The following is a 57,671-nucleotide window of genomic DNA, read 5'->3' on the forward strand; positions in this document are numbered from 1 at the left end:
ATAACTATGACTATGGAAGTAATCAAGCGGATTATGATGTTAAATACACTCCTTGGAAAGATTTGGGTTTTAATAGTGTAACGATTAATGAAGGGGTTACAAGGATAGGTGATGGTGTATTTCAATATAAAGAATGCGTACAAAATATTACAATTCCGGATAGTGTGGTTTCCATTGGTGATGCAGCTTTTCAATTTACGAGTTTAGATCATATATATCTTCCAAGCAGTGTAAAAGAGTTCGGATATGGTGTATTTAGCTATTGTTATAATTTAACATCTTTAGGAGGAAAAGGTAGTGATTGTGCAATAGAATATGATTGTAAAGGTAGAATTCCTGATATTGCTTTTAATGGTAGCGAAATAGTTAGTATTGAATTTTCTGATGAAATAACAGAAATTGGTAAAGAATCTTTTTTTGCTTGTAATGATTTATTAGATGTAAATATACCAGGTAATATAAAAAAATAGGTGAGAGAGCTTTTGTTAGTTGTAGGAATTTAAATAAGGTGATAATTAGTGATGGTGTCACAACATTAGGGGGTTCAGTATTTTTGGGATGTGAAGAATTATCTTATGTAAAATTCCTGATTCTGTTGTAGAAATAGGCGGTAGTTGTTTTGGGGGATGTGTAAAATTGACGTCAGCCGGAGAAATAGGTAGTGGCTCTTCAATTGAGTTTGGTTGGAAAGAAAATATACCAGAACATGCTTTTACTAGTAATTGTTTGACAGAGATTAAATTGCCGGATTCAATTAAATATTTATATGCAAGTTGTTTTTCAACTAGTAAAAGTTTGAAAAGCATTGTTATACCAAGTAATGTTAAATATATTGATAATAATGCTTTTGCTTATTGCCCTGTATTAGAAAGTGTATATTTTGAAGGTCATAAACCTGGTTATTTAAGTACAATGGCTTTCTATGGTGGAAATAAATTAACTGCTTATTATACTTATAAAGATGATTCATGGATATTTTGCCGGAAAATATTAAAAATGTAACATGGAAGCCTTATAAAATTGGGGAGATTGAAAGCATAAAATGTGAGGATACGACCAATAGATTTTATAAAATAGGTGATACTTTAAATACAAAACATTAAAAGTAACAGCTGTATATGATTCAGGGTATGAAGAGAATATAGGTGTAGATCTTGTAGATATACAATGTGATATGTATATTCCAGGAGATAGAGAAGTTAGTGTATTATACAAAGGAAAAACAGGTAAATATAATGTATATGTACATGACATAGAATATAAAACGCTTGATAAATCTCTTTATCCTGAAAGTGAACATAATTATCCTGATAATTGCGATGATACTAAATATATAAGTTCTCCTGGCGTTGAATCAATGTCAATTACGTTTTCGAAACAAACTTATTTAGAACCAAATATTGATTTTATTTATATTACAACTAACAATGGAACTTATAAATATACAGGTAATTTAGGTGGTAAAACATTAACATTTAATACTGATTCTTTATCTATTAGGTTGGTTTCTGATAGTGATGCGAACTATTATGGATATTCATTTGATAGTATTACTACAAAAAGAACTATTCATGTTCCTGGAGAACAGGCTACTTGTACTACTGATCAAAAGTGTATAAAATGTGAGAAAATTATTCAAAAAGCATATGGGCATGATTTAGTTCCTATAGAAGTAGAAAAAGCTACTCTTACAAAAGATGGTAAAACTGAGGGCGAAAAATGTTCAGTTTGTGGAGTAATAACAAAAAACAAAGAACAATTTCAAGAATAAATTTTGTATATATTGAAGATGATTCATATACTTATACAGGTAAACCATTTGAGCCAAACGTAATTGTAGTTGATGTAGAGGGAAATAGACGTTTTGAAGGGAAAGATTTTAATGTTGAATATAAAAATAATGTAAATATTGGTAGTGGAAAAATAATTGTTAGAGCAACTGGGAATTATTCATTCTATGAAGAATTAACATTTAGTATTATCACTCCATATGTGCCTGCACCGAGCAAAATAAGTACTTCCCTTTATGGATATGATGATATAAAAGTAAGCTGGTCAAAAGTTGCAGATGCTGATGGATATTATGTATACTATAAAAAATCTTCTTCATCAAAATGGAGCGGACCTAAATATACAACAAGTACATCATATAAACTTTCAGGATTGAGTGATGGTGCAAAATATTATGTACAAGTATATTCATGTTTCAAAGATAATTTAGGTAAAATTAATAGAGCTAGAAGTTATAGAACTTCATCGGGAATTTATACTTTGAAAAAACTTAATAATCCGTCTGTAAGAAAATATTCTAAAAATTATATTAAAATTTCTTGGAATAATATAAGTGGTGAATCTGGATATCAGATTGCAAGATCTACAAAGAAATCTTCAGGATTTAAAGTAATTAAAAGTACAAATTATAAATATAAATCTACAAAAATTAAAACTACAAGAAATAGAACGTACTATTATAAAGTAAGAGCTTATAAAGTTGTTGGAAAAACAAAAATATATGGTCCATGGTCAAATGTAAAATCTTATAAATTAAAATAGTATTTTATATTTACATAAAAATAATAAAAAATGAGTAAAAGGGTATCTAATAGATATCCTTTTATTATTTGTAAATAAATCGTTTATATGGTAATATATTTAAAAATTAAATTTATTGGTGAAAAGTATGGACGAAAATAAAAACAGAGAAGAAGCAAAGACTTTTGATGATTATTTGATGACTTATTTAACTGATGATAAGAATATTTTAGATGAAAAAGACAGTGTCGAAAAAGATAAAATGCTTCTTGAGAAAGAAAATTACGATATAAGTATTCAAAAAAAATATTTTGAACAGTTAGAAGATGAAAAGAAAAAGGAAAACAACCTTTACGAAGATGATAATAAGTCTTTTATAGAAGAAAATAACGAAGATAAAGAAATTCAAAATAACATTTATCAAAAAGATAATAAAAATTCAAATGCAGATTTCCTTCCAGATTTAGCAATGATTCTTTGTCTTGCTTTAGTTGTGGGAATGGTTATGATAAAAGGCATTGGAGTTTTTCATGGACTTGAAAGTCTGCTTTTCTTAATGCTTTGGGCAAGTGTACTGGTTTATGTTTCAATTATCATTCATGAAGGCGGACATTTTGTTTTTGGACTACTATCGGGATATAAGTTTGCTTCTTTTAGAATAGCAAATATAATGTTTATAAAAAGCGGAAAAAGGCTTACATATAAAAAATATCATATACCGGGAACAGGTGGACAATGTTTAATGATTCCTCCTGATATAAAAAGTGATGATTATGATTTCCCTTATGTTTTATATAGCTTTGGAGGGGTAATATTCAATTTATTATTTGGAATAATCTGTTTTTTATTATATATTTCTCTTCCTTATATTATAGTTCTTTCAGAAGGTTTTATAGTTGCAAGTGCATTAAGTTTGTATTTTGCAATGTTAAATGGAATCCCAAGACGTGTTGGAGGGATAGCCAATGATGGTGCAAATGCTCTTTACCTTGATGAAGATTTGAATACAAAAAAGGCTTTTTATGCTCAGCTTAAAATTAATGGTCTTCTTACAAAAGGCATAAGATATAAGGATATGGATGAAAGGCTTTTTGAAGTTGACGAAAAAGCGAATTGTAAAAATCCTTTGGTTAGCGCAATGTTTAATTTTAGAGTATGTTATCTAATTGATAAAAGAGAATTTGATAAAGCAAGGGAGCTTATAGAATATTCTTTAGATAATATTGATGATATGTTAAGTGTTCATAAAAGTGAAATAAAAAGCGAATTATTCTTTTTGGAACTTATTGGTGATTGTAGGGATGAAAAAATTACACAAATATACGATGAAGATTTAAAAAGATATATAGCTGTAACACAGAATTATTATATTTCAAGAAGAAGACAGCTTTATGCATACGAACTTTTATATAATAAAGATGAAGAAAAAGCAAGAGAACAACTTGATGCATTTAAGGTTATTGGAAAGAATTATCCTTATGAAGTAGAAATTGATGGAGAGATAGAACTTTTACATCTTGTCCATGATAAAGCTTTGGAAAGAGGAATAATAGAAGAAGATAATAAAGAAGATTAAAAAAAAGAAACCATTATGGTTTCTTTTTTTATCTACGTCTTCTTACCCCATACATATATCCGCCTTCCATTGTTACAATATCGTTTATTGTAATTACACAGTCGGGAACGTTTTGATAGGCAATATTCATGGCTTCTTCAACTCTTTTTCTGTTTACATGAAGTTTTAAAATATATCTTGTATGATTAAAACCTTCACCTTTCATTATTGTTACGCCGAATTTACTATCTCTAAGTGTCTTAGCAAGGTCTTCACCTGTAACACCTCTTACGTTTATTTCCATGCTTACATATCCAAGAGCGATTTTCTTTTCAATTACTATTCCAACATAAATACCCACTGCATATCCTAAAGCATAGAATAGAGCTTTCCATAAATCTTCTTGAAGTGTAGATAAAACACTTGATGCAACAAATATCCATAGAATGATAACAACAAAGCCAACCAGACTGCCAAGTTCTTTTTGACCTTTATTTATTAAAACGATTCTTATTGTGTCAAGAGATATTTCAAGAACTTTAAGGCAGAAAATCGTCATATAAACGATTGGACCTGACTGCGTTAAAAAATTAATTAAAAAATCCATTTTTCACCTCTAAGATATATTCTTACTTGTAGTATACTATTTTATGTAACAAAGTAAAGAAAAATAATTTGTTTTTAATATTGATTTATTTTATAATGTTAAGGAATTATTAAAGGAGAGTGAATAGTATGATAGGAATAATTGCTTCAATGGAAGAAGAACTTAATTACATAAAAGAAAGTATGGAAGATGTTAAAATAAAAAATATTAATAATACGGATTATGTTATTGGAAATTTACATGGTAAAGACGTTGTTGTTGTAAGATGTTTTACAGGTAAGGTATACATGGCTTTAACAGCACAAAAACTTATCGATAACTTTGATTTGGATTTGATTATTAACTGCGGAGTTGCAGGAGGATTAAAAGACGGAATGCATATAGGAGATGTTGTCCTTGCAACAAATGCTATCCAGTCTGATATGGATGTAAGGGGGCTTGGTTATGAAATTGGACAAGTACCTGACATTGAAATAAAAGATTTTAAACAATATGAAAAAATAAACGAAACAGCAAAAGAATTTGTTCAAAATTATGATTTTAAAGTTTACTTTGGAAATATAATGACAGCCGATAAATTCGTTTCTTCAAAGGAAGATAAAGAATATTTAATTGAACAATTTGATGGATACTGCACAGATATGGAAACAGCTTCTCTTGGTGAAGTTTGTTATGTAAACAAAATAAACTTTGCAGGGATTAGAGGGATAAGTGACAGTGCTGATGAAGGAGCAAATACTGATTTTAGAGAGAACTTGAAAAAAGCAAGTGATAACTGCGCAATTCTTCTTTGCGATATAATAAAAGCAATGTAGTATGATAGGTAGATTATGGATGTAATAACAAATATATCTAAAACAAAAAGAGAATATAGCGTAACATTAAATGATGAAATAATTTTAAGGCTTGACAAAAAAGTAATAGACAAACTATCAGTTATGGATGAAGTAGATATGGAAGAGCTTGTAAGGGAAAGCTATGATTATTTATATGAAAGTGGACTTAACTTAAGCCTTAATTATCTTTCTTATGCCATAAGATGTGAAACGGAGATTATTACTTATTTAGAAAAAAAACATTTTCCTGAAATTGTCATTAATGATATTTTAAACAGGTTACTTGAGCTTAAATATGTAAATGACTATGATTATTCTCAAAGTTTCATAAGAACAAAAGTGTCTTCACTTACAGGAAGAAACAAAATAAAAAATGACCTTATAAATAAAGGAATAAAGCCTGATATTGTATATTCTTCCTTAAATGAGCATTTTAGCGAAGAGGAAGAAAGAGAAAATTTAATTGAATTTATTACAAAACAAAATAACAAACACAAAGAGCTTTTCTTAAGAGAAAAGAAAGATAAGATAATAAATTCTGCTATAAGAAAAGGATATGATTATAAACTTGTAAATTCTCTTATTGATGAATATATTTCTGAAGAAGATTCCTTAGTAGAAAATGAAAAAATAAAAGAGAAAATAAGAAAAAGATTTTATAAATATTTAAACAAAGGTGAAGATATAAAATCCGTTAAATATAAAGTATATTCATTTTTTTATAATAAAGGGTACAGTGAAGAGATTTTAAACAGTGTATATGAAGAAATTGAAAGTCAAATAGAAGAATAAAAAAAGTGCTTTAAAAGCACTTTTTTTAATTATTACAATTTAAAATAGGTTTGAAATATGCTTGTTCATGGGAACATATAGGGCAGACTTTAGGAGGAGTTTTTCCTTGATATCTATGTCCGCATTTTAGGCAAACCCATGTTGTACCATCTTCTCTATTAAAGAATCCATTTTCAACTTCATTTTTAAGCTTTTCAAATCTTTCATGGTGAAATTTTTCAACGTTTGCTATAAGTTCATAATAAGCAGCTACATCATTAAAACCTTCTTCTTTTGCTGTTTTTGCAAAAGAAGGGTAAATTTCCGTTGCTTCTTCGTGTTCGCCTTTTGCTGCAAACTGTAAATTTTCAAGAGTTGTTCCAAGAAATGCCGGATAGTCGCTTTCGCTTATTCTTATTTTTGCTCCCGGCAGTTCTTTATTTATTAACATCATAAATCTTTTTGCGTGATATAGTTCATTCATGGCGGTTTCGTTAAATATATCTTCTATATATTTAAAGCCGTCATCTTTTGCTCTTTTGGCATAATATGAATATCTTTGGTAAACGCCGCTTTCACCTATAAAAGAACTCATTAAATTTTTAACTGTTTTAGAATTTTTAAATTCCATTTCAACCTCCTTTTGTTTTATTTTTTCTTAAAAATAGTTTTAATATTCAAATAAAAATGATATGTAAATTATTGTTTAAAATTTTATTGTCTTAATTTAAAAACTTTGATTATAAAAATATTTAAGAAAATTTTAATAAAATTGACAAGTTTTTTATAAGAAATAATTTTTATAATATCCGTGTAAAGAGGTGATATTATGAGAATTTTTGAAAAAATTATAAAGTTTATTTAATGTTTTCAAGATCAAATACTTTGCTTTCAAAAGCAATATATCAAAGGACAAAAGATCCTTATACACATGTTGCGATTTCGACTGATGAAAACTTTAGGGATTTTTATTCTTTTGGGAGAAGATATACATATACAAATTTTATGCTTCCCGCAGGATTTGCAAATGAATCACCTTTTGATGGTTTATATAAAAGAAATCAAGATATAAAAATAAAAATTGTATCAATTAATATAAATAAACATCAATTTGACAAAATTAACGATACTATTGAAATGATGTATAAAAACAGATTCAAATATAAATATGATATTTTAGGATTAATGTTTTGTAATAAAAATATTACTTTAAACAGACAAAATTATAAATTTTGTTCTCAATTTGTAAGTGAAATTTTAAACATGAATGAAATTATAGATTTTAAAAAAGGTAGCAAGCATATCAGACCAAGTGAAATTGCATTTAGAGATGAGTTTGAAACGGTTTTTGAAGGAAGTGTTTACGAACTTAACAATTTATATAATAAACAAAGGGTTTGGAATTATTCTTTTGAAGATAATCTAAATTTGGTATACAACTATGAATAAAAAGAAAATAGCTTTAATTTCTATAATTTCAATTGCGGTTTTGGTTTTGCTTGGTATTTTTTTTTACGTTAGATATAAATAAGATTTTAGAATATGCTAAGTCAATGCCTCATGGAATAAAAGAATTGTTTATGATTTTAATTGTAACTCTTCAAATATTCATTGCTTTTATTCCGGGAGAACCTATTGAACTTGCGGCAGGATATATGTTTGGCTCCGTATGGGGAACTATAATATGCTTGATTGGTTCGTTTTTAGGGACAATAGTTGTATATTATCTTGTTAAAACTTTTTGAAGTAAAGTAATAAGCCTTATGTTTAAAAAAGAACAAATGAAAAAGGTTGAAGGACTTTTCGAAAAAAAGAAAAATTTAATGTGGATTTTCATTTTATTTTTAATTCCGGGAACACCAAAGGACGTTACGACCTACCTTGTTTCTTTAACCAATATTAAACTTTACAGATAGCTTATTGTTACTACTATCGGAAGAATTCCAAGTATTATAACATCTACTTTTATAACAGGTTCTATTAGGGAACAAAATTATTTGATGGCGATTATTGTAGGCATTATTACTGTTTTTAGTAGTATTTGGATTTTTTATTATAAAAAATTAAATAATACTTCAAAAAGTTGATTATGTTGTATAAAATATAGTTATAAAAAATAAAAGGGGAAGAGAAATGGAACATAATATTTTAATTGTCGAAGATGAAAAAGGTATAAGAGACGCCATAATAATATATTTGAAAAATCAAGGGTATAATGTATTTGAAGCAGAAAACGGAAAAGAAGGACTTGAAATAATACAAAATAATGACATCCATTTAGCAATAGTAGATATAATGATGCCTGTTATGGATGGTATTACCATGGTTATGAAGGTAAGAGAAAAATATGATTTTCCTGTAATATTCTTAAGTGCAAAATCTGAAGATATTGATAAAATTACAGGACTAAACATAGGTGCCGATGATTATGTTACAAAACCATTTGCTTCAATGGAATTAATTGCAAGAGTAAATTCGCAAATTAGAAGATATGAACAAATTTTAAATTTAAAAAATAATGCTCCAAAAGAAGAAGAAAGCAATAAATATATTGTCGGTGGACTTGAACTTGACGACTACACAAAAGAGGTTTTTGCTAACGGTAAAAAGGTTAAATTAACTGTTAAAGAATATGAAATATTAAAACTTCTTATAAAAAATCCAGGAAGAGTTTATTCTGCAGAACAGATATATGAACTTGTATGGAATGAAAAAGCAATCAGTACTGAAACCATAATGGTGCATATTAGAAGACTTAGAGAAAAAATAGAAGTTAATCCTAAAAAACCACAATACATTAAAGTAGTTTGGGGTGTAGGATATAAAATCGAAAAATTATAATTATGGGTGATATTTAATGAAAAAAAAATATATTTTTATATCGTTGTTAACGGTATTGATTGTTTTTTTAAGTAGTATAGCCATTGGATTATATGATAATGTTGAAGGGAAAATAACAGATAAATCTTATGTAATAAATTCATATTTAGTAGAGGATATGAAATATTTTACTTTGGCTAAGACAATGGAGTTAGATCCTGATTTTAAGGTTTTTTCTTTTGGTAAAGATGTTCCTGAAAATGTGCAAAACAGTATATATGAACGTTTTGAAGATAATATGACAAGCAGTGTTTCACTACTTGAAAATGACAGTAATTTTATATATTATGTAAAAAATAAGGAAAACAAAAATTATGTAAAAAGTGATATTGATGCGAGTAAAGAAAATGATAATATTTATTATGTGTCATTTTCATATGACAGTAAAGGTAATTTGAAAAGCGATTCAAATTATTCTGCTTCATATTTTTCAAAGTATCCTGCTTATAATTATATTTCTTCAATGTATGGAGATTCTGCTTTTGTTGTTGAAGATGGAGTTGAATATTACTATATTGATGGATACACAATACCGTATGATCAAATTAAAATGAATATTCCTAAGAATATGAGTTTTACATATGCAATTCCAAAGGTTCTTTCTGATAATGGAGGATCAATATCCTATTATATTAATTCATGGGAAAATTATAATCCATTTACCGGAGTATGTCTTCTTATAGGAAGTGCTATAATAGCAATATTTATTTTATTTGCTCCTACAAAGATAGTAAAAGAGGTTAAACCTTTTAAAACATTTATAAGTTTTGAAGGAGAGGTAAATTTATTTTTAATTTCTTTTATCATTACTATGTGTTGTATGGCTTGTTTGGTTTGTGCTGGATATTCAATTAACGGAATGTTTTTAAGCCTTATGAATAAAATAGGACTTAGATATCCTAATTTTATGATTCTGGTTTCAAATATTCTTGTATGGGTAGTTACATTTTTATCTATTGCAATAGGATGTTTCGATATAAAATATATATTTGTTGAAGGTATATGGAGATTTATAAAAGAAGATACTTTGATTTCTCTTATTGTTAGAAAAGTTAAAGAGGTATTAAACAATTTAATAAGTATTGATTTAAAGGATCCTGTAAATAAAAAGTTAATGAAATTTTTATTTATGAATATGCTAATAATAATTTTCTTAACTTTCTTATGGGGATTTGGTTCTATACTTGCAATAATTTATTCTGTTTTCTTATTCTTCATGCTTAAAAAGAAGACAGATGAGATTCATAATAATTATAATACTCTTTTAAGTTCAACTCATGAACTTGCAAAAGGCAATTTTAATGACGAAATGAATGAAGATATGGGAGTATTTAATTCATTAAGAGATGAATTTAAAAATATTGAAGAGGGTTTTAAAGAAGCTGTTAAAGAAGAAACAAAATCCCAGAACATGAAAACAGAACTTATAAGTAATGTAAGTCATGATTTAAAAACACCTTTAACGGGAATTAAAAATTATGTTGAACTTATGGGGCAGGAGGGTATTCCAAATGAACAAAAAGAAGAATATCTTAAAATGCTAAACCAATATATCGACAGATTAAGCAATTTAATAGAAGATTTATTTGAAGTAAGTAAAGTAAACAGCGGAGATATAAAGCTTGATTTAATGGAACTTAACATAGTATCTTTAATAGAGCAGACAAAGAGTGAGTGTAGTGATTTATTTGAAAGCAGAAATCTCGATGTTATAATGAATACTTATGATATGAATATAAATATTTTGCTTGACGGTAACAAAACTTACAGGGTATTTGAGAATTTATTTAACAACATATCAAAATACGCCATGGAAGGAACAAGGGTATATATTGATATAACTGAAGAAGATGACAAGGTTATAATTTCTCTTAAAAATATTTCTGCAGCTCAAATGAATTTTACAAGTGATGAAATTGTAGAGAGATTTGTTAGAGGTGATAAATCAAGACATGAAAGTGGAAGTGGGCTTGGGCTTGCAATAGTAAAAAGCTTTGTTGAAGCTCAAGGCGGAAGTTTTTCAATAGATATTGACGGAGATTTATTTAAAGCTGTGGTTATTTTTAATAAATAATTAAAGGATGAATGTTTAGGCATTCATCCTTTTTATTATGTAAAAAGTTTGTATAAAGAAAAATAAATATATATATCTATGTTATAATATATAAGCTGAAATTCGTTTAAACTATTTCTCATAATATTTTTCTAAAGGAGTTTAAATTGAAAAACAAAAAATTGGAGTTATTTTTGGCTTTTGCAAATGTAGGAGCCTTTACTTTTGGGGGAGGATATGCAATGATTCCTCTTTTACAAAAGGAAGTAGTTGAAAATAAAAAATGGATTAGTGAAAAAGAAATGCTTGATATAACGGCAATTTCACAAAGTACTCCAGGGCCTCTTGCCATAAATTGTGCTACATTTGTAGGATATAAAGTTGATGGTATGATTGGCTCAATTATTGCAACACTTGGAGTTGTTCTTCCGTCTTTTCTTATTATTATGGTTGTTTCCGTATTGTTTAATATGTTTAGGGATAATGAAATTGTAAATAATGTTTTTGCGGGAATTAAAGTGGGAGTTATCGTTCTTATTTTGGAAGCAGCAATAAAGCTTTCAAAACAGATAAAAAATAACTGGTTTAATCTTACATTGCTTATTGCTTCTTTTTTAATAACTATATTTACAAGCATAAATGTAATTTATGTACTTATTGTATGTGCACTTCTTGGTGTGTTAGTTCATGGATTAAACCTTGTAAAAGGAGGCATTGAATAAAAATGATAATGCAGCTTTTTACGGTATTTTTCAAGATAGGGTTATTTACTTTCGGCGGAGGATATGCAATGATTCCTTTAATCAAAGCAGAGGTCCTTGCAAATAATTGGGCAAGTATTTCTGATATAATTGATTTTATAGGAATAAGCGAGTCTACTCCCGGTCCTTTTGCTATAAACATTGCAACATTTATAGGTTTTAACAAAGAAGGAATTTTAGGAGCCGCAGCAGCTACTTTGGGCGTTGTTCTTCCTTCTCTTATAATAATATTTATAATAAGTAAATTTTTCTTTAATTTTCAAGATAATAAATATGTAAAAGCAGTTCTTGCAGGACTTAGACCTGCAGTTGTTGGGACAATTGCTTCTTCTGCTTTTACCATATTTGCGTCAATATTTATTACAAACGGTAAAGTTACAAATTATATTGGAATAATAATTTTAATAATAATTTTAATGTTAAAATTTAAATTCAAGAAAATGCATCCTATTATGCTTATTGTATTATCAGGTGTTATGGGGTATTTGTTTTACGGACCTCTTCATTTTCTTTTCCCATTTTAAAAGAAGCCATAACAAAAGTTATAGTTTCTTTTTAGTTATTATGTAAAAAAGACAAAAAAATATACTAACTTATTTTAAGCTTGCAATATAAGTTTTTATTAATTTTATTATTAAGATTATTGTAATTATTATAATAAGTATTACAATAATATTTTCGTATATATGTGTTAAATCAAATCCTTCTAAAATTTCATCAAAAAAATTTTTTATATATTCTTCCATTTTATGCCTTTTAATACAATTTATTTATTATACATTAACATTTATAAGTTAAAATGCAGTGAAAAAAATAAAATTTATATTAAATATGTATTTTAAAGTTTACTTTGATACGTAATTAATTATATAATAAAATACAAAGGGAGGTATGAAATGAGAATAATAGTTGTTGCGGGAATGTTGGCGGCAGGAAAGAGTGTTGCTCTAAGATTTTTTCAAGATAGAGCATTTTATTGTGTAGATAATCTTCCTCCGAAACTTATAGATACATTTATAGAGCTACTAGATAAAAGCGAGCCTAAAATAGAAAATATAGCCATAGTACTAGATGTAAGAGGAAGCGCTTTTTTTGATGATATAGGGCTTATTTTAGATAATTTAAAAGAAGAAAGAAATGCGGAAATTTTATTTATTGATGCTGATGATGATGTACTTATTTCAAGATATAAAAAGAACAGAAGAAAACATTTGATTTCTGGAAATGACAGAATAGAAGTTGCCATAAAAAAAGAAAGGAAATCAATGGAAGAGGTTAGAAGAAGAGCAGACCTTATAATTGATACTTCAAAACTTAAAGAAAGAGATTTTGAAAAGATTCTTCATGATTGTTACAGCAGGTTTGATGATATTCCGTCTATTTTTACCATTAATGTTAGTTCCTTTGGGTTTAAATATGGAATACTTCATGATGCAGATATAGTTTTTGACGTAAGATTTCTTCCAAATCCTTTCTATGAGAAAGATTTAAAGCCTTTAACAGGAAAGAATAAAGAAGTTTCCGATTATGTTTTTGGCTTTGAACAGACAAAAGAATTTATGGATAAACTATATGATATTATTTCATTTACAATTCCTTATTACATAAAGGAAGGTAAGGCTCAACTTGTTATTGGAATAGGATGTACAGGAGGACGACACCGCTCTGTTGCCATTGCAAGTGAGTTAGCTAGAAGATTATCCGAAGATAATTACATGGTGACAGAGGAGCATAGAGACATAAGTAAGGATAATTACCAATATTAATATTTATAAGAAGGTGATTATATGAAATTTAAGGATAAAAATATTGTTATAATAGGCGGAGGGACTGGGAACAGTGTTTTATTAAAGGAATTTAAAAAACATACCGATAATATTAGTGCCATTGTAACAGTTTTTGATGACGGCGGAAGTACTGGTAAATTAAGAAGGGATCTTGGTATTTTAGCAGTAGGGGATATAAGAAACTGCATTACCGCTCTTGCAGAAGATGAAGCAACTATGACCAAATTAATGGAATACAGATTTACAAAGGGTGCCTTAAAAAAACATTCTTTTGGTAATTTATTTCTTGCAGCTTTAAATGAAATAAGCGAAAGTTTTCCAAAAGCCATAAAGGATATAAGTGATGTTCTCGCTATTAAAGGTGAGGTAGTTGCTGTTACAAAGAATGATAATGTAACTTTATGTGCTCTTCTTGAAAATACAGCTGTTGTAAGCGGAGAATCAAAGATACCTAAGCAGGCAATAAAAATGAAAACAAAAGTAAAAAGGGTATTTTTATCTCCAACCAGTGCAAAGGTAAATGATTATGCAGTTGAAAAGATAAATAATGCGGATATTATAATTTTAAGCCCAGGAAGTTTGTATACATCAATTATTCCAAATCTTCTTATTACTGATATACCTTATGCTATAAGCAAAAACAAAAAAGCTAAAAAATATTTTGTAACAAATATAATGACTCAGCATGGTGAAACCGATGGGTTTGATGTTACAAAACATGTAACAGAGGTTGAAAGACATATTCCGTCAGATTTTAGAATTTTTGATGAAGTTATATATAATACGGGAAGTATTGATGATGAAGTATTAAAGAAATACAAAAAGAAACATTCTAAAGTTGTTGAAGCTAATTTAAGTGATGAAATGAAAAAGAAATATAAATTTACAGGACTTGATCTTGTAACTTATGTTGACGGAGTGGTAAGGCATAACAGTAAGGCATTAATAGAATACTTAAAAACACAGGATTAAAAAAAGACTCTTTTTTAAGAGTCTTTTTTAAGTTAACGATGTAAGTTTGAAAACATCTGATGATTTTCCTATAACAATTATATGATCTCCTTCTTTGAAAGTGTATAAAGGACTTGGAACAGGATCTAAAGAGTTTGCATTTTTTACTGCAATGATATTTACTTTGTATTTTCTTCTTATAGCAAGCTCGATAATTGTTTTTCCAATCCATGAGTTAATAATTGGAATTTCATATATTGAATATTCATCTGTTAATTGAATATAATCGAAAATATTTTTTGCATTTGATCTTATTGCCAATTTTTCTGCCATATCTCTTTCAGGGTATACAACTTCATCTGCACCTATTCTTAAAAGAAGTTTCTTTTGTATATCACTGCTTGCTTTTGTTACAACCCATTTTGCGTTTAAGTCTTTAAGAAGTGCTGTTATTTCCAAAGATGATTGGAAGTCTTCTCCAATGGCAACAAAACAAATATCAAAGTTATTTACTCCTATTGATTCTAAAACTCCTTCTACTCTACAATCTCCGATTTGAGAGTCTGTAAATTCTGATGCGAATTCTGAAACTCTTTCCTCGTCTTTGTCGATTATCATTACATCATTTCCTAGTTCTTGCATTTTTCTTGAAAGATGTTTTCCAAATCTTCCCATTCCAATTACTAAAACTGATTTCATTTTTTATTCTTTATTTCCTCTCTTTAATTATTATATATTCTAACCTACAAGTATTTTTTCCGTTGGTCTTTCAATAGGTGCTGTTTTCTTTTTAGCTGATAATGTAAGCATTAATGTTAAGGCACCTACTCTTCCTGCGTACATTAAAATAATTATTACTACTTTTGATGCTGAGCAAAGTGTTGTTGTAAGCCCCATTGAAGAACCTACAGTTCCGATTGCAGAAGAAACTTCAAACATTATTGCCAGTGCAGAAGAGATTTCAAAGTAACAAAGAAGCATGCTTCCGATTAAAAATCCCATAAAATATAGAGTGAATACTGCACTTGCTTGTTTTACAGTTTCACCGTCAAGTTTTCTTTTAAATATAGTTATTCCATTTTGTTGTCTTGAAGACGCAACTGCACTCATTATAAGAACAACAAGTGTTGTTGTTTTCATACCACCTGCTGTTGAACCAGGGCTTCCACCTACAAGCATTAAGAATATTGTAAACAAAGATGTTCCTTGAGTTATATCTGCCCAGTTTATAGTGTTAAAACCTGCCGTTCTCGGTGTTACTGATTGGAACAGTGAAACTAAAATGCTTTCTTTTACACTACTGTTTGCAAGTACACCGTTTTGGCTTTCAAAGATAAAAAATACCAATGCGCCTACAATAATTAATGAAGCTGTAGCAGTTAAAACTATCTTTGAGTGAAGTTCGTATTTTTTAAAATTAAATTTGAATTTTATAATATCGCTCCAAACAATAAAACCTATACCGCCAATTACAATAAGTGACATTATTGTTAAGTTTACAAGGATATCATCAGAGTATCTTGTAAGAGAAGAGAATTTTTCAAATCTTCCCATTAAATCAAATCCAGCGTTACAAAAAGCCGAAACAGCATGGAATACGGCATTATATATACCTCTTAAAAATCCCATTTCAGGAATAAATCTTATTGATAAGAGAATTGCTCCTATACCTTCAAAGAAGATTGTCCCTTTAATGATTCTAAGAATTAATGCAACGACGCCTCCGATTTGAATACTTCCAGCTGACTGCATTAAAAGTTTTCTTTCGTTTAGCCCTATTTTTCTTTTTAAGAAAATAGATAGCATGGTTATTATGGTCATAAAACCAATTCCGCCTATTTGTATCATACAGATTATTACTATTTGACCAAATAAAGACCAATGTGTGAATGTGTCATATACAACAAGTCCTGTTACACAAGTTGCCGATGTGGCTGTAAATATTGCATTTAAAAAGGGAGTAAATTCTCCACTCCTTGATGATATCGGAAGAGTAAGAAGAATTCCTCCTGTTAGAATTATTAAGAAAAATCCTAGTGCGATGATTTGTGTATATGTTAATTTACGCTTAAGAATGTTCATTTAATTTCCCTTTTAAATATTTTACTTCCATAGCATTATATCAACAATATATAAATATATCAATGCTGTTTTATGTATATATATGGATTGTAATATTTATATAAGTTTTTTTCAATAGTTAATAGATTATTTTATATAAAGTTTATAATTGTAATAAAAAAGAGCACATATTGAACTCTTTTTTACGTGTTTAATTTAAGTTGTAATCATCTAAGAATTGCTCATATTGTTTATCTTTTAAATCTTGAATTTTATCTTCCTTCATTTTGTTTAATACAGTCATTGGAATACTTGTAAGGATAAGTATAATAAGACCTCCTATAATCATCATAACAAAACATTTAATATATGATTTTGATGTGATGTTTATTATCTTTTCTTGAAGTGTATCAATATTCAATACTTGAGCGTATTCCATTTTATTACAGTTTGGGCAAAAGAATTTCTTTGAATAATAACTGTATTTAGGTTTATTAATAAGCATAGGACCTTCTAATTTCGTTTTTGTTACGCTTCTTGATTTTGAAAGAAAGGTTTTTGTAATATCCTTTGCAGGTGCAGTATATTCCATACTGCATTTTTCACATTTCAGCTTAACATCAAAATCAGAATTTTCTACAATTTTTTTGTTCCTTTTCATACATAATACAAAACATAATATTACCCATGATAAAAGTAAAATGCCCATTACAATTAAAACTACAATACTTGCAATCATTGTTTTTCCCTCATTTTATTAGATAAATTCGCTTATAAATTCCAAAGTTTCATCTCTTCCAAGATTTTCTTCGGTAGAGTATATGATTATTTTATCATCATCGTCTAATTCTAATGTCTGTTTTATTACATCTATATTCTTTTTTCTTTTGTTTTTGCTGATTTTATCTGCTTTTGTAAGAACAATTACAGGATAAATATCATTTGCTAAAATATCGTTATACATTTTTATGTCGTTATTTGTTGGTTTATGTCTTATATCAACAAGGAAAAAAACTATAAAATCCGTATTTCTTTTTTGTAAATAGTCGAATATTATTTTGCTGAATTGTGCTTTTTCGCTTTTGGATACTTTTGCATATCCGTATCCCGGCATATCCACAATATAAAATTCGTTGTTTATGTTATAGTAGTTTGCTGTTCTGGTTTTTCCCGGTACAGAACTTGTTCTTGCAAGAGATTTTCTTCCAAGAAGATTATTTATAAAGCTGGATTTGCCTACGTTTGATTTTCCGATTAAAACTATTTCAAGTTTTTCTTCCGGTGGCAGCTGATTAAATTTTGCTGCACTGGTTACTATTTCGGCACTTTTTATAATCATTATTTTTCCTCTTCAAAAATTATTTTATATACTTCTTTCATGTGTTTTACAGGAATTATTTCAAGGTGTTTTTTGATGTCTTCACTTATTTCTTCAAGGTCTTTTACATTTTCTTTAGGAATTAAGACTTTTTTTACTCTTGCTCTTGCTGCTGCAAGAAGTTTTTCTCTTAGTCCCCCTATTGGAAGAACATCACCTGATAGAGTTATTTCACCGGTCATTGCGATGTCTTCTGCAACTTTCATATTTGTTAGGGCAGATATTATTGCAGTCGCAAGAGTTATCCCTGCACTTGGACCGTCTTTTGGAGTTGCACCTTCTGGAACATGGATATGAATGTCTTTCTTTTCATAGAAATCTTTATCGGCGTTTAACTTATCGGCTATTGTTCTAACGTAAGTTAGTGCAGTTTTTGCCGATTCCTGCATAACATCTCCAAGATTTCCGGTAAGTTCAATTCTTCCTTTGCCTTCTGTAAGAACGGCTTCTATTTTTAATGTGTCACCACCGTAACTTGTATAAGCAAGTCCGGTAACTTTTCCTACGTATTTTTTATTGCTTTGTTTGTTGAATGTTATTAATTCTTTTCCTAAATATTCGTGTAGATTCTTTACTGTAACTTCTATTTTTTCATCTTCGTTTAACACGATTTTCTTTGCACATTTTCTGCATATTTTAGCTATTAATCTTTCAAGTTGTCTTACACCTGATTCCAAAGTATAGTCTGACACTATTTTATCCAAAGCGGCAGGAGTAAATTTAAGGTTATCCTTAGTAAGTCCATGTGCTTCAAGTTCTTTTTTGATTAAGTGTTTTTTTGCAATTTCAACTTTTTCTTTTGGCATATAACCAGGTATTTCTATTACTTCCATTCTGTCTAAAAGAGCAGGCGGAATTGTCGCTGCTGTGTTTGCTGTCGCAACAAATAATACATTTGAAAGATCAAAAGGAATTTCAAGGTAGTGGTCAGAGAAGTTTGAGTTTTGTTCAGGGTCTAATACTTCAAGAAGTGCGCTTGCAGGGTCTCCTTTAAAATCAGAACCGATTTTATCTATTTCATCAAGAAGGAATAGGGGAGAATTTGTTTTTGCTTGTTTGATTCCCGCAATAATTCTTCCCGGCATTGCGCCTATATAAGTTCTTCTGTGACCAGTTATTTCTGCTTCGTCTCTCGTTCCACCAACTGATAGACGAACGAATTTTCTTTTTGATGCTTTTGCGATTGCTTTTGCTATTGATGTTTTACCAACCCCCGGAGGTCCAACCAAACAAACGATAGGTCCTTTTAGAGAGTTTGTAAGTTTTAATACTGATAAGTATTCTATTATCCTTTCCTTAACTTCTTTTAAACCATAGTGGTCTTCATCTAAAGTTTTTTGTGCTTCTTTTAAATCAATATCCGGTTTTTCTTCTTTTCCCCAAGGTAAATCAAGGATTGTTTCAATATAAGTTTGAATTACTCCTGCTTCGCTTGAGCCAACAGGTATTGTATTTAGTCTGTCTATTTCTTTTTGTATTTTTTCTTTGTATTCTTCGGGAATAGGAAGTTTTTCTAATTTTTTTGTATAGTCACTTCCGCTTGCACTTCCGTCGGCATTATGAAGTCTGTCTTGTAAAACTTCAATTTTTTCTCTTAAATAAACTTCTTTTTGAAGTTTTTCCATTTTTTCTTTAACTTCTTTTTCTATTTCATTTTCAAGAGATAAAACAGAAATTCTTTTTTCCAAAACCTTATATACTTCTTTATATCTTTGTTTTGTGTCCGTCATACAAAGTATATCTTGAAAAGTATCATAATCAAGATTTAAAGGCGGTAAAATAAGGTCTATAAGTTCGTTTGGATTTTTGATTGAAGAAAGAAATGAAGAAAGTTCAAATTCTGCCGTAGACATTTTATATGCAGAATATTTGTTGAATTTTTCTTTTAATATATTTGTCATTGCAATTTCTTCTTCGGTTAATTCTTCTTCAGAATAATTTATTATATCCGCATTTGCCAAAATATAAGGACTTGCTTGTATATATTCCTTTATTTTTACTCTGTTTAAAATTTTAACTGAAACTTTTATTGCGTTATAAGGAAGTCTTATAAGGTTTGTAATTTTAGCCAAAACCCCAACTTCACGTAGGTTTTCAAGGCTTATTTCTTCCTTATCGGCATCTATTTGAGCAATTAAATAGATTAGGCTGTCTTCTTTAACGCTTTCTTCCAAAGCCACTAATGATTCGCTTCTTGAAACGTCAAAGTTTGCATTCATTCCGGTAATTAAAGATAAATCTCTTATTGAAATTGCCGGCAGAGTCATATTTCCCATATTGCTTGTGTATGTATTCATAATGTTTTGTATATTTGCCAATTTTAAAACCTCTTTATCTAAATATTTAATATATGTTTTGATTAATTTTGTTTTATAAGAAAAGAAAAATATTTTGAAAAAGTTTTATTCATTTTACTTTTTTTCTTATAAAATTTTATAAATCAAGATTATATCATTTAAAAGTGATTAATTCAAAGTATTTTTTATAATTAATCAAATTTTTACTTTAAAATACTTATAATTTTTATATTTTTTTATTTTTATTATATTCTAATATATATTACATATTTTATAAATACGTTTTTAATATGTTTTTTTGTTTTTTTATTACAAATTATGTCTTTTTATGGCAAATTATTTTCTTTTTCTGCAATTTTCGACAAATTAAGGTATAAAATATTTTATATCTACTTAAATAAAATGAATGTAAATTAATGAAAAAATATAATATTATCATTGTTTTTTTATTAATTTTATTTAGCTTTTTGTTTATTCCCTTATAAGCCTTTTCCTTGTATTTGATAGGGGATTGTGTTATAATTTTTTGTATGAATTTTGTTGAAAATACTTATTTTGGGAGAAAAAAATGCTTAACTCTTATACAAAAAACGAAGTATTGAAAATGCTTAAAGATGACTGTGAAAATATTAAAATAAAAAGTCACGTTATAATGCTTGAAGATAGTTTAAATCATGTTCTTGCAAAAGACGTAATATCAAAAGTAAATATCCCTGAAAGTGATATAGCACAAATTGACGGTTATGCTATAAATCATGAAGGTTTATACGGAGTTGATTATTATGAACCTATACGTTTTGATATTGTAAATGAAAATGAAATAAATTTAACACAAATAAAGAAAGTTTCAAAAGGAGATAAGCTTCCTCTTGGAGCAGATAGTGTTATTGATATAAAGTATGTTAAAGAATACGGAAGTTATGTAACAATAAATAGACCCATAAACAAAAATAGCGGGGTTTGTTTTAAAGGAAGCACAGTAAAAGAAAATGATGTAGTGCTACGAAAAAATACACTTTTAAACAGTTTTCATATAGGACTTCTTGCGAGTTTAAATGAATTTATGGTTGAAGTTTATAAAAAGGTTAAGATAGGAATTATCTCTACCGGGAATAACATTATTAAAGTAAGAGATAAAGACATAAACAAAGATATAGACATATGCTCTTATATTTTGCTTTCGGAACTTGAAAAGAAAAGATGTGTTGGAATTTCTTATGGAATATATAAAAATGCCGATAAGGAAGTTCTTGATAAAGCTACAAAAGAATGTGATATTGTAATTATACTTAATTACGATAAAAATAAATTTTTCTTAGAAAGTGGAAAATGCTATTTTGAAGATATTTTGATTTCTCCTTCAAAAAATGCTTTGATATACAATATAAATTCCACTTTTGTTTATGTGTTTGACTCAATGCCTAAAGATGTACTTATAGGATTTAGGGAGCTTGTAAATCCTGTAATGAATTATATGATTGATATTAAAGACAGTGAAGGTTATATAGATGCAATAAGCCTTTATAATATTCCTGCAAGAAAGGGAATTAACGAGTATGTTTTTGTTAAAATAATGGAAGAAAAAGACGAAACATATTTTGAAGCCATTGACTTTGATGCATCTTACAGCGAGGTAATGCGAGATGCAAATGGATATATAGAAATATCTAAAAACAAAGATAAAATTGAAAAGGACGAAACCGTAAAGGTTACGCTTTTATAGAGGTATAAGTATGGATTGTTATAAAGATATTTCTTTTGAACAGATGCAGGAGGTTTTCCTTGGGGTATTAAAAGAAACAAAGCATCTTCAAAGTGAGTATGTAGATGTATATGATTCTTTTAACAGAGTTTTATTTGATAATGTTTATGCAAAGGAAGATGTGCCTAGTTATTCTTATTCTTTATATGACGGTGTAGCGGTAAACATAAAAGATATTGAAAAGAAAGAAAACCTGTATAAAATAAGCGAATACAAAAAAGTAAACAAAGGTGATTTTGTTGATGATAAATATAATATTGTAATAGATAAGCACGATATTATATATAAAGGAAATCTTATTTATGTAAATTATATGCCTAATCTTTTTTATGGTATAAAGTTTAAAGGTCAGGAAAGACAAAAGGGCAGTTATTTATATGCAAAAGACACTCTTTTAGACAGTGAAAAAATAGGGGTTCTTTTGGAAGCTAGAGTTGATAAGGTACGTGTTTATAAAAAACTTAAAATAGGATTTGTGCTTACTTTAAATGAAGAAAAGTACAAACATGAAAAAAGAAAACACAATCCTGAAACCATCTTTATGGTTTTAAAAAATAAAATACAAAACGAAAGAGTACAAATAAATTTATATCCTCATGAAAGAGAAGATAAAAGAGACTTTGAAAAGAGGGTAAAGGAAGCTTCTTTAAAAAATGATTTGGTTATTGTAATTGGAAGAACCGGAGAAGGAAGTAATGACCATACTTATGAAGTTATAGATAAACTGGGAAGTGTATATATAAAAGGAATGAATACAATACCTGCTACTAACTTTATGTATGGAAAAGTTTTGGGATGTGATATGTTTGCTTTCCCGGGAGATATATTCTCAAACATATTCCTTTATAATATGTTTATAAAAAAATACATATCTTTGCTTACAAGGGTAGGAGAAGAAAAAGAAAACACCATTATGGCAAAGCTTATGGAAGATGTGGATTCAAGTTTTTATTATAAAGAATTTGTATATGTAAATTTATTTAATAATTCCGACGGTTTTAAAGCTCTTCCTCTTCAAGTAAAAAATGCTTCAATGTATGACTTTTTTGGTGCAGACGGATATTTTGTGATAAACGAAAATGTAAAAAATATCAAAAAAGGAGAGGACATAAAGGTTCATTTATTTAAGCCTTTAAAGGATACGGATAATAACGTGTTGTTTGTGGGAAGAAAGAATTTAATAAATTCTAAAATAATAGAATATTCTTCTTTTTACAAAATGAATATAATTCAAAGTTCAAATGTAAATGAATTAAAGGGCAGTATTACATCAAATGAATATGTGCTTGGAGAATTTGAAGGAAAAAGCGAGCATTTTAAAGATGAGCTTATAAAAGAAAAAGTTATAATTCAAGGTGTAAGGGAAAGATATGGTTTTGCCATAAACAAAAAATACCTTGAAATAACCGATGTTGAAGATTTGGCTAAAAAGAATATAGTTTTTGGAAATCTTCCGAGAAATGATTTTTCTAGAAAAATACTTGAAACCTTACTTAAAAACAAAAAAATAAACTATAAGGATATAAAGGGTTTTGAGGATAATATATATAAAAATGAAACGGTATTGTTGTCAGCTTTGTTATCAGACAGGTTTGATGTGTGCTTTATAAGTGAAAGAGCTGCAAAAAATAATAAAATAAAATTTGTTCCAATAATAACAAAAGAAAATGATTTTGTGATAAATACCGTGGATGAAGAATTAGTCAAAAGAATAGCTTTTGTATTTTCAAATCCGACTTTGAAAGAAGAGCTTAGGGAAGATTATAATACAGAAAATTTTGGCAGTATATTAAGAAAAAAGAAATAACGGAAGAAGGAAAATTATGGATGTAAAAGAAAAATCTCTTAAACTTCATGAACAGTTAAACGGAAAACTTGAAGTTATAAGCAAAAAAGAAGTAAAAACAAACGAAGATTTATCACTTTTATATACACCGGGCGTTGCTCAGCCTTGTGTAAAGATACATGAAAATGAAGATGACGTATATAAATATACGGTTAAAAAAAATCTTGTAGGTGTAGTAAGTGACGGAACAGCGGTTTTGGGTCTTGGTGATATAGGTGCTAAAGCTGCAATTCCCGTAATGGAGGGAAAGGCTATCTTATTTAAAGAGTTTGGCGGTGTTGATGCTTTTCCAATTTGTGTGGATTCAAAAGATGTTGATGAAATAGTAAAAACCGTAAAACTTATTTCTCCTGTTTTTGGAGGAATTAACCTTGAAGATATATCAGCTCCAAGATGTGTTGAAATAGAAAACAGATTAAAAGAAGAACTTGATATTCCTGTATTTCATGATGACCAACACGGAACAGCCATTGTTGTTGGGGCAGGAATAACAAATGCTTTAAAAATAGTAAAAAAAGATATAGATAAAATAAAAATTGTTGTAAACGGAGACGGTTCGGCGGGATATGCCATAACAAAAATGCTTATAAATTTAGGTGCAAAGAATGTTGTGGTATGCGGAATAAACGGTGCTTTAAAAGAAGGCAGAGATGACAATTATGTTCAAAGAGAACTTTTAAAAATAACAAATCCAAATAAAGAAGAGGGACTTTTAAAAGACGTTATAAAGAATGCAGATGTCTTTATAGGTGTTTCAAAGGGAAATCTTGTTGATGAAGAAATGGTAAGAAGCATGAATGAAGATGCAATTATTTTTGCCATGGCAAATCCTGTGCCTGAAATTATGCCTGATGTGGCAAAAAAGGGCGGGGCAAGAGTTGTTGGAACGGGAAGAAGTGATTTTGAAAATCAAGTAAATAATGTTCTTGCATTCCCTGGAATATTTAAAGGTGCTCTTGGTGCATATGCAACAAAGATTACAGAAGGTATGAAAGTTGAAGCTACATATGCCATTGCAAACTTTATAAAAGAAGATGAGTTAAACGAACATAATATACTTCCTAGTGCACTTGATAAAAATGTTGCTGATGCGGTTGCAAAAGCAGTATACGATCAAGCAATCAAAGAGGGAGTAGTTAAAAATATCAAATAAAAACTATTTTGGAGGATAAAGTGAAAGATCAGTTACTAAATATACAAAAAGAAGCAAAAGAAAAAATACAAAATCTTCATTCATTGGAAGATTTAGAAAAATTCAGAATTGAATTTATGGGTAAAAAAGGTAAGCTTACATCAATCCTTAGAGGAATGGGAGGGCTTAGCAAAGAAGAAAGACCTATAATAGGTAAACTTGCAAACGAAGTAAGAGAAGCCATAGAATCAGAGCTTGGAAAAATGAAAACAAGCATTGAAGAAAAAATATTACTTGAAAAACTTGAAAAAGATAAAATAGATATTACTCTTCCTGGTAAGGAAGTAGAAGTAGGACATCATCATCCTCTATATAATATCATAGGAGAACTTGAAGAAATCTTTGCATCTCTTGGTTTTGCTGTTGCAGAAGGTCCTGAAATAGAACTTGTAAGATATAACTTTGATAACTTAAACGTTCCTCTTGACCATTCATCAAGAGATAAAAGCGATACTTTCTATATAAATGATGATATTTGCCTTAGAACACAAACTTCACCTGTTCAAATTAGAGCAATGAAAGCAAAAGATGTTCCAATCAAGGTTATTGCTCCCGGAAAAGTTTATAGAACAGACGAAATTGATGCGACACATTCACCTTTGTTCCATCAAATTGAAGGCTTAATTGTAGATAAAGGAATTACAATGGCAGACCTTAAAGGAACGCTTGAATATGTTGTAAAAAGACTTTACGGCGAAGAAACAAAAACAAGATTCAGACCACATCAATTTTACTTTACGGAACCAAGTGCCGAAATGGACGCAACTTGCATAGCTTGTCACGGAAAGGGATGTAATGTTTGCAAAGGTTCAGGATTTATTGAAATTTTAGGCTGCGGAATGGTTCATCCAAACGTACTAAAAGCCTGTGGAATAGACCCTGATGTATATACCGGTTTTGCTTTCGGAATGGGACTTGACAGAATGACTATGCTTAAATACGGTATTAAAGATTTAAGATTATTATTTGCAAACGATACTGAGTTATTAACTCAATTTTAAGGAGGACTTGGAATGTTATTACCTATAAACTGGTTAAAAGAATATGTAAATGTAGATAAAGATATAAATGAATTTGCCGAAATGATGACTGTAAGCGGTTCTATGGTTGAAACCGTAACTTATCTTGGAGAAGGAATTGAAGGTGTTGTAACGGCGAAGATTAAAGATATTAAACCTCATGAAGATGCGGAAAAATTAGTTATATGCACAATGTTTGACGGAAGCGAAGAATATCAAGTTGTTACAGGGGCTAAAAATGTAAAAGTCGGAGATATTGTTCCTTATGCAAAAGTTGGTGCAAAACTTCCAAATGGAATGACTCTTAAAAAAGCAAAATTAAGAGGGGTAGAATCTTATGGTATGCTTTGTTCAGGTGCTGAACTTGGCATGAGTTCAAGCATTGTTCCAAAACATTTGGAAGATGGAATTTATATTTTCTCTGAAGACGTACCTTTAGGGGAAGATGCAAAAAAAGTATTGGGTCTTGATGAATATGTAATTGATTTTGAACTTACAAATAACAGACAAGATTGTAACAGTATTTTAGGTATGGCTTATGAAGCAGGTGCAACACTTGGTAAAAAATTTGTTATGCCTGATTTTAAAATTGAAGATAAAGCTAATGATATTAATGATAAATTAAGCGTTGAAGTGAAAAATACTGACTTATGTAAAAGATACTGTGCAAGAATGCTTAAAGTTAAAAAAGTTGAACAATCACCACTTTGGATGCAACAAAGATTAATGGCTTGTGGTATTAGACCTATATCAAATATCGTTGACGTTTCTAACTATGTTATGTTAGAACTTGGTCAACCACTTCATATGTTTGATTATGATAAATTAGAAGGACATAAAATCATTGTTGACACTGCAAAAAATGGTGAAAAAATGGTTACTCTTGACAACATAGAAAGAGATCTTGACGATAAAATGCTACTTATCAATGATGCAAAAAAAGGTGTTTGTGTAGCAGGGGTTATGGGTGCTTTAAACTCAGTTGTAGATGATGATACAAAAAATATCGTAATAGAATCTGCAAACTTCAACAAAAACTCAATAAGAAGAACATCAAGAGTATTTGGACTTAGAAGTGAAGCTTCAGCACATTATGAAAAGGGAATTAATCCTTTGATTACAAGATATGCAATAGATAGAGCAGCATCATTACTTGTTGAAATCGGTGCTTGTGAACTTGTAGAAGGCTTAATTGATGAAAACTTCTATGAAAAAGAACCTGTAAAAATGGATATTGATTCAAAAGATGTTAACAGAATTTTAGGAAGCGATATTTCTGTAGACGAACAAGCAAGACTTCTTGATTTACTAAACTTTGAACCAAAAGTAAACGGGGATATAATAAGCATTACTGCTCCTATTTTAAGAGATGACATAAACATAAAAGAAGATGTTGTTGAAGAAATCGCAAGAATGTATGGATACAACAATATTCCAAGTACACTTATGGAAACATCAAATTATATAAGTGAAAAGAATGTTCACTATAGTGATAAAAACAAAATTAAGGAAGCATTAATTGCAATAGGAGGACTTGAGACTCTTACTTATACATTTACATCAAAAGAAAAACTTGATGAACTTGGATTTGAAGATAAAGATATTAGAAGCAAATATGTAAAAGTAATAAATCCTCTTGGGGAAGATACAGGATACATGAGAACTTCTATGATGATTAGCATGCTTGAGTCATTATCTTTCAACTACAGCAGAAAGAATAAAGAAAGAGTTTTATTTGAAATAGGTAATATATTCTTTGATGCTAAATATGATGAATTAGGACTACCTTTACAAGAAGAAAAACTTGTTATTGGTAAATACAATACAGATTATTTTGAAATTAAAGGAATTGTTGAATATATTTTCAACAAATTTAGAATTAAAAACGTTAAATTCACAAAAGCAGAAGAAAAGATGCTTCACCCTACAAGAAGCGCTTACATTTCAGTAAATGATAAAGTAATCGGTTATGTAGGAAACGTTCATCCTCTTTTACTTAAGAAATACAACTTAAAAGAAGATGTTGTTGTTGCTGAAATTGACGTAAAAACAATCACAGAAAATTACGACAAAGAAATTGAATTTAAACAACTTGCAAAATTCCCATCTCTTCAAAGAGATATTGCAGTTGTAGTTGATGAAGATATTTATGCAGGTGAAATCCTTGATGAAATTAAGAAAGCAGGCGGAGAATATCTTGTATCAAGTGAAGTATTTGACGTATTTACAGGAAAACAAGTAGGCGAAGGTAAAAAATCCGTAGCTGTAAGCCTTGAATTTAGAGCTGAAGACAAAACATTAACAGATGAAGAAATAGACGTAAGATTTGATAATATTGTAAAAGCTCTATCAGAAACATTAAATGCAAAATTAAGATAAAAAAAGCACTTTTAAAGTGCTTTTTTATTTTATATATTTTGAAAAAATAGTTTTGTGATTATAATAACAATAAATAAGTGATGTTATAAATCGAGGTATGTTATGTTTTACGAAAAAGATAATATAAAATTACATTATGAAGTCAGGGGAGAGGGAAAAGAAGTATTTTTAATTCATGGTCTTGGTTGTGATATGAGACTTATGAAAGGGTGTATGGAGGATAGGGTTTTTGATGAAAGCAGTAATTATAAAAGAATATATATAGATTTGCCTGGGATGGGAAAATCACCTGCTTTTAAAGAAGATGTATCAAGTGATAAAATCCTTGAGATACTTATATGTTTCATAAAAGATTATGCAAAGGATAATTTTTATTTGGTAGGTGAATCTTACGGAGGTTATCTTGTAAGAGGGATACTTTCAAGGTTAAAAAGTCAAGTTGAGGGAATGGTGCTTATTTGCCCTGTTGTTATTGCAAAGCATGAACTTAGAAATAAAGCGAAGAAAAACGTTTTGATAAGTGATGAAGATTTCTTGAAAACACTTTCTCTTAAAGACAGAAAGCATTTTGAATATTATGGAGTAGTATTAAATGAACATACCTTTAAAAGATATAAAGGTGAAATAGACTCAGGACTTAAAATGCAAGATAATGAGTTTATAAATAGGCTTAATAAAAAATATGATTTTTCCTTTGACGTTGATGAAAGAATAAAAAATATTAAATATGATAAACCTGTTTTATTTATTGCTGGAAAACAAGATTGTTGTGTAGGGTATGAAGATTTATGGAAAATTTCCCTTAATTATAGTAAGGCTTCTTTTATTCTTTTAAATAATGCAGGACACAATTTACAAATAGAGCAAGAGGAAGTCTTTACAAGCATAATAAAAAATTATTTTAAATAATAAAAAGCCGCTAAATCGGCTTTTTTATTTTTCTTTTAATATGAAACCTTTTGGAGCTTTTTTAGTTGTTTCTTTTGAATAAATGTTTATATATATTTTTTTATATTCTTTATTGTCTTTTGTATATGTAATAAATTCGTCTATTAAGTAGTCACTTGACTCTATTTCAAAACTTCCTGTTCTTTTATAATAAAGTTCCATATCAGAATCGGTTTTAAGTCTGTCTAAATAATCATATGCTTCATTTATTCCTTTACATGGAATAGGGGAGTTTACATTTAAACCGAAATTTTCATCTTCTTGATTATAATTTTCATAATCTCCGCCATTCATGGATTCTTCTAAAATTTCAGGTATTGCACTTATAATCTTTAAATCTTTGTTTGTATCAATAAAAAAAGTGTTATCCATTGTATTTAATATACAATAATTAACTACCATTTCCATTTGTATTTCTTTGTTTTCAAAATATGATGAATATTTTTCCTTAATAAATGTTTTTAAATCAGCATATTCATAGTTTAAATTTTCTTTTAACTCATATATATCAGCATAAATATTTAATAAATTAAAGTATTCTTTTTCATCCAAATTAAAAAGGCTTAAATTTAAGAGTTTTCCTATTGAAACTATTATTTTATCGGCTTGTTTTTCTCCTGTTTTAAAAATTTCATGGCTATTTTCCATAATAGATAAACATTTTGATATTTTTTCTTTATGTTTTTTTTGACCGTCATATAAATCTATTAGTGTTCCCATACTTTTTTCCTTTTTGGTAGTATTTTGTAAGATATTAATATTATACACGATTTATAGTAAGATATAAAGAAGCAATTAAAAAATTGCTTCTTTATAGATTTATTTAAGTGTAATTGTTTTTGGATAAGTATAAGTATAATCTCCATGGGTGAATTTAACTTTGTATTTTCCTTTTGGAAGAAGTTTTTTGTTATACTTATCATAATTACTGTATCCTTTAAAAGTTACAGAGTTTTTTGTATTTGCCTTTTTGTAATAAAATACTTGTTTAAAAACCAGCCTGTTTTTACTGTCGTAGATTCTTACCATACTTGTTCCCGGTCTGTTTGGAGTCATGTATAAAGTTGTTGGATACTTTCTTTTTATTGATGTTTTTGTTATTCCCGTAGAAAGCTTGGTAGCTTTTGAGTAAACCTTAATGGTGTAATCTTTTGTTTTTGTGCTTTTTCCTGAAACAGATAATGTGGCTCTAATAGTATAATTAGTTCCTTTTGAACTTCTATTTACATAGCTTCCCGTTTTATATCCTGCTTTGTTATCCTTTGTTGCTTTTCCGTCCCAGTAAATTTTTTCTGTTGTTGTTCCTGTTTTTGATTTTGTTAAACTTTTCTTTGCAACAAGCTGTTTTTTTTGAATTATAAACCTGAAGTTCTACTTTTGCATTTTTTACGTTTGAATATGCGCTTATGTCAACTCTTAAGTTATTTGCATATCCCGGAGTAAAACCGTAGCTTAAGGCAGGGTATATCTTAATTGAGGATATTGATATTTTAGGTGTTGTGGAATTATCTTGAGTTATGCTTGTTTTTCCTTTTCTTACAATATCAACATCGCTTTTTTTGATGTATCCAACTGAAGAAGTATGATTATATAAATTTTCGTAGTGAACAGAAGAGTTTACAACTCCCATGTCAGTTTGTATTTTATAATAATCACCTTTTTCTCCGATTATAACAACAGGCATTCCAGTAGGTGTACTGGAGTTTTTGTTTGCCATTTTATAGTAAGTTTTGCTGCTACTATCTGCATTTTGATATACGTTTGTTGTTTTGTTTGTTATGGCTATTGTGTATTTTTCATAGTCTTTGCTTCCCATGTTTTTATCTTGAAGATATACGTTATCGCCTATTTTTTCACCATGATACGGGTCTGAGGCATACTTTACGTTTACTCCAATCTTTTTATTTCCGGGAGAAGTTCCATAATATCTAAAGTCTGAGTTTGCGTCAAAATATGCTCTGCTTAAGTGTCTATACGCATGTTCTTTTATACACTTTGCGGGGCTTGAAAAGCTATAAGCATTATCGGGATTTTCATCATATGTGGCAATTCCAAAAAGGTTATTTTTTGTTTGTGCGTAAGAGCTTGTTCCGTATTCGCTTTCAAGGTTTGCAAAGCCCAGTTCCATAAGAGCATTTATACCGTATTTATTTTGAACGTTTATTAAGGTTTCACCCATATTTTTAAGTTTTGAATTTGTAGGGTAGGTGTTTATTCCTTTATTTATTTCTTCTGCTGTGTAATTTGTTTTAGTTCTATATGAAAGATATGTAAAGTAAGGATAATGTGTTCCTGCTTTACTTGATGAAGCAAGGTATTTTGAAGTATAGAAGTTTACTCCGTCCATGCTATAATACTTAGTGTCGCTTTTCATAAAAGAAGGTGCTTTATCTACAACAAAACTTTGTAGTGCAGATTTTTTGCTGTTTTCATATCTTTGTGAATTTACTGCGTCACTTAATACCGATACATAGTGACATAAATCTGAGTTTGAATTTACGCTGTAATAACCCATATTGTATTTTTTTGTATTAGATGAACCTGATACATACAAATCTTCAAATAAGATTTCCGGAACAAATGTAAGATTATCTGAAGATGTATAATTTGTTATTCCGCTTATTCCTATTTTGCATTTTGAAGATGTGTAATTTTCATTATTTTCCGCACCTAAATAAAATACTTCTTGGTTGTTTGTAATATATGGATTGCTTGAACCGTAAACATTATCAAGAACGAGCATAGCCGATGGGGCAGAAATATAAGCTCTTCCTGTTTTCATGTCTATTACTTCTTCATCTTCATTTAAAATAACAAGTCCTTTAGCTTTTTTTGTGTATTCGCTTGTATTTATATTTATATATTCGTTATAAGTATTATCCATATAATTTTTTGCATTTGTAAAAGTATCAAAGGTTTTTAATTTTTCAAATTTTACAATACTGTTGTATTCATTGCTTTGTTTGTTTTTTGCCGGATATATATGCGGCGTGGAATTCTTTTGATATGTTTCTTGTTCTTTTTGTATTTGAATAATATTCTTTTGGTATTTTGTCTGTTTTGTAATATTGTTCATTTTATGCTTCGTTTTTTACGAAATCGGGTATTTCAATATTATATAAATCCTGTGCTTTTATGTTTAAACTTGGAATCATTAACAAGATAATAAGTAATATAGCTATTCTTTTTTTTCATTATGTATAACTCCTTTTATATTTGTAAATTGAATTATACATAAAAAAGTTTTGATTACAACATAAAGATAAAATTGGTAAAATTGGAAAAAAATAAAAAAATCCTCAAATGAGGATTTTTTAAGCATCTTTCCAAACTTCTGTTGCTATTTCTTTTACAAGTTGTAATTTTTTAAATTGGTCTTCTTCTGTTATATTATTTCCGTCTTCTGTTGAAGAGAAACCACACTGTGGACTTAAGCATAATCTTTCAAGAGGAATATATTTGCTTGCTTCTTTTATTCTTTCTTTTATTACTTCTTTATCTTCCAAAGTTCCTTCTTTACTTGTAATAAGACCAAGTACAAGTTTACCTTCTTTTAATTTCTTTATTGGTTCAAAAGAGCCTGCTCTGTCTGTATCGTATTCAAGGAAAAATCCGTCAAATGGAGCTTTAAATATATAATCTTCAACGAAAGAATAATCTCCTTCATATAACCAGCTGCTTTTGAAGTTTCCTCTACAACAATGTGTAGTTATTGTCATATCGTCAGGTCTATTTTTAAGAGAGTTTACCGTGATTTCTGCGAATTCTTTTACTAAATTTTTTGTATCTATTCCTTTTTCTTCCAAAATTTTTCTTTGTCCTTCACTAAATAATGCACCCCAAGCAGTATCATCAAATTGAAGATATCTGCATCCTGCGTCATAGTATGCCTTTATTGCGTCTTGATATACTTTTGCTATATCTTCTTTTAATTTTTCAATAGATGTATAATTTGTGTCTTTTTTAAATAAATCAGAATTTACAACTCCGGAATAATAAATCATGTTAGGGCCTGGAATTGTTGTTTTTGCAACAGCATCATCCCCGCATAATTCTTTTAAATATTTAAAGTCATCAAGGAATGGATGGTCTTTTGGAAAAGAAATTGTATCTTTAACATAGTAAGATTTTAATTTGTTCATTGTTCCTTGAAATTTACCTTGCATATCTAAAACGTAAGTCTTTATGCCATTTAAGTGAGAGATAAAATCATAATGCCAGTATTCTCTGTTAAATTCTCCGTCTGTAATTGTTTTTAAGCCGATTGCTTTTTGTTTTTCAACAATTTTTTTTATTTCTTCTCTTTCGATTTTTTTATAATCTTCAAAAGAAATACTTTCATTTTCTAAATTTTTCTTTGCTTCTTTAAGTATATTTGTTCTAAGTAGGCTTCCTACTTGGTCATATCTGAATGGTCCTTTTGTCATTTTTAATACCTCCGAGTTAATATGTCATTTATTATACTCCTATTTTTTTTGTTTGTATAATATATAAATTTATGGATTTGATATAGTTTAAAACTATAACTATTGTGATATTTCTTGTGGTGTGTATATACAAAATAGGATAAGAATATTTCTTATCCTATTTTAAAGTAAGTTGTTTAGGGTATGTATATGTGTAATCATAATGAATGAATTTAACGGTATAGGTTCCTTTCGCAAGGAGTTTATTTTTAAAGCTTCCGTAATTTCCATATCCTTTAAATGTTACGGCGCATCTTGTGTTTTCCTTTTTAGTTGTAAATTTATAGGATGCAACAAGTTGGTTTTTAGAATTATATATTTTTATATAACTGTTACCTGTAACGTTTGGATACATGGATAATACCGTTGAATTTTTTCTTACTATTGATGTTTTTGAAATATCCGTTTTAAGTTTTATTGTTTTCATATCAACGGATAGTTTTGTAGGGTATGTATATGTATAGTCGCCATGGGTAAATTTAACTGTATAAGTTCCTTTAGAAAGGGTTTTGCCGTTATATTTGCCATAATTACCAACTCCTGTAAATGTTGTATATAAGTATGTGTTGGCCTTTTTATTTGTAAAAGTATAAGAGTATACAAGTTCGTTTTTAGAATTATATATTCTTATAAGACTTGTTCCCGGTCTGTTTGGAGTCATTGATAATGTAGCTTTACTTTTATACTTTAATGTGGTTTTGCTTACATCAGTTAAAAGTTTTGTTGCTTTTGAATACAGTTTTGTTTGATATGAGTTTGAAGATACGCTTTTCCCGTTTGCTGTAAGGGTAAGTTTTATATTATACGTTGTACCGCTTGAGCTGGTACTTACATAACTTCCTGTTTTATATCCTGCTGTATTTTCCTTTGTAGCTTTTCCGTCCCATGTGAAAGTTACGGAGGTTTGAGATGTAGAGTTTATGGTTTTTGTTTGTCTTGCAACAAGTTTATTGTTTTTGTCGTATACGTTAAATGTAAGAGTTGCTCCTTTTACGTTTGAGGTAGCTTTTGTTGTTACTTTAAACTCGTTTTTATATCCCGGAGTGAAACCGTAACTTAGAGAAGGGGAGAAACTTGGTGTTGTCAGAGAAAGTTTTACTGAGGATGTTGAACTTTCTGTTTCTGATGAAGTTTTCCCTTGTCTTACTATTTTAACGTATTTTTTAGGAATATATCCTACTGATTTTGTATAGTCATATTCATATGAATATGTACATATATTTCCTATAACTCCCATTTCAGTTTGAACTTTATAGAAATCTCCGCTTGAACCGATTATTACAAGAGGAATTCCTGTAGGTTCTGAAAGTGATTTTGTGGCAAGTTTGTAAAATGCTTTTGAGCTTGTTGAAGGGTTTTGGTATACATAGCATGTACTTGTGGAAACACCTATTGTATATTTTTCATAGTCATTTGAGGCCATTAGTTTATCCTGCTGATAAGCTATTCCGCCGATTTTTCACCATGATATGGGGCTGATGCATATTTTACATTTACTCCTATTTTTTTATTTCCAGGAGAAGTTCCATAATATCTGAAGTCAGAATCCGCATCAAAATAGTCTCTGCTTAAATGTCTGTATGCGTTTTCTTCGATACATTTTGCAACACTTGAGAAAGAATAGGCATTGTCTGGATTTGAGTCGTAAGCTGCTATACCGAAAAGATTGTTTCTGTTTATAGCATACCAGCTTGTTCCGTAAGCACTTTCAAGATTTGCAAATGAAAGTTCAAGCAAAGCATTTATTCCATATTTATTTTGTGCGTTTATTAAAGCACTTCCTTGGTTTCTAAGTTTTGAAGATGATGAATACTTGCTTATTCTGTTGTTTAACTCACTAGCAGTATAGCTTGTTTTAGTTCTGTAAGGAAGGTATGTATAGTATGGATAGTATGTTCCTACTTTTGAACTTGAAGTAAGATAAGCATCTGTATAGAAGTTCACTCCGTCCATACTATAATAATTTGTTCCTTTTTTCATAAAAGAAGGAGCTTTATCCACAACGAAGCTAGAAAGGGAAGTTTGTTCTCCGCTTTCAAAATAACTTGTTCTATTTGGATTTGTAAGAGTTGATATTGTATGAACCAAATCTCCGATTGAGTTTACGCTGTAATCTCTGTATGAATATTTTTTAGTTGAACTTGAAGCGGATTTATATACTCCTGATATTATGCTTCTTGGTACCAATGTAAGATTTGCGGAAGAAGTATAATTTGTTATACCGCTTATTCCTATTTTACATTTTGACTGTGTTGATGATAAATAAGAAGAAGAGTAGTAATATACTTCATGGTTATTTGAAACATAAGGTTTGCTTCCCGCATAATTTTCATCCATTGTTAAAGTCGCTGAATAAGTGCTTATATAGGCTCTTCCTGTTTTCATTGCTATGATTTTGTTTGAATTATTCATTATGCACATACCATAAGCTTTTGTTGTGTCACTATTTATATATGAGTTATAATATTCATTCATTTTGTTTAAGGCATCGTTAAAGTCAGAATAACTTTTAAGCTCTTTAAAAGTTACTTTTGAAGCGTATTTATCAGAGCTGTTTGCTTTTGATGCATAAACATATCCCACTTTGAAATATGTTGTTGCTCTTGCTTTTACTCCTTCGTCTTCATTTTTACTTTTAGTAAATTCTTCAGGTGGTGTACTGCCTTTATAATCTTTTTCATTCAAAGCTTCGTTTTGTACAAATTCAGGGGGTTCTTCTGTTTTTACATCTTCATTTGCAAAAACAAATGCATTTGAAATAATTAAAAATAATATTATTAAAAATGGAATTAATTTCTTTTTCAGTTTCATTATGTCCTCCAAAATTTTGCGTATTACACAAGATTATACAGTATCATACATTTTATTACAACAAAAAAATACATTTACTTTTAATAAAATAAAAAGTATAATTAAATAATCAAATAATAAAAGAGGATAAAAATGATAACATCTAAAACAAATAAATTAATTAAACTTATAAAAAGTTTAGAAAAGAAAAAATATAGAGATAAGAACAATATGTATATTCTTGAAGGAAGGAAGTTTGTTCTTGATGCAATAAACGGGGGAGGGAATATTAAATATATCATTGCAACCCCTGATTATGTTAAAGACTATAAAGATGCAATAGAAGTAAGCGAGGAAGTTTTTGATTATATTTCAACTACCAAAACACCTCAAGGGGTTCTTGCAGTTTTAGAAATAGAGTATAAAACAATAGAGGATATAAAGGAAAGTGCTAATATATTATACCTTGATAATCTGCAAGACAGCGAAAATGTCGGAGGACTTATAAGAAGCAGTGTTTGTGCTGATTTTGACGGTGTTATAATAACAAAAACAACCGCTTCTCCTTTTTCTGCAAAGGCAGTAAGAGCTAGTGCAGGAAGTATTTTAAATACAAAAATAATTAAAGATGAAGATTATGTTGTTTTAAATGAATTAAAAGAAAAAGGTTTTGAGATTATTGCTTCTACTTTAAAGGGAAGTGAGAAGAATGATTTTAATAGTAAAAAGAATGTGCTTATTGTAGGGAACGAAGGAAACGGAATAAGTGATGAATGTCTTACATATGCAACTAAAGAAGTAAAGATTCCAATGAGCGGAAAGTGCGAATCTTTAAATGCAAATGTAAGCGGTGCAATACTTATGTATAAAATTTATGGATATTAAAAAAAGACCGATTAATCGGTCTTTTTTATTGTGCTTTTTTATCAAAAGCTTCTTTAACCATTTCTTTAGTAATGGTAATATCTTTCACATCTTCATTGTTTGGAGCTTCGTACATAACATCAAGCATAATATCTTCAAGTATGCTTCTAAGTCCTCTTGCTCCTGTTTCTCTTTTAACTGTTTCGCTGGCAATTAAATCTATTGCATCTTTATCAAAATGAAGATTTACGTCATCAAGACTTAATAAGTATTTATATTGTTTGATTAAAGCATTTTTAGGTTTTGTTAGGATATTTATAAGTGCTTCTTCATCAAGTTTTTTAAGAGATGCACTTATAGGAAGTCTTCCCACAAGTTCAGGAATCAAACCATATTTTACAAAGTCTTGAGGTTGTGCCATGCTTAAAAGTTCATCAGATGATTTATCTTTGCTTCCTTCTATATCATTTCCAAAGCCCATTGAGTGGGTACCGAGTCTTTTTTTGATTACTTCGTCAAGTCCGTCAAAAGCTCCGCCGCAGATAAACAAGATATCTTTTGTATCAATTTGAATGAAATCTTGATGAGGATGTTTTCTTCCTCCTTGAGGAGGTACGTTTGCAACAGTTCCTTCAAGTATTTTAAGAAGTGCTTGTTGAACACCTTCACCGCTTACATCTCTTGTTATTGATGTGTTTTCGCTTTTTCTTGCGATTTTATCGATTTCATCTATATATATTATACCTTTTTGAGCAAGTTCAATATTATAATCTGCTGCTTGGATAAGTCTAAGTAAGATGTTTTCAACGTCTTCTCCAACGTATCCTGCTTCTGTAAGTGCTGTTGCATCAGCTATTGCAAAAGGAACTTTAAGTATTTTTGCAAGGGTAGATGCAAGAAGAGTTTTACCGCTTCCGGTAGGTCCTGTAAGCAAGATATTGCTTTTTTGAAGTTCAACCTCGTTATCTTCTTTTTGTTTATCGGTAACGTTTATTCTCTTATAGTGATTATAAACTGCAACCGCTAAAGTTTTCTTTGCTTCGTCTTGTCCGATAACATAATCATCAAGTAATTCTTTTATTCTTTTTGGTTTTTCAACTTCATTTAGATTTGGAGTTAGAGTATCTGTAAATTCTTCATCGTCATATAATGTTTCGTTGAACATTTCGCTGCATAAAGCGATACATTCATTACAGATGAAAACTCCAGGTCCGGCTACTAAACTTTTAACTTCAGATTGACTTTTACCGCAAAACGAACAATGGTTTTGGTTTTCGTAATTGTTATTTTCGTCACTCATTATAATAGCCCTCCTTTATTATCTTTTTTCAAAGACCTTATCTATTAAGCCGTATTCCATAGCTTCTTTTGCACTCATAAAGTTATCTCTGTCGGTATCTTTTTCTATTGTTTTTAATGTTTTTCCTGTTTGTTTGCTAAGTATTTTGTTTATGTCTTCTTTAATTTTCAAAAGTCTTCTTGCATGGATTTCAACATCGCTGCTTTGACCTTGGAAACCGCCAAGAGGCTGATGAATCATAACTTCACTGTTTGGAAGGGCAATTCTTTTTCCCTTTGTTCCGCAAGCAAGCAAGAATGCACCCATTGATGCTGCCATACCGATACATATTGTAGATACGTCGCATTTGATGTAATTCATTGTATCATATATAGCCATACCGGCAGTTACACTTCCTCCCGGAGAGTTGATGTAAAGTTGAATGTCTTTTGAGCTGTCTTGAGCTTCCAAAAATAACATTTCTGCAACAACAAGGTTTGCAACCTCGTCGTTTATTTCTCCGGTTAAAAATATAATTCTGTCTTTAAGTAATCTTGAGTAGATATCATAAGAGCGTTCTGCTCTACCTTCATTTTCCACTACCATTGGAATTAATGGCATAAAAAGTACCTCCGTATTGTAGAATTATTTTGCTTCTTCTTCTTCTTCTTTTACCTTGGCATTTTCAATTAGGAAATCAAATAATTTTCTTTGTTTGATGAAGTTGTTGATATAATCTTTTGTTGTATCATCCATTGTTTTCTTGAAGTCTTCAACTTTTTGATTATAAGCTTTTGCAAAGTTTGCGATTTCTTCTTCAACTTCTTCATCTGTTGCTTCAAAGTTTTCAACTTCCATAAGTTTTGTAAGTACCAATTCTTGTTTTACGTCATGTTCAGCTTGTTCTTCGAATAATTTCATGAAATCATCTTCGTTTTTGCCGCCGTTTTGACTTTTCATTACATCATAGTATGTTTTAGGGTCAATTCCACTTTGCATGATTTGTTGTTCAAATTGAGCTTTTACGTCTTCTGCTTTTCTTTCGATCATGCATTTTGGAATATCAATTTCAGTGTTGTTGCAAACTTCTTCAACGATTGTGTTGATAGCTGCTCCTCTTAAATTGTTTTCTCTTTGTTGTTTGATTGTTGCCTTTAAGTCTTCTTTGTATTCATCAAGAGTATCGAATTCGCTTACGTCAGCTGCGAAATCGTCATCAAGTTCAGGAAGTTCTTTTGCTTTTACTTCATGGATTTTTACTTTGAATACACTGTCTTTTCCTGCTAAGTCAGGAGCATGGTATTCTTCAGGGAATGTTACGTTAACATCAACTTCTTCACCTGCTTTTTTACCGATAAGTTGATCTTCAAATCCAGGAATGAAAGAGTTGCTTCCAAGAACTAATGGATAGTTTTCGCCTTTTCCGCCTTCAAAAGCTTCATCTCCTACGAAACCTTCAAAGTCGATAACAACTGTATCTCCTTCTTTACTTTCTGTGTCTTCAACGCTTACTAATCTTGCGTTTTGTTCTCTTACTCTGTTAAGTTCGTCTTCAACGTCTTTTTCTGTTACTTCGTATTCGATAGGGTATATTTCGATACCTTTGTATTCGCCAAGTTCAAATTCAGGTTCTAATTCAACTTCAATAGTAAATGTAGCACCTTCTTCTTTGCTTATGCTGTCTAATTTTGTCATTGAAGGCATATTTACTGGTTTTAAATCATGTTCTTTGATAGCTTGTTCGTATTCAGCTGGGAAAGCTTCGTCTAAAGCATCTTCAAAGAATATTCCTTCACCGAATTTTCTTTCAATAATTTGTCTTGGGGCTTTTCCTTTTCTAAAACCGTCAATGCTGAATTTACCTTTGTTTTTTTTGTATGCAGCATCGATAGCTTTGTTAAAATCTTCTGCGGAAACAGTAATTGTAATTGTTGCCACGTTGTTTTCTTTTTTATCTAATATTGAACTCATTTATAATTTTACCTCCTAAGTCCCATCTAATCAAAATAGTATTATATCATAAATGACGAGAAATTCAAGGTTTACGAGAGTTTTGTTTGTAATATATGTTTATTTTTTTTGTTTTTTTATAAATTCATATTACCTTTTGATTTTAGCTATTTCTTTTTCAATTTCTTGTAAAAATTTTTCTTTTACTTTTGAAAAAATTTCCTGTTTTCTCCATGCAAAAACCACTCCTACTTCCATTTTGGGTTTTAGGGGAATAAAAACTAAATTGTTTTCTTTTGTACCTTGAATTATCTTATCTAAGCAAAGAGCATATCCTATGTCTTCCATAACCATTAAAGATGCATTATATAAAAGATTATATGTTGCTTTTATGTTTAAAGATTCAAAATCACCGGAAATAAAACCGCTGAATTCATTGTTTACTATTTGCTGTGAAGATATTATAAGAGGAAGTTTTTTTAAATCTTCCTTTGTTATATATTCTTTTTTTGCAATTTCACTGTCGGCTTTTGCTAAAATTCCCCATGTATCATGATAAGGAAGTTTTATGTAGTTATATTTTTTTATGTTTACAGGCTCAATGAAAAGGGCAAAGTCTAAAAGACCTTTATCCAGTTTTTCTCTTATGTCGTTGGCATTTCCGCTGGTTATGTGAAACTTTACGTCATGTTGTTTAGAAAAGTTTTTCATTGCTTTTGCTATCATTCTTACAGAGTATGATTCACCGCAGCCTATATATATCTCTCCCTTTAAATTTTGTCCTAAATATAACATTTCTTCTTTTGTTTTGTATGTAAGCTCTATTATTTCTTTTGCTCGTTTTTGTAAAATTCTTCCTTCTTCTGTTAATGTTATTTTCTTTCCTCTGATAAAAAGAGTTTTTCCAAGCTCCTCTTCAAGTTCTTTGATTTGTCTTGAAAGAGGAGGCTGGGTCATATTTAAGACTTTTGCGGCAGAAGAGATACTTTCTTCTTTTGCAACGGTTAAAAAATAATTTAGTACTTTTATATCCATTTAAACGTTCCTTTATAAGTATACTTTTAAAGTATATTATCTTATATAATATATATATTTAATATTATAGCATTTAGGATTTATAATTGAAAGAGAAGTAGTTTATTAAAAAGGAGATAACATGGAATTAAAAGATTACTTAAATCATTTAAACGAAGGTAAGGTAGTTAAAGGCGGAAGCGACGTACATTTATATATGCATAAAGTAAGCGATGAGGCAAGAAGAATTACATCACAAATAAATGGGGAATATCATACAAACGATAAAATAAGAGAATTATTCTCAAAACTTATCGGAAAAGAAGTTGATGAAACATTTGCTTTGTTTCCACCTTTTTATTCTGACTGTGGTAAAAATATAACCGTTGGTAAAAATGTATTTTTTAACTCCGGCTGCTGTCTGCAAGATCAAGGAGGAATTGAGATAGGGGACGGTTCACTTCTTGGGCATAACGTTGTAATAGCAACACTTAATCACGATTTTAATCCAAATAAAAGAAGCGATATGCATCCAAAACCTGTAAAAATTGGTAAAAACGTATGGGTTGGCGCAAATTCTACAATAGTACCGGGAGTAACCATAGGGGACGGAGCAATAGTTGCCGCAGGGGCTGTTGTAACAAAAGATGTTGAAGCAAATTCAATCGTAGGAGGAGTTCCCGCAAAGTTTATTAAATATATTAGTGAAGAATAAAGCACGGTTGTTACCGTGTTTTTTATTTTTTTGTTGATAATTTAAGTATTTAAGAATATACTTAAATAAAAAAATTTAGGAGAAGTTAATGAAAAGTAAATTTTATGCGGTTGTTTCAAATAATTGCGTGGCCTGCGGTGCTTGTATGAAAGTATGTCCAAGAGAGGCCATAAAAGTAAAAAAAGGAGTAAGAGCTTTTGTTGATGAGTCTTTATGCGTTGGATGTGGTCTTTGTGTTAATACATGTCCTGCTGGAGTTATTAGCAAAGTAGAAAGGGGAAAAGATGAATAAGAAAAAACATTGGTATGATTATTTATGGATATATACACCACTATATTTGATTTTAGGTTTATTTAACATATTATTTGCATGGCTTGGAATGATTGAATTTTTAATTCCTCTTTTTATTGCATTATTTGGAGGAGGAAAAGCTTTTTGCAATAAATATTGTGCAAGGGGGCAGTTATTTGATATACTTGGTAATAAGTTAAATTTATAAAGAAAAAAAGTTCCTCCAAAATTTTTATCTTCTAATTGGTTTAGATATTCATTTTTATTATTTTTATGAGTATGTTTGTTTTAATGATAATAAACACCATAAATGTATTTTGGGGAATTAATGATTTAAAGGAAGTAATAAAAATTTTATGGACTTTTAAGGTTCCTTTTGGATTTTCTTATACTTCGTCTATTTTCCCTGACTGGGTAGCACAGTTTGCATTTGGAATGTATGGAATGATGCTTACATCTTCTATTTTAGGTTTTGTTACTATGTTATTTTTTAGACCTAGAAGATGGTGTGTGTACTATCCTATGGGAACAATGACACAGTGCGTTTGTAAAATAAAGGAAGGTGGTTTTAGTGGAATTAAAAGCGCAGAAAGTAAGTGATGTTTTAAAAATAATATCAAATAAAAATCGTCTTCTTATTCTATGCTATTTGGAAGAGGGAAAATTAAGCGTAGGTCAATTAAGCGAAAAAATAGATTCCATTTCCATGGCTGCAATTTCACAGCATTTAAACGCACTTAAACTTGCGGGGATTGTAGAAAACGAGAAAAAGGGTTTAAGTGTTTTTTATCATATAAGTGATATGAGAGTTGTTGAAGTTATGAAAACTTTAAAAGAACTTTATTGTAAATAAAAAAAGAAAGTATTTATACTTTCTTTTTTTAAACTTCGTTGATGATTTGTACATCTTTCATTTGTTTTTTTATGTATTCGATGTTTACATCTTTTATCCATATATTTCCACTGTCAACTCCTAGTTTATTTCCGTCAATATAACAGATAAGCTTTGTTGAGTCTTTGAAATATACATATAAGATTTCGCTGGTGGATTCTTTGTTTCCAAGAATTTGAATTTTATAATTGTCCAAAGATCTTATTATTTTTGTTATTTCGTTGTCGTTTCCGCTTATGGATTTTTTTTCTTCCACAACTGACATGAAAGGCTCGCCTTTATATTTAATGTATTCTATTTTTGTTATTTCTTTACTAGCTATTTGATTATCCAGTACGTTAGAAAGCATACTGCTTTTTGCAATCTTTGGAGTTAAAAATAAAATTAAAATGAGTACTATTCCTATAATAATAAAAGGAATATATTTTTTTTTGAAATTTAAGTTGATTTTAGAATTCATTTTACTTTAATTATTTTAAATCCTTTCCTTTATAACCTATTACTTCCATTACAGGTATTACGAACATAAAGCCAAGTCCTTTGGTTTCTATATTGCCAAGGAGTTTCATAACTTCTATTTTTACTTCGTCTAGTTTTTCTTCGCTTTTGATGATTGAAATTATCGTAACGTTCTTAGGTTTGTTTCCACTCAAAATTTTTCTGATAGAAGTAAATGTATAATCTTCATTATTATAATGCATGTTTACTTTTCCAAGTCCCGTTGAATTAAACAGAGTTCCTCCCACTTCGCATCTGGATAATATTTCATGCACGTCATCCACCAAATACATATCGTTTAAAATGATAAACAGAGCATACATTTTTCTACCTCCACACGTATCATATATAATTTAGTGTAACACAATTTTTTAAAAAAATCTAATAAAAAACAGAGGTTTGGTATTTTTTCTTGTATTTTAAATTTAGTTAGGGTATAATTAATAAATAATTAGACAATTTCTAAAGATTATTTAAAGAGAGGTTGATATAATGGCAAAAAGCAAGCTTCAAGTATCTAATAAAAGGGTTAATTACGAACAAATTGATACTATTGTGGGAAGTGATATAACTTTTATCGGAGATCTTGCAGCCGGTGGAAACGTAAGATATGAAGGTAACTTAAAAGGTAATGTTAATTTATCCGGTAATATTATTGTCGGAAGAAATGCATTTATTGCAGGTAACATTAATGCCAAAAATGTTCATATAATAGGTACGGTGGAAGGAATTGTTACATGTGAACAATTAAAAATATTATCTACCGGTAAACTAACCGGAGACGTTTATGTTGATAACATCATCATTGATGAAGGTGCTATTTTTATAGGTGCATGCAAAACAAAAGTTGCAGATGTGAAAGATGAAACTCAAATAAGCGAAGCAATGGCAAGCGATAAAGATGTAGACTTAGACACAAAAGAATCTGAAGAAGCTTAATTTGTGATAACCTTAATCTAAAGTTTAAATAAATTCTTTATTGAAAAATTTAAACAATTTAATTATTTGGAGGTAAGAAAATGAAAATAACAAAAGAAATGGGAATTATGGATATAGTAAACAAATATCCTCAAGCTGTTTCAGTATTTCAAGCATACGGAATGGGATGTGTAGGATGTATGGCAGCAAGATTTGAAACATTAGAAGAAGGAGCTATGGCTCACGGAATCAACGTTGACGAACTTGTTGATGATTTAAACGAAAATATTTAGTTTTAAAGCCTCTTTTATTGGAGGCTTTTTTTTGAGGAGATTTATGGCGAAACATTTGTATGAAAATATATACGAAAAAGCAGATTATGTAAGAGAGAAATATTTTGTTGATACTTATCCCGTAAGTTTTGATAAATTTGATGAAATCTTTGAAGATTTACATTATAAAGTAAAATTTTTTGATAATTGCGATAAGTCATGCGTTATCGGAAATATGCTTATTGTAGGTAATACTTCAATGGATGAAGAAGAATTTTTAAGGAAAAATTCTACACTAAGCGATGAAACTAAAAAAAGGAGAGAGGCTTTGGCTCATGAAGCAGGACATTTGTTCTGCCACAGCATAAATCAGCTTGAAAGTATAGACTTATCCCTTAATAAAGAAGAAGCTCAGGCTGATGCTTTTTCTTTGTATTTTCTAATCCCCGATGATTTATTTGAGAGTTTTTATAAAGAGTCTTATAATTCTTATGGCTCTTTTAATTATTATGAAGCCAGTGATACTTTTGGGGTTACGGTTGAATTTATAAAAAAGAGAAAAAAGTATTTTGAAAAAAGTATGAGACACGAAAAAGAAAGGTTCTTTGATGATTTTTAAAACTTCCTTAATATATGAGGAAGTTTTTTTGTGACTAAAATGTGACCAAATGTTCTAATATTATTGCAATTTATCTAGAAATATATTATCTTTAATTTATTCATATGAAGAGGAGAGAAAAAATGAATATATCAAAATGGCTATGGCTTATTTCAACTCAAAATATCGGTGCAAAAAGAGCAATTGATTTATATGACTATTTCGGTTCAATTGATGCGGTATATGAAAATGACAATATAAGCGAATATATGAATATAAAAGGTATAAATATGGATACTGCAACAAGAATGGTTACCGACAAGGATTTGAAAAAATACGATAAAATAATAGATAAAATGTATAATGAAAGCATAAACTACATTACCATGGACGATAAGTATTATCCTTCTGTTTTAATGGATACATATGATTATCCTCCCGTGCTTTTTTATAAAGGAAAGAATCTTTTTATTGAAGATAATCCTATGATTTCAATGGTTGGAACAAGAAGGGCAAGTAATTACGGCATGAATGTTGCTAAGCAGTTTGCAAGAGAATTTTCAAATAATGGACTTGATGTTGTAAGCGGTATGGCAATAGGAATAGATACATATGCTCATAAAGGTGCTCTAGAGGGAATGGGTGATACCATAGCTGTTTTAGGATGCGGGGTTGATAAAGTTTATCCTAAATCAAACGCAAAGATATATGATGAAATAATAGAAGGAAGAGGGATGGTTGTTAGCGAATATTTGCCAGGAACGGAACCTTTAAGTCATCATTTCCCTGCAAGAAACAGAATAATAAGTGGGCTTTCGCAAGGAACTGTTGTTATAGAAGCATCCTTTAAAAGCGGGTCTTTGATAACTGCAAAATATGCTAACGAACAGGGAAGAGAAGTTTATGCAGTTCCGGGAAATATAACTTCCAGAGTATGCGAAGGCAGTAATACTTTATTAAAAGACGGTGCCAAACTTATTTTAAGCGCAAATGATGTTTTGGAGGATTTATATTATATTTTAAAAAGACCTGGTATGCATAAGGTTACGGAAATTATAAAAGAAGAAGATTATTATGAAGAGGATATTTTGAATAAATATAATTTAACTAAAGACGAAAAGCTTATATGTGAACTTATAAGAGACGGTGATAATACAGCTGACTTAATAAGCAGAAAGCTTTCAAAAGAAATAAACTTTATAAATTCAACCTTGACAATGTTAGAAATAAGAGGTATTGTTATTAGCACAGGCGCAAAGCTTGAGTTAAGATAGCTTTGCAGTTTATTATTACTTGAAAGGAGCAGTAGATGTCTTATAGATTAGTAATAGTCGAATCACCTGCTAAAGCGAAGACAATACAAAAATATCTTCCAAAGGATTGTAAGGTTGTAGCATCAAAAGGACACGTTATAGACCTTCCAAAATCAAAACTTGGAATTGATATTGAAAATAATTTTGAACCTGAATACAAGACCATAAGAGGTCAGGGGGAAAGACTTAAAAAACTTAAATCTGACGCAAAAAAAGCGGATGAAGTCATTCTCGCAACTGATAACGATAGAGAAGGAGAAGCTATTTCTTGGCATATCGCCAACTATCTTGGTCTTGATTTGAATGATAAAAACAGAATGGAGTTTTTGGAAATTACTCCATCGGCAATAAACAACGCCATTAATCATAAAAGAAAAATAGATATGAACATAGTTGACGCACAACAAGCAAGAAGAGTTCTTGACAGACTTGTGGGATATAAAATAAGCCCTGTACTTTGGAGTAAAGTACTTCGTGGACTTAGTGCGGGAAGAGTTCAGTCTGTTGCTCTTAGAATGATTGTAGACAGAGAAAATGAAATAAGAAACTTTGTAAGTGAAGAATACTGGATAATGGACGGTATTTTTAACAAAAAAGATACAAAAAAAGAATTTTTCAGTAAGCTTGCTTTAATAAACGGTAAAAAAGCCCAAATAAATAATAAAGAAGAAAGCGATAAAATAATAGAAGAATTAAATAAAAATGCTTTTATTGTAAAAGACGTTAAAAAAGGAGAGAAGAAGAAAAATTCTCCACCTCCTTTTGAAACAAGTTCTCTTCAACAAGACGCAAGCAATAAACTTGGTTTTTCAATTTCTAAAACAATGATGCTTGCTCAACAATTATATGAAGGTGTTGAAGTTGAGGGAATAGGACAAATAGGTCTTATCACTTATCTTAGAACTGATTCTACAAGACTTTCAAAAGAAGCAGTTGATGCGGGAAGTAAGTTTATAAAAGATAAATATGGAGATGAATATCTTGGATATACAGGTCCTAAAGGCAAAAACAACAGTAAAATTCAAGATGCCCATGAAGCAATTAGACCTACTGATGTAAATTTAACTCCTGAAAAATTAAAAACATCTCTTACTGCTGATCAGTTAAAACTTTATACTTTAGTTTACAACAGATTTTTGGCATCTTTGATGAGCCCTGCTGTTTATGATACTTTAAGGGTTGATATAGAAAACGGAAATTATACATTCCGTTCAACAGGTTCAAGGGTAAAATTCAAAGGTTATCTTGAAGTTTACAGTTATGCTTCAAAGAAAGAAGATGAAAATGAAAGTATACCGCTTATAGAAAAAGGCGAAGAGGTTTTATTAAAAGAATTAAAACCTGCTCAAAAATTCACACAGCCTCCTGCAAGATATAATGAGGCAAGTCTTGTTAAGGTTTTAAAAGAAGAGGGAATAGGAAGACCTTCTACATATTCTCAAATAATCAATACAATAAAAAACAGAGGATATGTTGAACTTGACCAAAGAAGATTTGTTCCAACAATGATAGGGGAAGCCGTTGATAAACTTTTAAGGGAGAATTTCGAGGATATAGTAGATATAGATTTTACGGCGAACATGGAAAGTAACCTTGATGATATTGAAGAAGGAAGCAAAAAATGGAAAGACGTAATATCTGATTTTTACAAAGGACTTGAAAAAGAACTTGAACATGTTAAGGAAATTGAAAGAATAAAACTTCCGGAAGAACAAACCGATGAAGTATGCGAAAACTGTGGTAAACCTATGGTTATAAAATACGGTAGATTTGGAAAGTTTATGGCTTGTAGCGGTTATCCAGAATGTAAGACAACAAAGGCTATCGTTAAAGAAATTGATGCTTCTTGCCCAAAATGCGGCGGTCAAATTGTTGAAAGAAAAAGCAAAAAAGGAAGTGTGTTTTACGGATGTAAGAACTATCCTAACTGTGATTTTGCTTCTTCACAAAAACCAACGAGAAAACTTTGCCCTAAATGCGGAGAAATTTTATACGAAAGTAAAGGTAAAAAGAAAAGTTTATTTTGCAAAAACAAAGAATGTAAATATAAAGAAGAATTATAAAAAGAGAGGAACCTCTCTTTTTTTATGTAAAATTTCTATTGCTATTAATTTATTTGTTTACACATGAGTAATAAAGGTATATAATATGTTACGTATACAGTAATCATAATAAAAAATACATAAAGGGGATACAATCAATGAAAAAAGCATTATTTAAAACAGGATTTATGTTTATTCTATTTTTTTGATTATTAATATTTCCATTAAGCTCAAATCAAGTAAATGCAAAAGAAGTTGCAAATGGAACAGGATGGAGTCTTGATGATAGCGGAGTTATTACCATAACAGAAGATATTTCTGATAATACTACTTATGAATGGCAAACTCATGCATCAGAAATAAAGGAAGTTGTAATCGTAGATGGAGTAACAAAAGTGCTTTCTAGTGCTTTTTATTCAAATAATGGCGTAAATTACAGTAATTTAACTAAAGTTACATTATCTTCGAGTGTTGAAGAAGTAGGTTTATATGCATTTGCCGATAATCCTTCACTTGTAGATGTTAATCTTAATGATGAGTTAAAATTAATAGGTAACCTTGCTTTTAAAGGAGCCGGATTTACACAAATTACATTGCCAAGCAATGTAGAACTAAATTCAGATGCTTTTCAAGGATGTAATGTAACTTCTCTTACAATTCCAGCAGGAACAATTTGGGGTGGCGGAAATGCTTAGTTCTCTCATTGTCATTATTTAACGGAAGTTGTTTTTGAAGATGGAATTACTGATGTAGGTCAATCAGTTTTTATGGATTGTCCAAACTTAAAATATGTATGGATTCCAAAATCAGTTAAAAAAATAGATTTAGGTGTACTTGCAGTAAAAAATTTATGTATTATAGGTTATAAAGGAAGCGGTGCTGAAGAATACGCTAATTCAGGTACAGCTGAAGTAAATAATATGACATTCTATGCAATTGATGGAGATAGCCATGATTATGCAAATTGGAAAGTAGTAAAAGAAGCTACTTGTGAAGAAGAATGTTTGAAAGAAGGAGCTTGTTCAATTTGCGGTACAAAAGGAACAGAAGTAATTCCTGCAAAAGGATATTCTTTTGACGAAGGCGTTATTACAAAAGAACCAACAACAAAAGAAGAGGGCATAAAAACTTATACATGTAGTGTATGTAAAAAAACAAAAACAGAAATTATTCCTAAGTTGACAGACGGAGATGTAAGCGAAGGCTCATCAAATACAGACAAGACTGAAACAAACAATACACAAACTGTTCAAACACCAAAAACAGCAGATACTTCAAATGTAAACATGTGGATTTTAGTAATGAGCTTATCTATTGTTGCTCTTTTAAGTACTGTAATAAAGGTACAACATAAAAATAGTTAATATGTAAGATGCTATGATTTCATAGCATCTTTTTTTATTAAAAATAAATATTTTAGTTTTATTAAAAATAAAATGGATTTTATAGTATAATATTAATAACAAAAAGCGAAAAGAAGTAAAGGAGAAAAGTATGAATAATTTTTATTTTCATTTACCTACCGAAGTTTATTTTGGTAAAGGACAGATAAAAAAATTACCTGAAATTTTATCCGGCTTAGGTAAAAAAGCACTTTTGGTTTATGGTGGAGGAAGTATTAAAAGAAGCGGGCTTTATGATGAAGTTTTATCTTTATGTAAACAAAGCGGTACTGAATTATTCGAACTTTCAGGAATTGATCCAAATCCAAGAGTTGAGTCTGTAAGAGAAGGTGCAAAAATTTGTAAAGAAAATGATATTGATGTTGTCTTGGCGGCAGGTGGCGGAAGTACCATAGACTGTGCAAAAATGATTGCTGCCGCAGCAAAAAGCGAAGAAGATGCTTGGGAACTTGTAATACATCAAGATAAAATAAAAGATGCTCTTCCTATCATTGATATTTTAACTCTTTCTGCAACAGGTTCTGAGATGGACCCATTTGCAGTTATAAGTAATATGAAAGAGAATATGAAAATAGGGGTTACCAGTGAGCTTTTTAAACCTAAAGCATCAATTATGGATCCAAGTTATACATGTTCTGTTCCTAAAAATCAAACAGCTGCCGGAACTGCCGATATAATGTCTCATATTTTTGAAAATTATTTTTCAAACGTAAAAGAAGGCTTTATGCAATCAAGAATGGCAGAAGCATTATTAAAGACTTGTATAAAATACGGTCCTATTGCTTATAATGATCCTGAAAATTATGAATCAAGAGCAAATCTTATGTGGGCTTCTTCATGGGCAATAAACGGACTTCTTAGCTCAGGAAACGAGGTTGAATGGTGTGTTCATCCTATGGAACATGAACTTAGCGCATTTTATGACATAACACATGGTGTAGGACTTGCAATTCTTACTCCAAGATGGATGGAATATGTTTTAAATGAAAATACTCTTGATAAATTTGTTGAATACGGAATAAACGTTTGGGGAATTGCGCCTCATAAGGAAAAAGAAGAAATTGCTAAAGAAGCAATAAAAAATACATATGATTTCTTTAAAGGACTTGATATTCCAATGACTTTAAAAGAAGTTGGAATTGATGAAACTCACTTGGAAGAAATGGCAGAAAAAGTAGGGGAAATAAAAGGAGCTTATAAACCTTTAAATAAGGAAGATATGTTAAATATTTATAAGATGTGTCTATAAAAAAAAGAGGAGAAATCCTCTTTTTTATTTTATATAATATTATGTTAAAAATGAATGTAAATTGTTATATCCTTATATAATATTTTTACTTAAGTTTTTTATTTAATAAAAAAAGGAGCCTCAGCTCCTTTTTAGTGTTTTACTATTTTTTCCATAATCCGTGAAGATTACAATGTTCGTAAGCTGCTACGAATTCATCTCCGTCAGCAAGGATAAATTCAGCTTTTGGTGCATCACCTGGTTTTAAGTTTTTAACTTGGTGACCAAGTTTTGTTTCAATCCAAATGAATTCGATGAAGTGTTCTTCAAGCATTGGATGTTCAACTTCACCTACTTGTACGCTTACTTTGTTACCGTCAACTGTTACAGCTGGTACGTGTTTTTCAAAAGCACCGTCTGTTTGACCTGGTTTTAATTCTTCCATTTTTTCTCCGCAGCACATTACAGGTACTCCTTTGTTTACTGCAAATACTACGATGTTTCCACAATGTTTACATTTGAAAAATTTGGCTTCCATTTTTATTCCCATCCTTTTCTTAATTTTTTATTTTTAATAAATGTAGCTATTTATTAATTTCATTTACTATGTTTTCAGCTAATACGTCAAGTTGTTGTACATTTTCATCACTTAATGCAGATTTTATTGTAATATCTCCATCAATGTAGTTGATATTTTTTAATTTTTCAACGATTGCTTTCATTTTCTTTGTTGCCATTGGACCCCATGTTCCGTTTTCAATGAATGCAACGTTTCTGTTTTGAAGATTATGAGCTGCTATTTCATGAAGAAGTGTTTCCATTTTAGGGAAGATTTCGTTGTTGTAAGTTACTGATGCAAATACAATTGTTTTATATTTGAAAGCATCAGATAAGATATATGAAGGATCAGTTTTTGATGCATCGTATACTTTTACATTTTTAACGCCTTTATCAGCGATTTTGTCTGCAAGAGCATTTGCAGCCTTAGCTGTATTTCCGTAAACTGATGCATAAACAACCATTACAGAATTTTCTTCTGCTTCATATGTGCTCCAGTGATTGTATTTGTCTAAAATCATTCCGATATCGTCTTTATCTCTCCAAAGATGTCCATGAAGAGGGCAAATTAGTTCAATATCAAGTGTTGCAGCTTTTTTAAGTAGAGCTTGAACTTGTGGACCGTATTTACCAACGATGTTTGTGAAATATCTTCTGTTTTCATCAATCCAGCCGTTTTCATAATTTACTTCGTCTGTGTATAAGTTTCCGTCAATTGCTCCGAATGTACCGAAAGCATCTGCTGAGAATAAAATTTTATCTGTTACGTCATATGTTACCATAGCTTCTGGCCAGTGAACCATTGGTGCCATAACGAAAGCAAGAGTATGTTTACCTGTGTTTAAAGTATCGTTTTCTTTTACGATTAAAGCTCTTGAATCAATATCAAAATCAAAGAATTGTTTAATCATGTTAACTGTTTTTTGGTTACATACAACTTTTGCTTCAGGGTAGCGGTACACTACTTCGCTAAGCATAGCGCAGTGGTCAGGTTCCATATGATTTACAACGATATAATCAAGATTTTTTCCGTCTAAAACTGCTGTTAAATTTTCAATGAAATCTTCTCCTGCTATTTTGTCAACAGTATCGAATAATACGTTTTTTTCATCAAGTAAAACGTATGAGTTGTAAGAAACTCCGTTTTCAACAGGATAAATGTTTTCGAATAATTCAATTCTTCTGTCGTTTACTCCAATAAAATATAAATCTTCTTTTACTTTTCTGACATTTTTCATAATTTACAAATTTCCTTTCCCTTAACTGTTTAAACATAGTTGTTCTAGTTTTTCCAAATTTAAAATTTCTATATGCTTTTTGCTTACTTTTATTAAATTTTCTTTTTGCATTTTCATTAAGCTTCTGGATAAAGACGGCCTTTTTACTCCAAAGAAATCAGCCATATCCTCTCTTGTCATGTATATTCTTACTTTGTTGTTTCTATCTTTGTTTTCAAGTAAATACAAAGATATTTTCTCTTCCAAAGTCGTTGCTGAGAGAATATGTATTTTTTTCATAAGAGCAAGGGATTTATCTGCCTGAAGATGCATGATGTTTCTTATTAACATTTTATGAAACTTACAGGCTCTTTCGCATACATTAAAGAAGAAATTCCAAGGAATTATGAGTACTGTTGATTTTTTTGTTGATATTGCATCATAATAATTGTAATCATTAGATTCACCTTGAAACAAATCTCCAAATATTTCTCCGTCATTTATTTCATAAAATATGTTTCTGTTTCCCGACGGATAATCTTTTACTATCATTACTTCGCCTTTTAAGAGAACATATAAGTAATTAGGTTTGTCTTCTTCTTTAAATATGAGTTCATCTTCTGCATACTCTTTAATTTTTGATTTTGAACATATCATCATTTCTTCTATTGATTTTATGTCAATATCATAAAACAATTCGGATTTTGCTATTAAACCATAATCCATCTTTTTCTCCCAAATACCATAAAGCATGTTTAATGAATTTTCTATATAGTAACAAATTATAGAAATAAATTCCGTAACATTTGTTACATTTTTATAGATTTTACATTAAAAATTTATTAAAATCAATCAAAATTTTACAAAACTAAAAAAATTTAATAAAATTATAATATAAAGAGGTGTTTATGTTGAATATTAGAATAGAAGAAGGGTATTTGTATAAAGAGGAAATAATAAAGGAACTTTTTAGGGAATATACGAATATGCTTGTGGAAAATGATGAAGAATTTAAAAATTATCTTGAAATTCAAAACTACGATGAAGAGTTACATGATTTAGAGTTAAAATATTCTAAACCATGGGGAAGGCTTTATATTGTTTTTTGTGATGATAAACCTGCAGGGTGCATTGCGCTAAAAAAATTAGATAAGGTAAACTGTGAGATGAAAAGGCTTTATGTAAGAAAAGAATACAGAGGTAAGAAAATAAGTGAAAAACTTATAAATAAAATTATCGATGACGCAGTAAATATAGGGTATAAGCATATGCTTTTGGATACTCTGCCTTTTTTAAAGAGTGCCATTCATTTATATAAAAAATTTGGTTTTTATGAGATTGAAAGTTACAATAATTCTCCTATGGATACTTCAATATATATGAAGCTGGATTTAGATAAAAATCAGTTTGCCGAATAAATTTTTTTAATTGTAATTTATAAATTTTATTTATAATGGTAAGTTATCAGTAAATAGCAATTCATCGTTTAGTGATTTTGATATTAATTTAATTATAAAAAAATAAAATAATACTCTCATCGTAAACATCAATACACATTAAAACAAATCAATATTGCATATTCATAAAAATATTGTTATTATTATAGAAAACATTTTGAACAAATAAAAATTGAGGTATAGATATGTCTGAAGATAAAAAAACTATTTTAAGCGGTATACAATCAAGCGGAGAATTTACAATAGGAAATTATTTCGGAGCAATAAAAAACTGGGTTGAACGTCAGGATGATTATAACTGTATGTATTTTATAGCAGATATGCATGCAATAACAGTAAATCAAGTTCCTGCGACTTTAAGAAAGAGATCTTTTGAATGTGCGGCAATGCTTCTTGCAAGCGGTATCGACCCTGAAAAATCTCTTTTATTCATTCAGTCTCATGTTCATCAACATGCAGAACTTGGCTGGATACTTAACTGTTTTACTCATATGGGCGAACTTTCAAGAATGACACAATATAAAGATAAATCAAAAAATCAAGGTGAAAACATAAAAGTAGGACTTTTTGATTATCCTGTTTTAATGGCTGCTGATATTTTATTATATCAAGCGGATCTTGTTCCTGTGGGAGATGATCAAAAACAACATCTTGAACTTACCAGAACAATAGCAAACAGATTTAACAATACATTTTCACCTACTTTCAAAGTTCCTGAAGGTTATTATGGTGAAAGCGGAGCAAGAATAATGTCTCTTCAAGATCCAAGTAAGAAAATGTCTAAATCAGACGAAAACAAAAACGGATTTATTTCAATGATAGATAAAAAAGATGTAATTATGGCAAAATGTAAAAGAGCCGTTACAGATTCTGATATGAATATTATTTACGACAAAGAAAACAAACCTGGAGTTTCAAATCTTCTTGAAATATATTCTTGTGCTACAAACAAAACAATAGAAGAAGCCGTAAAAGATTTTGAAGGAAAGAATTACGCATACTTTAAAACAGCTGTAGGGGAAAGTATAGCAGACAGACTCACTCCTATTCAAGATGAATTTGAAAGACTTTGTAAAGATAAAGCATATGTTAACGAAGTTTTACAAAAAAGCAGTGAACAAGCAAGCTACATTGCAAACAAAACACTTAGAAAAGTTAAAAAGAAAGTTGGATTTTACAGTTTATAAAAAGAGGAGAGATCTCCTCTTTTTTTATTGTATATAAATTATGTATGAGGTTAATTTAGTGTTTTTATAATAAATAAATGATATAAAGGATAAGGTAAATATAGATTACAGTTTATAATTACTTTGACTATATTTATAAGATATGTTTACAATGTATGTTTGTGAATTTAAAAGAAGATATTTATTTGATATCATGATTTTTTATAAATAAAAAGGTAAATAAAAAATATGTTTTATCATTAAAAACAATAAAGTACATATAGAAATGTATTTATAGAATAAACTTTTTATTAATAAATTTTATATTATAAAAAAATTAAAAAAACAGTTGACAAAGGTTAAAAATAATGATACCTTATATACAAGTTAGCAATGACTAACAATAAAAATAAAGGTGAAAGAATTATACCCATATTTTTTTAACCGTATGTTAGCAAATACTAACAATATTTATCTCTTTTATATATGAATCGGATATGTTTCGATTTATAAAAATTTCTTTTCATTACATTATAGAATTCAAGGTACCGTGACATATATGTTTTAGCCTTCCAATTATTCCCTTCACGGTACCATGATTTTCTATAAATGGAGGTTAATATGATTGAAAAATATTTAATTGAACATTGTTCTCCAACCCTTGCAAATCTTAAAACGGCAAATTTGTTTTCATTTAAAGTTAGTGACATTAAAACTTTAAAAGAAAGTATAAGGGCATGGAATTATGAGCTTAACGAAAAAGGTATATATTTATCTTTGCTAAATGTGAAAAATAACTTAGCCCTTGTTTATGTATACAGAAGAAAAAAACTTGAAGAAGATTTAAAGAAGGACGGAGTAGGTGAGATATTAAATATTTACGGATATAAAAATACTAATATTTATTATGCAATAAACACATTAAAAGAAAGGCTTAATTTTAGCGATAATTTTCCTCATGAAATAGGTTTATTTCTTGGTTATCCCATTGAAGATGTTAAGGGATTTATAGAAAATCTCGGTAAGAATTCAAAATGCTCGGGGTGCTGGAAAGTTTATTCAAACGAGTGTGAAAAAATAAAAATGTTTAACAAGTTCAATAAATGCAAAAAAGTATACTCAAT

General features: G+C 29.5%; 62 protein-coding genes and 1 pseudogene (2 of these 63 cut by a window edge). 40 read left to right on the plus strand and 23 right to left on the minus strand.

All coding sequences use genetic code 11. The features are described 5' to 3' along the window. From ACTQYZ_RS06500 to ACTQYZ_RS06525, 6 genes are all read left to right on the plus strand, one after another. On the plus strand, nt 1-470 hold the 3' portion of the coding sequence (locus ACTQYZ_RS06500; RefSeq protein WP_441416245.1) for a leucine-rich repeat domain-containing protein. Its footprint begins 109 nt before the window's first position; 470 of the gene's 579 nt are visible here — the last part of the coding sequence; the start codon falls outside the window, past its left edge; the stop codon is at nt 468-470. Nucleotides 471-508: 38 nt separating this feature from the next. Further along, nucleotides 509-601: a hypothetical protein gene (locus ACTQYZ_RS06505; RefSeq protein WP_441416246.1), complete on the plus strand. Its 93-nt coding sequence runs from the start codon at nt 509-511 to the stop codon at nt 599-601. After that, a complete protein-coding gene (locus ACTQYZ_RS06510; protein ID WP_441416277.1) occupies nt 583-1,002 on the plus strand; it encodes a leucine-rich repeat domain-containing protein in 420 nt (139 codons plus the stop codon). The genes ACTQYZ_RS06505 and ACTQYZ_RS06510 overlap by 19 nt, the downstream gene beginning before the upstream one ends. Nucleotides 1,003-1,174: 172 nt before the next feature. Further along, complete coding sequence (locus ACTQYZ_RS06515; protein WP_441416247.1) at nt 1,175-1,771, plus strand: hypothetical protein; 597 nt, start codon at nt 1,175-1,177, stop codon at nt 1,769-1,771. Further along, complete coding sequence (locus ACTQYZ_RS06520; RefSeq protein ID WP_441416248.1) at nt 1,720-2,553, plus strand: fibronectin type III domain-containing protein; 834 nt, start codon at nt 1,720-1,722, stop codon at nt 2,551-2,553. Before ACTQYZ_RS06515 ends, ACTQYZ_RS06520 begins: the two co-directional genes overlap by 52 nt. Nucleotides 2,554-2,680: 127 nt before the next feature. Beyond that, nucleotides 2,681-4,108, plus strand: a complete 1,428-nt coding sequence (locus ACTQYZ_RS06525) for a M50 family metallopeptidase (protein ID WP_441022167.1) — start codon at nt 2,681-2,683, stop codon at nt 4,106-4,108. Between the two features lie 28 nt (nt 4,109-4,136). On the opposite strand, the gene ACTQYZ_RS06530 is transcribed toward ACTQYZ_RS06525, so the two are convergent. Continuing rightward, a complete protein-coding gene (locus tag ACTQYZ_RS06530) occupies nt 4,137-4,694 on the minus strand; it encodes a DUF2179 domain-containing protein (RefSeq protein ID WP_441416249.1) in 558 nt (185 codons plus the stop codon). Nucleotides 4,695-4,822: 128 nt separating this feature from the next. On the opposite strand from ACTQYZ_RS06530, the gene ACTQYZ_RS06535 reads away from it, so the two are divergent. After that, on the plus strand, nt 4,823-5,509 hold the full coding sequence (locus ACTQYZ_RS06535) for a 5'-methylthioadenosine/adenosylhomocysteine nucleosidase (protein WP_441416250.1): 687 nt from the start codon (nt 4,823-4,825) through the stop codon (nt 5,507-5,509). A gap of 15 nt (nt 5,510-5,524) precedes the next feature. Next, the gene (locus tag ACTQYZ_RS06540; RefSeq protein ID WP_441022163.1) at nt 5,525-6,322 is read left to right on the plus strand and encodes a RecX family transcriptional regulator; all 798 of its coding nucleotides are present in this window, start codon (nt 5,525-5,527) and stop codon (nt 6,320-6,322) included. A gap of 25 nt (nt 6,323-6,347) precedes the next feature. On the opposite strand, the gene rbr is transcribed toward ACTQYZ_RS06540, so the two are convergent. After that, nucleotides 6,348-6,932: a rubrerythrin gene (gene rbr / locus ACTQYZ_RS06545; RefSeq protein ID WP_441416251.1), complete on the minus strand. Its 585-nt coding sequence runs from the start codon at nt 6,930-6,932 to the stop codon at nt 6,348-6,350. A 233-nt stretch (nt 6,933-7,165) separates the two neighbouring features. Between rbr and ACTQYZ_RS06550 the strand changes: the two genes are divergently transcribed. From ACTQYZ_RS06550 to ACTQYZ_RS06580, 7 genes are all read left to right on the plus strand, one after another. Continuing rightward, nucleotides 7,166-7,750, plus strand: coding sequence for a hypothetical protein (locus ACTQYZ_RS06550; RefSeq protein ID WP_441416252.1), 585 nt, complete (start codon nt 7,166-7,168; stop codon nt 7,748-7,750). 50 nt (nt 7,751-7,800) lie between these two features. Then, nucleotides 7,801-8,046, plus strand: a complete 246-nt coding sequence (locus ACTQYZ_RS06555) for a hypothetical protein (RefSeq protein WP_441416253.1) — start codon at nt 7,801-7,803, stop codon at nt 8,044-8,046. A 36-nt stretch (nt 8,047-8,082) separates the two neighbouring features. After that, nucleotides 8,083-8,217, plus strand: a complete 135-nt coding sequence (locus ACTQYZ_RS06560; RefSeq protein ID WP_441022156.1) for a hypothetical protein — start codon at nt 8,083-8,085, stop codon at nt 8,215-8,217. A gap of 217 nt (nt 8,218-8,434) precedes the next feature. Further along, nucleotides 8,435-9,142: a response regulator transcription factor gene (locus ACTQYZ_RS06565; protein WP_138269301.1), complete on the plus strand. Its 708-nt coding sequence runs from the start codon at nt 8,435-8,437 to the stop codon at nt 9,140-9,142. 16 nt (nt 9,143-9,158) lie between these two features. Continuing rightward, nucleotides 9,159-11,255, plus strand: coding sequence for a sensor histidine kinase (locus ACTQYZ_RS06570; RefSeq protein WP_441416254.1), 2,097 nt, complete (start codon nt 9,159-9,161; stop codon nt 11,253-11,255). Between the two features lie 146 nt (nt 11,256-11,401). Next, on the plus strand, nt 11,402-11,956 hold the full coding sequence (locus ACTQYZ_RS06575; protein WP_441416255.1) for a chromate transporter: 555 nt from the start codon (nt 11,402-11,404) through the stop codon (nt 11,954-11,956). A 2-nt stretch (nt 11,957-11,958) separates the two neighbouring features. Beyond that, complete coding sequence (locus ACTQYZ_RS06580) at nt 11,959-12,519, plus strand: chromate transporter (RefSeq protein WP_441022150.1); 561 nt, start codon at nt 11,959-11,961, stop codon at nt 12,517-12,519. Between the two features lie 69 nt (nt 12,520-12,588). Here the strand turns inward: ACTQYZ_RS06580 and ACTQYZ_RS06585 are convergent, their stop codons facing one another. Then, on the minus strand, nt 12,589-12,741 hold the full coding sequence (locus tag ACTQYZ_RS06585; protein ID WP_441416256.1) for a hypothetical protein: 153 nt from the start codon (nt 12,739-12,741) through the stop codon (nt 12,589-12,591). A gap of 150 nt (nt 12,742-12,891) precedes the next feature. Here ACTQYZ_RS06585 and rapZ point away from each other — a divergent pair, with 150 nt between their 5' ends. Both rapZ and ACTQYZ_RS06595 read left to right on the plus strand, forming a co-directional pair. Continuing rightward, entirely contained in the window at nt 12,892-13,761 is an 870-nt protein-coding gene (gene rapZ / locus ACTQYZ_RS06590) for an RNase adapter RapZ (RefSeq protein WP_441022146.1), read from the plus strand. Between the two features lie 21 nt (nt 13,762-13,782). Continuing rightward, on the plus strand, nt 13,783-14,754 hold the full coding sequence (locus ACTQYZ_RS06595; RefSeq protein ID WP_441416257.1) for a gluconeogenesis factor YvcK family protein: 972 nt from the start codon (nt 13,783-13,785) through the stop codon (nt 14,752-14,754). Between the two features lie 27 nt (nt 14,755-14,781). Here the strand turns inward: ACTQYZ_RS06595 and ACTQYZ_RS06600 are convergent, their stop codons facing one another. The 5 genes from ACTQYZ_RS06600 to lon form a co-directional block, all read right to left on the minus strand. Then, entirely contained in the window at nt 14,782-15,432 is a 651-nt protein-coding gene (locus ACTQYZ_RS06600) for a potassium channel family protein (protein ID WP_441022142.1), read from the minus strand. Nucleotides 15,433-15,471: 39 nt separating this feature from the next. Next, a complete protein-coding gene (locus ACTQYZ_RS06605) occupies nt 15,472-16,815 on the minus strand; it encodes a TrkH family potassium uptake protein (protein WP_441022140.1) in 1,344 nt (447 codons plus the stop codon). A 190-nt stretch (nt 16,816-17,005) separates the two neighbouring features. Further along, nucleotides 17,006-17,533 carry a hypothetical protein gene (locus ACTQYZ_RS06610; protein WP_441022138.1) on the minus strand — a complete coding sequence of 176 codons (528 nt, stop codon included), beginning with the start codon at nt 17,531-17,533 and terminating at the stop codon, nt 17,006-17,008. An 18-nt stretch (nt 17,534-17,551) separates the two neighbouring features. After that, the gene (yihA, locus tag ACTQYZ_RS06615; protein WP_441022136.1) at nt 17,552-18,133 is read right to left on the minus strand and encodes a ribosome biogenesis GTP-binding protein YihA/YsxC; all 582 of its coding nucleotides are present in this window, start codon (nt 18,131-18,133) and stop codon (nt 17,552-17,554) included. Continuing rightward, nucleotides 18,133-20,490: an endopeptidase La gene (lon, locus tag ACTQYZ_RS06620; protein ID WP_441416258.1), complete on the minus strand. Its 2,358-nt coding sequence runs from the start codon at nt 20,488-20,490 to the stop codon at nt 18,133-18,135. Before lon ends, yihA begins: the two co-directional genes overlap by 1 nt. Nucleotides 20,491-21,037: 547 nt before the next feature. Here lon and ACTQYZ_RS06625 point away from each other — a divergent pair. The 6 genes from ACTQYZ_RS06625 (at nt 21,038) to ACTQYZ_RS06650 (ending at nt 29,576) form a co-directional block, all read left to right on the plus strand. Next, nucleotides 21,038-22,192, plus strand: a complete 1,155-nt coding sequence (locus tag ACTQYZ_RS06625; RefSeq protein WP_441416259.1) for a hypothetical protein — start codon at nt 21,038-21,040, stop codon at nt 22,190-22,192. 10 nt (nt 22,193-22,202) lie between these two features. After that, on the plus strand, nt 22,203-24,038 hold the full coding sequence (locus tag ACTQYZ_RS06630) for a substrate-binding domain-containing protein (RefSeq protein WP_441416260.1): 1,836 nt from the start codon (nt 22,203-22,205) through the stop codon (nt 24,036-24,038). Nucleotides 24,039-24,054: 16 nt separating this feature from the next. Beyond that, complete coding sequence (locus tag ACTQYZ_RS06635; RefSeq protein ID WP_441022130.1) at nt 24,055-25,230, plus strand: NAD(P)-dependent malic enzyme; 1,176 nt, start codon at nt 24,055-24,057, stop codon at nt 25,228-25,230. Between the two features lie 20 nt (nt 25,231-25,250). Beyond that, the gene (pheS, locus tag ACTQYZ_RS06640) at nt 25,251-26,270 is read left to right on the plus strand and encodes a phenylalanine--tRNA ligase subunit alpha (RefSeq protein ID WP_441416261.1); all 1,020 of its coding nucleotides are present in this window, start codon (nt 25,251-25,253) and stop codon (nt 26,268-26,270) included. Between the two features lie 12 nt (nt 26,271-26,282). Then, a complete protein-coding gene (gene pheT / locus ACTQYZ_RS06645) occupies nt 26,283-28,667 on the plus strand; it encodes a phenylalanine--tRNA ligase subunit beta (RefSeq protein WP_441416262.1) in 2,385 nt (794 codons plus the stop codon). A 102-nt stretch (nt 28,668-28,769) separates the two neighbouring features. Continuing rightward, a complete protein-coding gene (locus tag ACTQYZ_RS06650) occupies nt 28,770-29,576 on the plus strand; it encodes an alpha/beta fold hydrolase (RefSeq protein WP_441022124.1) in 807 nt (268 codons plus the stop codon). A 24-nt stretch (nt 29,577-29,600) separates the two neighbouring features. On the opposite strand, the gene ACTQYZ_RS06655 is transcribed toward ACTQYZ_RS06650, so the two are convergent. The 6 genes from ACTQYZ_RS06655 to ACTQYZ_RS06680 all read right to left on the minus strand — a co-directional run bounded on the left by ACTQYZ_RS06655 (nt 29,601) and on the right by ACTQYZ_RS06680 (nt 36,892). After that, the gene (locus tag ACTQYZ_RS06655; protein ID WP_441022123.1) at nt 29,601-30,335 is read right to left on the minus strand and encodes a hypothetical protein; all 735 of its coding nucleotides are present in this window, start codon (nt 30,333-30,335) and stop codon (nt 29,601-29,603) included. 99 nt (nt 30,336-30,434) lie between these two features. Then, complete coding sequence (locus ACTQYZ_RS06660) at nt 30,435-30,671, minus strand: hypothetical protein (protein ID WP_441416263.1); 237 nt, start codon at nt 30,669-30,671, stop codon at nt 30,435-30,437. 199 nt (nt 30,672-30,870) lie between these two features. After that, nucleotides 30,871-32,691 carry a glucosaminidase domain-containing protein gene (locus ACTQYZ_RS06665; RefSeq protein ID WP_441416264.1) on the minus strand — a complete coding sequence of 607 codons (1,821 nt, stop codon included), beginning with the start codon at nt 32,689-32,691 and terminating at the stop codon, nt 30,871-30,873. Nucleotides 32,692-32,929: 238 nt separating this feature from the next. Further along, entirely contained in the window at nt 32,930-34,042 is a 1,113-nt protein-coding gene (locus tag ACTQYZ_RS06670; RefSeq protein ID WP_441416265.1) for a 5-methyltetrahydropteroyltriglutamate--homocysteine S-methyltransferase, read from the minus strand. A 157-nt stretch (nt 34,043-34,199) separates the two neighbouring features. Beyond that, nucleotides 34,200-35,504 (minus strand): hypothetical protein, encoded by a 1,305-nt coding sequence (locus ACTQYZ_RS06675; protein WP_441416266.1) that lies wholly within the window; start codon nt 35,502-35,504, stop codon nt 34,200-34,202. Nucleotides 35,505-35,524: 20 nt separating this feature from the next. Continuing rightward, nucleotides 35,525-36,892 (minus strand): glucosaminidase domain-containing protein, encoded by a 1,368-nt coding sequence (locus tag ACTQYZ_RS06680; protein WP_441416267.1) that lies wholly within the window; start codon nt 36,890-36,892, stop codon nt 35,525-35,527. 132 nt (nt 36,893-37,024) lie between these two features. Between ACTQYZ_RS06680 and ACTQYZ_RS06685 the strand changes: the two genes are divergently transcribed. After that, nucleotides 37,025-37,756 carry a TrmH family RNA methyltransferase gene (locus tag ACTQYZ_RS06685; protein WP_441022111.1) on the plus strand — a complete coding sequence of 244 codons (732 nt, stop codon included), beginning with the start codon at nt 37,025-37,027 and terminating at the stop codon, nt 37,754-37,756. 25 nt (nt 37,757-37,781) lie between these two features. On the opposite strand, the gene clpX is transcribed toward ACTQYZ_RS06685, so the two are convergent. The 4 genes from clpX to ACTQYZ_RS06705 form a co-directional block, all read right to left on the minus strand. Further along, nucleotides 37,782-39,035, minus strand: coding sequence for an ATP-dependent protease ATP-binding subunit ClpX (gene clpX, locus ACTQYZ_RS06690; RefSeq protein WP_329379848.1), 1,254 nt, complete (start codon nt 39,033-39,035; stop codon nt 37,782-37,784). 18 nt (nt 39,036-39,053) lie between these two features. Beyond that, nucleotides 39,054-39,635, minus strand: a complete 582-nt coding sequence (gene clpP / locus ACTQYZ_RS06695; protein ID WP_138269046.1) for an ATP-dependent Clp endopeptidase proteolytic subunit ClpP — start codon at nt 39,633-39,635, stop codon at nt 39,054-39,056. Nucleotides 39,636-39,659: 24 nt separating this feature from the next. After that, nucleotides 39,660-40,985, minus strand: a complete 1,326-nt coding sequence (gene tig, locus ACTQYZ_RS06700) for a trigger factor (RefSeq protein WP_441416268.1) — start codon at nt 40,983-40,985, stop codon at nt 39,660-39,662. A 129-nt stretch (nt 40,986-41,114) separates the two neighbouring features. After that, nucleotides 41,115-41,999 (minus strand): LysR family transcriptional regulator, encoded by an 885-nt coding sequence (locus ACTQYZ_RS06705; protein WP_441022106.1) that lies wholly within the window; start codon nt 41,997-41,999, stop codon nt 41,115-41,117. 121 nt (nt 42,000-42,120) lie between these two features. Here ACTQYZ_RS06705 and ACTQYZ_RS06710 point away from each other — a divergent pair, with 121 nt between their 5' ends. From ACTQYZ_RS06710 to ACTQYZ_RS06730, 5 genes are all read left to right on the plus strand, one after another. Next, entirely contained in the window at nt 42,121-42,693 is a 573-nt protein-coding gene (locus tag ACTQYZ_RS06710; RefSeq protein WP_441022104.1) for a DapH/DapD/GlmU-related protein, read from the plus strand. An 88-nt stretch (nt 42,694-42,781) separates the two neighbouring features. Further along, nucleotides 42,782-42,985, plus strand: coding sequence for a 4Fe-4S binding protein (locus tag ACTQYZ_RS06715; RefSeq protein ID WP_138269050.1), 204 nt, complete (start codon nt 42,782-42,784; stop codon nt 42,983-42,985). Beyond that, nucleotides 42,978-43,193 carry a hypothetical protein gene (locus ACTQYZ_RS06720; RefSeq protein WP_441416269.1) on the plus strand — a complete coding sequence of 72 codons (216 nt, stop codon included), beginning with the start codon at nt 42,978-42,980 and terminating at the stop codon, nt 43,191-43,193. The genes ACTQYZ_RS06715 and ACTQYZ_RS06720 overlap by 8 nt, the downstream gene beginning before the upstream one ends. Before the next feature lie 83 nt (nt 43,194-43,276). Beyond that, nucleotides 43,277-43,585, plus strand: coding sequence for a hypothetical protein (locus ACTQYZ_RS06725; RefSeq protein WP_441416270.1), 309 nt, complete (start codon nt 43,277-43,279; stop codon nt 43,583-43,585). Further along, on the plus strand, nt 43,557-43,838 hold the full coding sequence (locus ACTQYZ_RS06730; RefSeq protein ID WP_441022096.1) for an ArsR/SmtB family transcription factor: 282 nt from the start codon (nt 43,557-43,559) through the stop codon (nt 43,836-43,838). Before ACTQYZ_RS06725 ends, ACTQYZ_RS06730 begins: the two co-directional genes overlap by 29 nt. A 28-nt stretch (nt 43,839-43,866) precedes the next feature. Here ACTQYZ_RS06730 and ACTQYZ_RS06735 read toward each other — a convergent pair whose 3' ends face one another. Then, on the minus strand, nt 43,867-44,337 hold the full coding sequence (locus ACTQYZ_RS06735) for a hypothetical protein (RefSeq protein ID WP_441416271.1): 471 nt from the start codon (nt 44,335-44,337) through the stop codon (nt 43,867-43,869). 10 nt (nt 44,338-44,347) lie between these two features. Next, nucleotides 44,348-44,698 carry a hypothetical protein gene (locus ACTQYZ_RS06740; protein WP_329379873.1) on the minus strand — a complete coding sequence of 117 codons (351 nt, stop codon included), beginning with the start codon at nt 44,696-44,698 and terminating at the stop codon, nt 44,348-44,350. A 169-nt stretch (nt 44,699-44,867) separates the two neighbouring features. Between ACTQYZ_RS06740 and ACTQYZ_RS06745 the strand changes: the two genes are divergently transcribed. The 8 genes and pseudogenes from ACTQYZ_RS06745 (at nt 44,868) to ACTQYZ_RS06780 (ending at nt 52,170) form a co-directional block, all read left to right on the plus strand. Continuing rightward, on the plus strand, nt 44,868-45,314 hold the full coding sequence (locus ACTQYZ_RS06745) for a bactofilin family protein (RefSeq protein ID WP_441022090.1): 447 nt from the start codon (nt 44,868-44,870) through the stop codon (nt 45,312-45,314). A gap of 80 nt (nt 45,315-45,394) precedes the next feature. Next, the gene (locus ACTQYZ_RS06750) at nt 45,395-45,586 is read left to right on the plus strand and encodes a DUF1858 domain-containing protein (RefSeq protein WP_138269056.1); all 192 of its coding nucleotides are present in this window, start codon (nt 45,395-45,397) and stop codon (nt 45,584-45,586) included. Between the two features lie 43 nt (nt 45,587-45,629). Further along, a complete protein-coding gene (locus ACTQYZ_RS06755) occupies nt 45,630-46,184 on the plus strand; it encodes an ImmA/IrrE family metallo-endopeptidase (RefSeq protein WP_441022088.1) in 555 nt (184 codons plus the stop codon). A 122-nt stretch (nt 46,185-46,306) separates the two neighbouring features. Beyond that, the gene (gene dprA, locus ACTQYZ_RS06760; protein WP_441022086.1) at nt 46,307-47,437 is read left to right on the plus strand and encodes a DNA-processing protein DprA; all 1,131 of its coding nucleotides are present in this window, start codon (nt 46,307-46,309) and stop codon (nt 47,435-47,437) included. A 35-nt stretch (nt 47,438-47,472) separates the two neighbouring features. Beyond that, complete coding sequence (gene topA / locus ACTQYZ_RS06765) at nt 47,473-49,539, plus strand: type I DNA topoisomerase (RefSeq protein ID WP_441416272.1); 2,067 nt, start codon at nt 47,473-47,475, stop codon at nt 49,537-49,539. A 338-nt stretch (nt 49,540-49,877) separates the two neighbouring features. Further along, nucleotides 49,878-50,213 carry a leucine-rich repeat domain-containing protein gene (locus tag ACTQYZ_RS06770; protein WP_441416278.1) on the plus strand — a complete coding sequence of 112 codons (336 nt, stop codon included), beginning with the start codon at nt 49,878-49,880 and terminating at the stop codon, nt 50,211-50,213. A gap of 12 nt (nt 50,214-50,225) precedes the next feature. Next, a pseudogene (locus ACTQYZ_RS06775) lies at nt 50,226-50,882 on the plus strand (hypothetical protein); the annotation flags it as partial. 130 nt (nt 50,883-51,012) lie between these two features. Then, nucleotides 51,013-52,170: an iron-containing alcohol dehydrogenase gene (locus ACTQYZ_RS06780; RefSeq protein ID WP_441022082.1), complete on the plus strand. Its 1,158-nt coding sequence runs from the start codon at nt 51,013-51,015 to the stop codon at nt 52,168-52,170. Between the two features lie 142 nt (nt 52,171-52,312). Here the strand turns inward: ACTQYZ_RS06780 and ACTQYZ_RS06785 are convergent, their stop codons facing one another. Genes ACTQYZ_RS06785 through ACTQYZ_RS06795 form a run of 3 tightly spaced genes read right to left on the minus strand, consistent with a single transcriptional unit; the run spans nt 52,313 to nt 54,650 of the window. After that, nucleotides 52,313-52,687 (minus strand): desulfoferrodoxin family protein, encoded by a 375-nt coding sequence (locus ACTQYZ_RS06785; protein ID WP_253229418.1) that lies wholly within the window; start codon nt 52,685-52,687, stop codon nt 52,313-52,315. 46 nt (nt 52,688-52,733) lie between these two features. After that, the gene (locus tag ACTQYZ_RS06790) at nt 52,734-53,945 is read right to left on the minus strand and encodes an FprA family A-type flavoprotein (RefSeq protein WP_441416273.1); all 1,212 of its coding nucleotides are present in this window, start codon (nt 53,943-53,945) and stop codon (nt 52,734-52,736) included. A 21-nt stretch (nt 53,946-53,966) separates the two neighbouring features. Then, nucleotides 53,967-54,650, minus strand: a complete 684-nt coding sequence (locus tag ACTQYZ_RS06795; RefSeq protein WP_171020623.1) for a Crp/Fnr family transcriptional regulator — start codon at nt 54,648-54,650, stop codon at nt 53,967-53,969. Between the two features lie 185 nt (nt 54,651-54,835). On the opposite strand from ACTQYZ_RS06795, the gene ACTQYZ_RS06800 reads away from it, so the two are divergent. From ACTQYZ_RS06800 to ACTQYZ_RS06810, 3 genes are all read left to right on the plus strand, one after another. Continuing rightward, on the plus strand, nt 54,836-55,342 hold the full coding sequence (locus ACTQYZ_RS06800) for a GNAT family N-acetyltransferase (protein WP_441416279.1): 507 nt from the start codon (nt 54,836-54,838) through the stop codon (nt 55,340-55,342). Between the two features lie 224 nt (nt 55,343-55,566). Further along, entirely contained in the window at nt 55,567-56,568 is a 1,002-nt protein-coding gene (gene trpS, locus ACTQYZ_RS06805; protein ID WP_253229415.1) for a tryptophan--tRNA ligase, read from the plus strand. Nucleotides 56,569-57,168: 600 nt separating this feature from the next. Continuing rightward, nucleotides 57,169-57,671, plus strand: partial view of a DUF3793 family protein gene (locus tag ACTQYZ_RS06810; RefSeq protein ID WP_441416274.1) — the 5' portion only. 49 nt of this gene lie beyond the right edge of the window; the window shows 503 of its 552 coding nt (coding positions 1-503); its start codon is at nt 57,169-57,171; its stop codon lies off the right edge, out of view.

The sequence above is a fragment of the Anaerofustis sp. LCP19S3_F7 genome (assembly GCF_052119445.1).
GTDB classification, from domain to species: domain Bacteria; phylum Bacillota; class Clostridia; order Eubacteriales; family Anaerofustaceae; genus Anaerofustis; species Anaerofustis butyriciformans.

Excerpts from the sequence above, each read along its gene's own strand:
- ACTQYZ_RS06740 (WP_329379873.1), bottom strand. The coding sequence starts at position 44,698 with ATGTATGCTCTGTTTATCATTTTAAACGATATGTATTTGGTGGATGAC.
- ACTQYZ_RS06655 (WP_441022123.1), bottom strand. The coding sequence starts at position 30,335 with ATGGGAACACTAATAGATTTATATGACGGTCAAAAAAAACATAAAGAA.
- ACTQYZ_RS06790 (WP_441416273.1), bottom strand. The coding sequence starts at position 53,945 with ATGAAAAATGTCAGAAAAGTAAAAGAAGATTTATATTTTATTGGAGTA.
- tig (WP_441416268.1), bottom strand. The coding sequence starts at position 40,985 with ATGAGTTCAATATTAGATAAAAAAGAAAACAACGTGGCAACAATTACA.
- topA (WP_441416272.1), top strand. The coding sequence starts at position 47,473 with ATGTCTTATAGATTAGTAATAGTCGAATCACCTGCTAAAGCGAAGACA.
- ACTQYZ_RS06710 (WP_441022104.1), top strand. The coding sequence starts at position 42,121 with ATGGAATTAAAAGATTACTTAAATCATTTAAACGAAGGTAAGGTAGTT.
- ACTQYZ_RS06780 (WP_441022082.1), top strand. The coding sequence starts at position 51,013 with ATGAATAATTTTTATTTTCATTTACCTACCGAAGTTTATTTTGGTAAA.
- ACTQYZ_RS06785 (WP_253229418.1), bottom strand. The coding sequence starts at position 52,687 with ATGGAAGCCAAATTTTTCAAATGTAAACATTGTGGAAACATCGTAGTA.
- ACTQYZ_RS06585 (WP_441416256.1), bottom strand. The coding sequence starts at position 12,741 with ATGGAAGAATATATAAAAAATTTTTTTGATGAAATTTTAGAAGGATTT.
- ACTQYZ_RS06665 (WP_441416264.1), bottom strand. The coding sequence starts at position 32,691 with ATGAACAATATTACAAAACAGACAAAATACCAAAAGAATATTATTCAA.
- pheT (WP_441416262.1), top strand. The coding sequence starts at position 26,283 with ATGTTATTACCTATAAACTGGTTAAAAGAATATGTAAATGTAGATAAA.
- ACTQYZ_RS06625 (WP_441416259.1), top strand. The coding sequence starts at position 21,038 with ATGCTTAACTCTTATACAAAAAACGAAGTATTGAAAATGCTTAAAGAT.
- rapZ (WP_441022146.1), top strand. The coding sequence starts at position 12,892 with ATGAGAATAATAGTTGTTGCGGGAATGTTGGCGGCAGGAAAGAGTGTT.
- ACTQYZ_RS06725 (WP_441416270.1), top strand. The coding sequence starts at position 43,277 with ATGATAATAAACACCATAAATGTATTTTGGGGAATTAATGATTTAAAG.
- ACTQYZ_RS06605 (WP_441022140.1), bottom strand. The coding sequence starts at position 16,815 with ATGAACATTCTTAAGCGTAAATTAACATATACACAAATCATCGCACTA.
- clpX (WP_329379848.1), bottom strand. The coding sequence starts at position 39,035 with ATGAGTGACGAAAATAACAATTACGAAAACCAAAACCATTGTTCGTTT.
- dprA (WP_441022086.1), top strand. The coding sequence starts at position 46,307 with ATGAATATATCAAAATGGCTATGGCTTATTTCAACTCAAAATATCGGT.
- trpS (WP_253229415.1), top strand. The coding sequence starts at position 55,567 with ATGTCTGAAGATAAAAAAACTATTTTAAGCGGTATACAATCAAGCGGA.
- ACTQYZ_RS06745 (WP_441022090.1), top strand. The coding sequence starts at position 44,868 with ATGGCAAAAAGCAAGCTTCAAGTATCTAATAAAAGGGTTAATTACGAA.
- ACTQYZ_RS06580 (WP_441022150.1), top strand. The coding sequence starts at position 11,959 with ATGATAATGCAGCTTTTTACGGTATTTTTCAAGATAGGGTTATTTACT.
- ACTQYZ_RS06750 (WP_138269056.1), top strand. The coding sequence starts at position 45,395 with ATGAAAATAACAAAAGAAATGGGAATTATGGATATAGTAAACAAATAT.
- yihA (WP_441022136.1), bottom strand. The coding sequence starts at position 18,133 with ATGATTATAAAAAGTGCCGAAATAGTAACCAGTGCAGCAAAATTTAAT.
- ACTQYZ_RS06735 (WP_441416271.1), bottom strand. The coding sequence starts at position 44,337 with ATGAATTCTAAAATCAACTTAAATTTCAAAAAAAAATATATTCCTTTT.
- ACTQYZ_RS06520 (WP_441416248.1), top strand. The coding sequence starts at position 1,720 with ATGTTCAGTTTGTGGAGTAATAACAAAAAACAAAGAACAATTTCAAGA.
- ACTQYZ_RS06550 (WP_441416252.1), top strand. The coding sequence starts at position 7,166 with ATGTTTTCAAGATCAAATACTTTGCTTTCAAAAGCAATATATCAAAGG.
- ACTQYZ_RS06560 (WP_441022156.1), top strand. The coding sequence starts at position 8,083 with ATGAAAAAGGTTGAAGGACTTTTCGAAAAAAAGAAAAATTTAATGTGG.
- ACTQYZ_RS06660 (WP_441416263.1), bottom strand. The coding sequence starts at position 30,671 with ATGACTCCAAACAGACCGGGAACAAGTATGGTAAGAATCTACGACAGT.
- ACTQYZ_RS06565 (WP_138269301.1), top strand. The coding sequence starts at position 8,435 with ATGGAACATAATATTTTAATTGTCGAAGATGAAAAAGGTATAAGAGAC.
- ACTQYZ_RS06600 (WP_441022142.1), bottom strand. The coding sequence starts at position 15,432 with ATGAAATCAGTTTTAGTAATTGGAATGGGAAGATTTGGAAAACATCTT.
- ACTQYZ_RS06525 (WP_441022167.1), top strand. The coding sequence starts at position 2,681 with ATGGACGAAAATAAAAACAGAGAAGAAGCAAAGACTTTTGATGATTAT.
- ACTQYZ_RS06610 (WP_441022138.1), bottom strand. The coding sequence starts at position 17,533 with ATGATTGCAAGTATTGTAGTTTTAATTGTAATGGGCATTTTACTTTTA.
- ACTQYZ_RS06755 (WP_441022088.1), top strand. The coding sequence starts at position 45,630 with ATGGCGAAACATTTGTATGAAAATATATACGAAAAAGCAGATTATGTA.
- ACTQYZ_RS06530 (WP_441416249.1), bottom strand. The coding sequence starts at position 4,694 with ATGGATTTTTTAATTAATTTTTTAACGCAGTCAGGTCCAATCGTTTAT.
- ACTQYZ_RS06685 (WP_441022111.1), top strand. The coding sequence starts at position 37,025 with ATGATAACATCTAAAACAAATAAATTAATTAAACTTATAAAAAGTTTA.
- ACTQYZ_RS06630 (WP_441416260.1), top strand. The coding sequence starts at position 22,203 with ATGGATTGTTATAAAGATATTTCTTTTGAACAGATGCAGGAGGTTTTC.
- ACTQYZ_RS06680 (WP_441416267.1), bottom strand. The coding sequence starts at position 36,892 with ATGAAACTGAAAAAGAAATTAATTCCATTTTTAATAATATTATTTTTA.
- ACTQYZ_RS06515 (WP_441416247.1), top strand. The coding sequence starts at position 1,175 with ATGTATATTCCAGGAGATAGAGAAGTTAGTGTATTATACAAAGGAAAA.
- ACTQYZ_RS06635 (WP_441022130.1), top strand. The coding sequence starts at position 24,055 with ATGGATGTAAAAGAAAAATCTCTTAAACTTCATGAACAGTTAAACGGA.
- ACTQYZ_RS06795 (WP_171020623.1), bottom strand. The coding sequence starts at position 54,650 with ATGGATTATGGTTTAATAGCAAAATCCGAATTGTTTTATGATATTGAC.
- ACTQYZ_RS06535 (WP_441416250.1), top strand. The coding sequence starts at position 4,823 with ATGATAGGAATAATTGCTTCAATGGAAGAAGAACTTAATTACATAAAA.
- ACTQYZ_RS06715 (WP_138269050.1), top strand. The coding sequence starts at position 42,782 with ATGAAAAGTAAATTTTATGCGGTTGTTTCAAATAATTGCGTGGCCTGC.
- clpP (WP_138269046.1), bottom strand. The coding sequence starts at position 39,635 with ATGCCATTAATTCCAATGGTAGTGGAAAATGAAGGTAGAGCAGAACGC.
- ACTQYZ_RS06540 (WP_441022163.1), top strand. The coding sequence starts at position 5,525 with ATGGATGTAATAACAAATATATCTAAAACAAAAAGAGAATATAGCGTA.
- rbr (WP_441416251.1), bottom strand. The coding sequence starts at position 6,932 with ATGGAATTTAAAAATTCTAAAACAGTTAAAAATTTAATGAGTTCTTTT.
- ACTQYZ_RS06720 (WP_441416269.1), top strand. The coding sequence starts at position 42,978 with ATGAATAAGAAAAAACATTGGTATGATTATTTATGGATATATACACCA.
- ACTQYZ_RS06675 (WP_441416266.1), bottom strand. The coding sequence starts at position 35,504 with ATGGCCTCAAATGACTATGAAAAATATACAATAGGTGTTTCCACAAGT.
- ACTQYZ_RS06670 (WP_441416265.1), bottom strand. The coding sequence starts at position 34,042 with ATGACAAAAGGACCATTCAGATATGACCAAGTAGGAAGCCTACTTAGA.
- ACTQYZ_RS06650 (WP_441022124.1), top strand. The coding sequence starts at position 28,770 with ATGTTTTACGAAAAAGATAATATAAAATTACATTATGAAGTCAGGGGA.
- ACTQYZ_RS06570 (WP_441416254.1), top strand. The coding sequence starts at position 9,159 with ATGAAAAAAAAATATATTTTTATATCGTTGTTAACGGTATTGATTGTT.
- ACTQYZ_RS06595 (WP_441416257.1), top strand. The coding sequence starts at position 13,783 with ATGAAATTTAAGGATAAAAATATTGTTATAATAGGCGGAGGGACTGGG.
- ACTQYZ_RS06705 (WP_441022106.1), bottom strand. The coding sequence starts at position 41,999 with ATGGATATAAAAGTACTAAATTATTTTTTAACCGTTGCAAAAGAAGAA.